Annotated in this window: 53 protein-coding genes (2 of these 53 only partly in view); 24 read left to right on the forward strand and 29 right to left on the reverse strand. The window is 37.2% G+C overall.

Annotated features, from left to right (window positions below; genetic code table 11):
• The 3 genes from CDA10_RS06265 to rnk form a co-directional block, all read left to right on the forward strand.
• A protein-coding gene (locus CDA10_RS06265; protein WP_089604757.1) for an alpha/beta hydrolase family protein crosses the window boundary here: on the forward strand, positions 1-446 show its final stretch. 778 nt of this gene lie to the left of the window's left edge; the window shows 446 of its 1,224 coding nt (coding positions 779-1,224); its start codon lies beyond the left edge, outside the window; the stop codon is at positions 444-446.
• Between the two features lie 174 nt (positions 447-620).
• Positions 621-1,874: a serine hydroxymethyltransferase gene (gene glyA / locus CDA10_RS06270; RefSeq protein WP_089604758.1), complete on the forward strand. Its 1,254-nt coding sequence runs from the start codon at positions 621-623 to the stop codon at positions 1,872-1,874.
• Between the two features lie 164 nt (positions 1,875-2,038).
• A complete protein-coding gene (gene rnk / locus CDA10_RS06275) occupies positions 2,039-2,443 on the forward strand; it encodes a nucleoside diphosphate kinase regulator (protein ID WP_089604759.1) in 405 nt (134 codons plus the stop codon).
• Between the two features lie 88 nt (positions 2,444-2,531).
• Here the strand turns inward: rnk and CDA10_RS06280 are convergent, their stop codons facing one another.
• From CDA10_RS06280 to CDA10_RS06305, 6 genes are all read right to left on the reverse strand, one after another.
• Positions 2,532-4,076: a DUF4139 domain-containing protein gene (locus CDA10_RS06280; protein WP_089604760.1), complete on the reverse strand. Its 1,545-nt coding sequence runs from the start codon at positions 4,074-4,076 to the stop codon at positions 2,532-2,534.
• Positions 4,077-4,589: 513 nt separating this feature from the next.
• A complete protein-coding gene (locus CDA10_RS06285) occupies positions 4,590-4,997 on the reverse strand; it encodes a DUF3106 domain-containing protein (RefSeq protein WP_089604761.1) in 408 nt (135 codons plus the stop codon).
• Positions 4,987-5,313, reverse strand: coding sequence for a hypothetical protein (locus tag CDA10_RS06290; RefSeq protein WP_089604762.1), 327 nt, complete (start codon positions 5,311-5,313; stop codon positions 4,987-4,989). The genes CDA10_RS06285 and CDA10_RS06290 overlap by 11 nt, the downstream gene beginning before the upstream one ends.
• Entirely contained in the window at positions 5,306-5,920 is a 615-nt protein-coding gene (locus CDA10_RS06295) for an RNA polymerase sigma factor (protein ID WP_167374957.1), read from the reverse strand. The genes CDA10_RS06290 and CDA10_RS06295 overlap by 8 nt, the downstream gene beginning before the upstream one ends.
• Before the next feature lie 155 nt (positions 5,921-6,075).
• Positions 6,076-6,852: a TrmH family RNA methyltransferase gene (locus tag CDA10_RS06300; RefSeq protein ID WP_089604763.1), complete on the reverse strand. Its 777-nt coding sequence runs from the start codon at positions 6,850-6,852 to the stop codon at positions 6,076-6,078.
• 106 nt (positions 6,853-6,958) lie between these two features.
• The gene (locus CDA10_RS06305) at positions 6,959-7,933 is read right to left on the reverse strand and encodes a class 1 fructose-bisphosphatase (protein ID WP_089604764.1); all 975 of its coding nucleotides are present in this window, start codon (positions 7,931-7,933) and stop codon (positions 6,959-6,961) included.
• A gap of 175 nt (positions 7,934-8,108) precedes the next feature.
• Between CDA10_RS06305 and CDA10_RS06310 the strand changes: the two genes are divergently transcribed.
• Positions 8,109-8,294 (forward strand): NF038105 family protein, encoded by a 186-nt coding sequence (locus CDA10_RS06310; RefSeq protein ID WP_089604765.1) that lies wholly within the window; start codon positions 8,109-8,111, stop codon positions 8,292-8,294.
• A 194-nt stretch (positions 8,295-8,488) separates the two neighbouring features.
• Here CDA10_RS06310 and pal read toward each other — a convergent pair whose 3' ends face one another.
• From pal to ybgC, 7 genes are all read right to left on the reverse strand, one after another.
• On the reverse strand, positions 8,489-9,058 hold the full coding sequence (gene pal, locus CDA10_RS06315; protein ID WP_089604766.1) for a peptidoglycan-associated lipoprotein Pal: 570 nt from the start codon (positions 9,056-9,058) through the stop codon (positions 8,489-8,491).
• A 61-nt stretch (positions 9,059-9,119) separates the two neighbouring features.
• The gene (tolB, locus tag CDA10_RS06320; protein WP_089604767.1) at positions 9,120-10,403 is read right to left on the reverse strand and encodes a Tol-Pal system beta propeller repeat protein TolB; all 1,284 of its coding nucleotides are present in this window, start codon (positions 10,401-10,403) and stop codon (positions 9,120-9,122) included.
• A gap of 101 nt (positions 10,404-10,504) precedes the next feature.
• Positions 10,505-10,945 carry a hypothetical protein gene (locus tag CDA10_RS06325; protein ID WP_089604768.1) on the reverse strand — a complete coding sequence of 147 codons (441 nt, stop codon included), beginning with the start codon at positions 10,943-10,945 and terminating at the stop codon, positions 10,505-10,507.
• Between the two features lie 83 nt (positions 10,946-11,028).
• Complete coding sequence (tolA, locus tag CDA10_RS06330) at positions 11,029-12,294, reverse strand: cell envelope integrity protein TolA (RefSeq protein WP_089604769.1); 1,266 nt, start codon at positions 12,292-12,294, stop codon at positions 11,029-11,031.
• Positions 12,295-12,297: 3 nt separating this feature from the next.
• Positions 12,298-12,747 carry a protein TolR gene (gene tolR, locus CDA10_RS06335; protein WP_089604770.1) on the reverse strand — a complete coding sequence of 150 codons (450 nt, stop codon included), beginning with the start codon at positions 12,745-12,747 and terminating at the stop codon, positions 12,298-12,300.
• Positions 12,747-13,445, reverse strand: a complete 699-nt coding sequence (tolQ, locus tag CDA10_RS06340; RefSeq protein WP_089604771.1) for a protein TolQ — start codon at positions 13,443-13,445, stop codon at positions 12,747-12,749. The genes tolR and tolQ overlap by 1 nt, the downstream gene beginning before the upstream one ends.
• 24 nt (positions 13,446-13,469) lie before the next feature.
• Positions 13,470-13,877, reverse strand: coding sequence for a tol-pal system-associated acyl-CoA thioesterase (ybgC, locus tag CDA10_RS06345; RefSeq protein ID WP_089604772.1), 408 nt, complete (start codon positions 13,875-13,877; stop codon positions 13,470-13,472).
• Positions 13,878-14,180: 303 nt separating this feature from the next.
• Here ybgC and CDA10_RS06350 point away from each other — a divergent pair, with 303 nt between their 5' ends.
• Positions 14,181-15,062 carry an arylamine N-acetyltransferase family protein gene (locus tag CDA10_RS06350; RefSeq protein ID WP_089604773.1) on the forward strand — a complete coding sequence of 294 codons (882 nt, stop codon included), beginning with the start codon at positions 14,181-14,183 and terminating at the stop codon, positions 15,060-15,062.
• Between the two features lie 68 nt (positions 15,063-15,130).
• Positions 15,131-16,006 (forward strand): arylamine N-acetyltransferase family protein, encoded by an 876-nt coding sequence (locus CDA10_RS06355; protein ID WP_089604774.1) that lies wholly within the window; start codon positions 15,131-15,133, stop codon positions 16,004-16,006.
• A gap of 40 nt (positions 16,007-16,046) precedes the next feature.
• Here the strand turns inward: CDA10_RS06355 and ruvB are convergent, their stop codons facing one another.
• From ruvB to CDA10_RS06385, 6 genes are all read right to left on the reverse strand, one after another.
• Positions 16,047-17,051: a Holliday junction branch migration DNA helicase RuvB gene (gene ruvB, locus CDA10_RS06360; protein ID WP_089604775.1), complete on the reverse strand. Its 1,005-nt coding sequence runs from the start codon at positions 17,049-17,051 to the stop codon at positions 16,047-16,049.
• 17 nt (positions 17,052-17,068) lie between these two features.
• Positions 17,069-17,671: a Holliday junction branch migration protein RuvA gene (gene ruvA, locus CDA10_RS06365; protein ID WP_089604776.1), complete on the reverse strand. Its 603-nt coding sequence runs from the start codon at positions 17,669-17,671 to the stop codon at positions 17,069-17,071.
• 120 nt (positions 17,672-17,791) lie between these two features.
• Entirely contained in the window at positions 17,792-19,132 is a 1,341-nt protein-coding gene (locus tag CDA10_RS06370) for a deoxyguanosinetriphosphate triphosphohydrolase (protein WP_089604777.1), read from the reverse strand.
• Between the two features lie 90 nt (positions 19,133-19,222).
• Positions 19,223-19,726, reverse strand: coding sequence for an SMI1/KNR4 family protein (locus CDA10_RS06375; protein WP_089604778.1), 504 nt, complete (start codon positions 19,724-19,726; stop codon positions 19,223-19,225).
• Positions 19,727-19,952: 226 nt separating this feature from the next.
• Positions 19,953-20,171: a hypothetical protein gene (locus tag CDA10_RS06380; protein ID WP_089604779.1), complete on the reverse strand. Its 219-nt coding sequence runs from the start codon at positions 20,169-20,171 to the stop codon at positions 19,953-19,955.
• Positions 20,172-20,192: 21 nt separating this feature from the next.
• On the reverse strand, positions 20,193-21,290 hold the full coding sequence (locus CDA10_RS06385; RefSeq protein WP_089604780.1) for a radical SAM/SPASM domain-containing protein: 1,098 nt from the start codon (positions 21,288-21,290) through the stop codon (positions 20,193-20,195).
• 965 nt (positions 21,291-22,255) lie between these two features.
• On the opposite strand from CDA10_RS06385, the gene purL reads away from it, so the two are divergent.
• The gene (purL, locus tag CDA10_RS06390; RefSeq protein ID WP_089604781.1) at positions 22,256-26,089 is read left to right on the forward strand and encodes a phosphoribosylformylglycinamidine synthase; all 3,834 of its coding nucleotides are present in this window, start codon (positions 22,256-22,258) and stop codon (positions 26,087-26,089) included.
• A 471-nt stretch (positions 26,090-26,560) separates the two neighbouring features.
• The gene (locus tag CDA10_RS17095) at positions 26,561-26,686 is read left to right on the forward strand and encodes a KGW motif small protein (RefSeq protein ID WP_267284015.1); all 126 of its coding nucleotides are present in this window, start codon (positions 26,561-26,563) and stop codon (positions 26,684-26,686) included.
• Positions 26,687-26,816: 130 nt separating this feature from the next.
• Here the strand turns inward: CDA10_RS17095 and gltP are convergent, their stop codons facing one another.
• The 5 genes from gltP to CDA10_RS06415 all read right to left on the reverse strand — a co-directional run bounded on the left by gltP (position 26,817) and on the right by CDA10_RS06415 (position 33,321).
• Positions 26,817-28,106 carry a glutamate/aspartate:proton symporter GltP gene (gene gltP, locus CDA10_RS06395; protein WP_089604782.1) on the reverse strand — a complete coding sequence of 430 codons (1,290 nt, stop codon included), beginning with the start codon at positions 28,104-28,106 and terminating at the stop codon, positions 26,817-26,819.
• A 277-nt stretch (positions 28,107-28,383) separates the two neighbouring features.
• Positions 28,384-29,493 (reverse strand): ABC transporter permease, encoded by a 1,110-nt coding sequence (locus CDA10_RS06400; protein ID WP_089604783.1) that lies wholly within the window; start codon positions 29,491-29,493, stop codon positions 28,384-28,386.
• Complete coding sequence (locus CDA10_RS06405) at positions 29,486-30,619, reverse strand: ABC transporter permease (protein ID WP_089604784.1); 1,134 nt, start codon at positions 30,617-30,619, stop codon at positions 29,486-29,488. Before CDA10_RS06405 ends, CDA10_RS06400 begins: the two co-directional genes overlap by 8 nt.
• A gap of 2 nt (positions 30,620-30,621) precedes the next feature.
• Complete coding sequence (locus tag CDA10_RS06410) at positions 30,622-31,815, reverse strand: HlyD family secretion protein (protein WP_228704598.1); 1,194 nt, start codon at positions 31,813-31,815, stop codon at positions 30,622-30,624.
• Between the two features lie 12 nt (positions 31,816-31,827).
• Positions 31,828-33,321, reverse strand: coding sequence for a TolC family protein (locus tag CDA10_RS06415; RefSeq protein WP_089605173.1), 1,494 nt, complete (start codon positions 33,319-33,321; stop codon positions 31,828-31,830).
• Between the two features lie 188 nt (positions 33,322-33,509).
• On the opposite strand from CDA10_RS06415, the gene CDA10_RS06420 reads away from it, so the two are divergent.
• From CDA10_RS06420 to serC, 3 genes are all read left to right on the forward strand, one after another.
• Complete coding sequence (locus CDA10_RS06420) at positions 33,510-33,923, forward strand: SRPBCC domain-containing protein (RefSeq protein ID WP_089604785.1); 414 nt, start codon at positions 33,510-33,512, stop codon at positions 33,921-33,923.
• Between the two features lie 111 nt (positions 33,924-34,034).
• A complete protein-coding gene (locus CDA10_RS06425) occupies positions 34,035-34,538 on the forward strand; it encodes a GNAT family N-acetyltransferase (protein ID WP_089605174.1) in 504 nt (167 codons plus the stop codon).
• A gap of 149 nt (positions 34,539-34,687) precedes the next feature.
• Positions 34,688-35,767 (forward strand): 3-phosphoserine/phosphohydroxythreonine transaminase, encoded by a 1,080-nt coding sequence (serC, locus tag CDA10_RS06430; RefSeq protein WP_089604786.1) that lies wholly within the window; start codon positions 34,688-34,690, stop codon positions 35,765-35,767.
• 827 nt (positions 35,768-36,594) lie between these two features.
• On the opposite strand, the gene CDA10_RS06435 is transcribed toward serC, so the two are convergent.
• Positions 36,595-37,524 carry a hypothetical protein gene (locus CDA10_RS06435; RefSeq protein WP_089604787.1) on the reverse strand — a complete coding sequence of 310 codons (930 nt, stop codon included), beginning with the start codon at positions 37,522-37,524 and terminating at the stop codon, positions 36,595-36,597.
• A gap of 305 nt (positions 37,525-37,829) precedes the next feature.
• Between CDA10_RS06435 and CDA10_RS06440 the strand changes: the two genes are divergently transcribed.
• Positions 37,830-38,300 carry a YaiI/YqxD family protein gene (locus CDA10_RS06440; protein WP_089604788.1) on the forward strand — a complete coding sequence of 157 codons (471 nt, stop codon included), beginning with the start codon at positions 37,830-37,832 and terminating at the stop codon, positions 38,298-38,300.
• A gap of 48 nt (positions 38,301-38,348) precedes the next feature.
• Positions 38,349-39,257 carry a DMT family transporter gene (locus tag CDA10_RS06445; protein ID WP_089604789.1) on the forward strand — a complete coding sequence of 303 codons (909 nt, stop codon included), beginning with the start codon at positions 38,349-38,351 and terminating at the stop codon, positions 39,255-39,257.
• Positions 39,258-39,293: 36 nt separating this feature from the next.
• Here the strand turns inward: CDA10_RS06445 and CDA10_RS06450 are convergent, their stop codons facing one another.
• The gene (locus tag CDA10_RS06450; protein WP_089604790.1) at positions 39,294-39,866 is read right to left on the reverse strand and encodes a PilZ domain-containing protein; all 573 of its coding nucleotides are present in this window, start codon (positions 39,864-39,866) and stop codon (positions 39,294-39,296) included.
• A gap of 22 nt (positions 39,867-39,888) precedes the next feature.
• Between CDA10_RS06450 and CDA10_RS06455 the strand changes: the two genes are divergently transcribed.
• From CDA10_RS06455 to CDA10_RS06465, 3 genes are all read left to right on the forward strand, one after another.
• Positions 39,889-41,124: a lipoprotein-releasing ABC transporter permease subunit gene (locus tag CDA10_RS06455; protein WP_089604791.1), complete on the forward strand. Its 1,236-nt coding sequence runs from the start codon at positions 39,889-39,891 to the stop codon at positions 41,122-41,124.
• Positions 41,117-41,824, forward strand: coding sequence for a lipoprotein-releasing ABC transporter ATP-binding protein LolD (gene lolD, locus CDA10_RS06460; protein WP_089604792.1), 708 nt, complete (start codon positions 41,117-41,119; stop codon positions 41,822-41,824). Before CDA10_RS06455 ends, lolD begins: the two co-directional genes overlap by 8 nt.
• Before the next feature lie 157 nt (positions 41,825-41,981).
• Positions 41,982-44,402, forward strand: a complete 2,421-nt coding sequence (locus CDA10_RS06465; protein ID WP_228704599.1) for a DNA internalization-related competence protein ComEC/Rec2 — start codon at positions 41,982-41,984, stop codon at positions 44,400-44,402.
• On the opposite strand, the gene CDA10_RS06470 is transcribed toward CDA10_RS06465, so the two are convergent.
• Positions 44,382-45,359: a lysophospholipid acyltransferase family protein gene (locus CDA10_RS06470; protein ID WP_089604793.1), complete on the reverse strand. Its 978-nt coding sequence runs from the start codon at positions 45,357-45,359 to the stop codon at positions 44,382-44,384. The two genes, CDA10_RS06465 and CDA10_RS06470, sit on opposite strands and share 21 nt — an antisense overlap.
• Before the next feature lie 136 nt (positions 45,360-45,495).
• Between CDA10_RS06470 and sppA the strand changes: the two genes are divergently transcribed.
• Entirely contained in the window at positions 45,496-46,527 is a 1,032-nt protein-coding gene (gene sppA, locus CDA10_RS06475; RefSeq protein WP_089604794.1) for a signal peptide peptidase SppA, read from the forward strand.
• Between the two features lie 75 nt (positions 46,528-46,602).
• On the forward strand, positions 46,603-47,415 hold the full coding sequence (locus CDA10_RS06480; protein WP_089604795.1) for an alpha/beta hydrolase: 813 nt from the start codon (positions 46,603-46,605) through the stop codon (positions 47,413-47,415).
• A 110-nt stretch (positions 47,416-47,525) separates the two neighbouring features.
• Here CDA10_RS06480 and purN read toward each other — a convergent pair whose 3' ends face one another.
• Both purN and purM read right to left on the reverse strand, forming a co-directional pair.
• Complete coding sequence (purN, locus tag CDA10_RS06485; RefSeq protein WP_089604796.1) at positions 47,526-48,158, reverse strand: phosphoribosylglycinamide formyltransferase; 633 nt, start codon at positions 48,156-48,158, stop codon at positions 47,526-47,528.
• Positions 48,159-48,167: 9 nt separating this feature from the next.
• Positions 48,168-49,238 (reverse strand): phosphoribosylformylglycinamidine cyclo-ligase, encoded by a 1,071-nt coding sequence (gene purM, locus CDA10_RS06490; protein ID WP_089604797.1) that lies wholly within the window; start codon positions 49,236-49,238, stop codon positions 48,168-48,170.
• Positions 49,239-49,373: 135 nt separating this feature from the next.
• Here purM and cxpE point away from each other — a divergent pair, with 135 nt between their 5' ends.
• The 6 genes from cxpE to CDA10_RS06520 form a co-directional block, all read left to right on the forward strand.
• Entirely contained in the window at positions 49,374-50,579 is a 1,206-nt protein-coding gene (gene cxpE / locus CDA10_RS06495; RefSeq protein WP_089604798.1) for a chloramphenicol efflux transporter CxpE, read from the forward strand.
• 15 nt (positions 50,580-50,594) lie between these two features.
• Positions 50,595-51,302: a DnaA regulatory inactivator Hda gene (hda, locus tag CDA10_RS06500; protein ID WP_010113236.1), complete on the forward strand. Its 708-nt coding sequence runs from the start codon at positions 50,595-50,597 to the stop codon at positions 51,300-51,302.
• A gap of 176 nt (positions 51,303-51,478) precedes the next feature.
• Positions 51,479-53,287: a rhombotarget A gene (gene rbtA / locus CDA10_RS06505; RefSeq protein ID WP_089604799.1), complete on the forward strand. Its 1,809-nt coding sequence runs from the start codon at positions 51,479-51,481 to the stop codon at positions 53,285-53,287.
• An 11-nt stretch (positions 53,288-53,298) separates the two neighbouring features.
• Complete coding sequence (locus CDA10_RS06510) at positions 53,299-55,734, forward strand: CSLREA domain-containing protein (protein WP_089604800.1); 2,436 nt, start codon at positions 53,299-53,301, stop codon at positions 55,732-55,734.
• Between the two features lie 187 nt (positions 55,735-55,921).
• Positions 55,922-56,704 (forward strand): tellurium resistance protein, encoded by a 783-nt coding sequence (locus tag CDA10_RS06515; RefSeq protein ID WP_089604801.1) that lies wholly within the window; start codon positions 55,922-55,924, stop codon positions 56,702-56,704.
• A gap of 9 nt (positions 56,705-56,713) precedes the next feature.
• Positions 56,714-57,671 carry the 5' portion of a toxic anion resistance protein gene (locus tag CDA10_RS06520; protein WP_089604802.1) on the forward strand. 167 nt of this gene lie beyond the right edge of the window, so only the first 958 of its 1,125 coding nucleotides appear in the window; the start codon lies at positions 56,714-56,716; its stop codon lies off the right edge, out of view.

The raw sequence follows: 57,671 nt of genomic DNA on the forward strand, positions 1-57,671 counted from the left end.
GATTACGCAATCAAAATCCGACACTTGAATACAATCAAGTCTTTAAAACGCCAACGGATCAAATTGCTAAAAATGCAGAAAGCGTTTGTTATGATATTTTAGGTAAGCAGTTTGGTGGAGCTATGGGGCAATATGCGGCTCTGAATGGATCATTGAAAGACTATCCAAGAACCACTGATACCTTTATGTCGTTACCTGTTGTAAAAACATTCTTGGAAAAAGATTCACAACCTTTACAAGTACAAGTCAAAACACCAATCGTGATTTATCAAGGTGGGGCGGATACTACTGTGCCTCAAGTGGCGACTGATGCGTTAATGGGAACTGCGAAAGCATTTGGAACACAAGTGAATTACATTACCAATCCAACTTGGGATCATGGAACTGCTTATGCCTTGAATATTGACAATATTGTTTTTGATGTCAATGAAATGATGGCTAAATAATATTGCTTCAAATGTTCTGAAAATGACTTCTCATTTGAATAGCTCATGTTTTGAAAACATGAGCTATTTTTATTTTAAACTGAGTAAAGTTCATTCTGTTTAATTACAAACTTCATGCTACAATGTGCGCAATCTTAGCACGGCTTAAAAGCCCTAATTCATAGGACCTCGCTAATGTTCGCCAATATCTCTATTTCTGAATTTGATCCTGAATTAGCTCAAGCAATTCAAAACGAAGATGCTCGTCAAGAAGCGCATATTGAGTTAATTGCATCTGAAAATTATTGCTCTCCTGCTGTCATGGAAGCGCAAGGGTCAAAACTTACTAACAAATATGCAGAAGGGTATCCAGGCAAACGCTATTACGGCGGTTGTGAATATGTAGATGTGATCGAGCAATTGGCAATTGATCGTGCTAAAGAATTATTTGGTGCTGATTATGCTAACGTTCAGCCACATGCAGGTTCTCAAGCGAATTCTGCGGTTTATTTAGCCCTTCTTAACCCAGGTGATACTGTATTAGGTATGAGCTTGGCACATGGTGGTCACTTGACACATGGTGCTAAAGTAAGCTTCTCTGGTAAAACGTATAATGCAATTCAATACGGTTTAAACCCTGAAACTGGCGAAATCGATTACGAAGAAGTAGAACGTTTAGCAGTAGAGCATAAGCCACGTATGATCGTTGCTGGTTTCTCTGCGTACAGCCAAATCGTAGATTGGCAGCGTTTCCGTGAAATCGCGGATAAAGTGGGCGCTTACTTATTTGTAGATATGGCACATGTTGCAGGTTTAGTTGCTGCGGGTGTTTATCCAAGTCCAGTACAAATTGCTGACGTAACCACAACGACGACACATAAAACATTACGTGGCCCACGTTCTGGTTTAATCCTTGCAAAAGCAAATGAAGAAATTGAGAAAAAACTTCAATCTGCTGTATTCCCTGGTAACCAAGGTGGTCCATTAGTGCATGCGATTGCTGCAAAAGCAATCTGCTTTAAAGAAGCAATGGCTCCTGAATATAAAGATTATCAAAAACAAGTGGTTGTGAATGCTAAAGCGATGGCTGAAGTATTAATCGCACGTGGTTATGATGTTGTTTCTGGTGGTACAGAAAACCATTTATTCCTATTGTCTTTAATTAAGCAAGACATTACGGGTAAAGAAGCAGATGCTTGGTTAGGCGATGCTCACATCACTGTGAATAAAAACTCTGTACCTAATGATCCGCGTTCTCCATTCGTAACTTCAGGTATCCGTATTGGTACACCTGCTGTGACGACACGTGGTTTCGGTGAAACTGAAGTTCGTGACCTTGCAGGTTGGATTGCAGATATCCTTGACTCTAAAGGTGATGAGGCTGTAATTAATACTGTAAAAGCGAAAGTAGAAGCGGTATGTGCTAAATTCCCAGTTTATGCTTCATAAGCATTAACTTGAGAAAGGCCCCCTTTCAAGGGGGCTTTTTTATTGGGACTGGAAAGACAATAAAATTAAGCACATTGTAAAATACCGATTCAAAAGAGAAAGTAGCTATTTCAAATCATGCTATTGTAGTAAAAATGATGTGAAAGATCATAGGAATAAGAGACATGAATAAACCCAATATTATTATTTCAGAACAAGATTTAAATCGTTTAGAAACCATGTTGGAACATCAAGTTAAACTCACAGATACCATGAAGCATTTAGAAGATGAACTGGCAAGAGCGGACGTTGTGAAGCCGAATCAAATGCCTGCGAATGTCGTGAGTATGAATGCAAAAGTCTTAATTACTCTTGCGCCATCAGAAGAGATGACGGAAGTCCAGCTGGTATATCCACACGATTTTCATGGTGAAAAAGGACAGGTGAATGTGATTGCACCGATTGGTGCTGCAATTCTTGGGCTTGCAGAAGGGCAAGAGATTGAATGGCCACAGCCAGATGGTCATATGATGAAAGTTAAAATTGAGAAAGTGTTGTATCAACCTGAAAGAGAAGGTGATTTTAATTAAAAAAAAGCCATCATGATTGATGGCTTTTTAGTAGAGCATCGTATTTATTCATTAATGCATTTGCAAGAATCTCTTTGCAACTCATCATTTAAAAGCCAGAAGTATAACCTTTGGTTGGGTATTTAAATTGATGTTGTACATCTAACTTAAAGGTCTGTTTAGGCTCTAAACTCATTTGCCATTGATTGATATTTGGCTGCCCATTCCAAGTCGTTGCGCTAGGCGCTAAACTATACGTAGATTGAGTGGTTAATTTACCATTTTGGCTTTGTGGTTCAGATTCAAAAACCGTCACTTGAATTGGATAACTGTGTAAGTTTTGAACTGAATATTGCTGTTTTTGAATGGTTTCAGAACGTGAACGAACAGGATTCTTTTTATCTGTTAAATCTGTGACATTCACTTGAATTTGTTCATCGGTACCAAAGCTCATTTGCAAGGCTTCATCTGCACTATTGTTCCATGTCCTTTGTCCAATATAATCACCATCACGATAGAGTTTAACAATACCTGAAGGCCAGCTACTATCGAGTTTTGCAATTTCTGCATTAATGGTTGCTTGCGTACTTTGTTTTGGAAGTACCCAAACTGAAAGTTTAGCAGGGTATTGTTCAGCACTTAAAGGTAAGAAAATTTGTTGTTGACTACTCGGAATAGAGGCTTTGGTTTCTGAGCGGAACTCTGTGCTAAAATTTAAATCCGATGCTTGAAACTGAGGAAAGCTAGGGCCATTATTTCGAGCAGGGCTTCTGGTTTTTGCAGATGCACTATCCATTGCTAGTTCAGCCATTGCGATAGGGGCAGGAGCAGGTGCAAAAACTGGATGTATTTCAGGTTCATAATAATTTACCCACCACTGCTGAGGTTGAATCTGCTGTACATAACTTTGAGGTGTTGATGTCGATAATGTCAATTTCACATTATTCCAATCTTCCCCAGTTTTCTGCGCAATCATCGCCATACGAGTGAGTTTAAGTTGTTTAGTTTGGGTATTTAACTCTGCTTTATAAGTTGGCTGCCAACGTGCATACGGTATCATATAACTAATCTTGATCTCGCCCTGTTGCTTGGCATTGACATAAAATTTAAGTGTGCGTTGGTTAAAATCACTGTCCCCAATAGCATTCAAATCTTGTTCCAGTTCTTCTAAACGTTGTTCTAATTTTTCTTTTTCAATTTTTGCTTGGTCGATTGCAATAAATGCGACATAAGCATCTTGGCGAACTTTAGGTGCAGAACCTTGTGTCACATTACCGAGGAATTTATTTTGTAATTCAGCAGCTTGGATTATAGAGTTTTGCTCAGAGATTTTCTTTTTCAATGCCTCGATTTGGTTTCGAAGCTGTGTAGATTCATTGCCTGCGGGTTTATCGATGGCACTATCTGTATGTGAAACTGCATTAACTTCAATATTACTACTCTGATATTGCAATTGATTAATATCAAAATTTGCCGCCAGTCCAGTCAGTGTGACTAATTGCTCACCTGTTTGTACGGGAATGGTTCGCTCAATTTTTGCCGAAGTCGGGTAAAGTGTAATTTGTTGAATAGGAGAGTGATTTAAACCCAAAGCGAAGCTATACGTGCTTGGAATGCAGAAAATACTGAGTTGAATGACAAATTTTATATTCATTATCGTGTCCAAAAATAGTAATAGGATCAGTCTTAATGACAAAATGTAGCAGAAAGTTTAAATAAGCTAAATAAAAGAATGCAGTAAAATCAAAAAGATATTATTTTTAACGTCAGTTCGGGATAAACTCTGATGTAAGTTATTGAAAAGATTGATCAGGTACAGCGGAGTCTTATCATTTGAAGTCAGATGTAAGGATTAACCCACTTCGTCTTGCACTTCGCTTGAAATATATTTCAATCTTGTTCAGGTTCGACCTACTTTTCTTTCGGGAAAAGTAGGCAAAACCATTTGTCAGTCGCCAACTCGACAGATACTAGCAAGTACCTAATATATTGCAAAAAAAGTATATTACAGATGTAGTCCGGCCTCGAACAATGCGACTGACGTTTCCGTGTATCATATAGTTGGGAATAGATCTTATTCCGAGCTCAGGTTATTTTTAATGTACTTATGTTGTTACATCACATAAAAAAGCCTCAAATGAGGCTTTTATAAAATATTCATACTCACTTAATGAGAAGTTACAGTAGTGGCTTGATATTTCTGCATATATTCTTCACGAATTTCATTGCGTTGATCAGAAGTCGATGCTTTCTGCATTTTTTTACGCAATTCATTACGTTCAGTTGTGCTCATTTGTTGCCAAACTTCGCGCATTTTTTGTTTATCTTGTTCAGGAAGTTGAGTAAACCAATCCATGCGCTGTTGCAAATTATTATTTTGATCAGCAGGCATTTCTTTTAAATTTTGATAGCGTTTAATGAGGGCTTTCTGTTCATCCTCAGATAAATTATCCCATGTTTCATTGACTTGACTATTCGCATCTTTGGAAAAAATCCAAAAACGTTCAAAGCCAGCAAAACTCGTTTGTAGAAAACCAATAGCACAAAAAGCCAAAGCTAATTTTCTAGCTACCATGGGAATTTTTATCCTCACCAAATACAGATAACATGTCTAAATCTTCCATCATTTGCGGTGAAAGCTTAGGACTAACAATAACTTGTTGCTGATTGTGTGGTTCATTTGATACATCAAATGCATTCGGAATGACCACAAAGCCAGTGATGGCAGCAGCGAGTGCAAAACCAGTCATTTTCCAGGCACCATAACGAGATGTAGGCTTATTCTCAATATGATCTAACACATTATTCATCACAACTGCTTTATTGCGATGATTATGCGCCAGCCCATCAAGCTTAGATGTCACTTGTTTGGTGAAATCATCATTATTCATTCGATGAACCTCCATATGGATTTAGATGTGATAGCGAAGCTCTCAATCCTTGAATCGCCCTGTGATAATGGGTTTTTACGCTACCTTCTGTACAATTCATAATTGACGCTGTGGTTTGGGTATCAAACCCTTCCCAAGCACGTAACATAAAGGCCTGTTGTTGGCGTGTTGGTAACTGACTAATGGCTTCTTGTATTTCTTCAACTGTTACATTTTGATCTAAAAATTGTAGTGGATTCGGAGTCGATTCATCCACAATGTCCATTGCTTCATCATCGTCGCCATCTAAATCAATTTTACGAAATAAAGAAAAAGGGGAAGCGCGTCTCGCTTCTTTACGACGCCAATCTTGTAACTTGTTATTTAAAATGGTGTAAAACAATGGATACCATTCTTCAGTCGATTTCTCTGAATAAGATTTATGTAAGGAAATAAAAGCTTCCTGTACTAAATCCATAGCAATACCATTGTGCCCTTGAGTTGCACTTTCCATCATCACCAAGGCACGACCTGTTACATCGCGCATAAAAAATCTCAGGCGCTGTTCAGCCGTACTCGTTTGAGCACTTACTGTTTCAGCCTGTGACTTCTTGGGTGCTAAGTCCATAGAGATGGAAAATCCCGCCATTGGGTACCCACCATTTTTTAAATTCGTATACATATAACGTTTAAAAAATGGTTTGGGTTGACATTTAAATCAATTATTTTTTTCAGTTTAAATGATTTTTTTCAATAACGGGCAATATTTAAAATAATTTAACGTTATAGGCGTTGACGAACCATTTCAAAGAAACAAATTGAACCTGCAACTGCAACATTGAGCGACTCTTGACCACCTGGTTGAGGAATGGCAACAGATTCAGCATATTTCAATGCAAAGTCTGAAACACCTTGACCTTCATTACCTAAAATCCAAACGCATTGTTTACGCAAGTTTTTCGAATAAAGGCTTTTCGCATCATGCGAGCTTGTGACATATACAGGAATATTGAACTGTTTGATAATGTCTTCAAGTCCAACATTTTCATAGGTTTGTAGTGAAAAATGAGCACCCATACCTGCACGTAACACACGAGGTGACCAAAGCGATGCAGAACCTTTGGTACAGACCACTTGTTCAATTCCTGCTGCTGCTGCTGAGCGTAATAATGTGCCAACATTGCCTGGGTCTTGAACATTTTCTAAAATCAAAGTGTCTTCGTTGAAGTTCAGTGCTTGAGTTGAACTTGGAAGATCAACAATGGCTAAGCAGGCAAGCGTTGTACCTAGAGTGCTTAAATCTTTATATAAAGATTCACTAATAACAAAAACAGCACCTTGATATTGATCAATAATCTCACCAAGATCTTCATGGTCTAAAGCATGTTCAGTGGTAAAAATTGAATTGATTTTACGACCTTTTTCAAGCCAAGCAAGGCTGAGATGTGTACCTTCTAGTACGGTTTGCCCTTGCTTTTTGCGATAAGTATTTTGTTCAATCAAACCACGTAAGTGTTTAATTTTAGGATTGTCTTTTGATTCTAGGAAAATAGTAGGCATGGGAGTGCATCCATAAAAAGTAAGTCGGGGTTGTGCAAAATGCGACAACCCCTCAATGATGTACTCCCTCTAAATTAGAGAGTAGGGAGTAACGAGTATGAATTAATTAGTTATGGTAGCTTGTAACCAATTCAACTTCGTTTTTAGAACCAATCACAACAGGAACACGTTGATGCAATTCAGTCGGTTGAATGTCCATGATACGAACACGCCCTGTAGTTGAAGAACCACCTGCTTGTTCCATAAGCATACTCATTGGATTTGCTTCGTACATTAAGCGTAGACGACCTGCTTTTTGGGGATCTTTTGTATCGTATGGATATAAGAAAATACCACTACGGCAAAGGATACGGTGAATATCGCCCACCATACATGCAACCCAACGCATATTAAAGTCTTTTTCACGTACAGAAGTTTTACCTGCTTGTAATTCACCAATATAGCGTTTTACTGGTGCTTCCCAGTGACGTTCATTTGATGAATTAATTGCATATTCTTTAGTATCTGCTGCGACTTGAATATTTTCAGAAGTGAGCAAAAATTGTTTAGTTTCTGGGTCAAATGTAAAAAATACTGTGCCAGCGCCAACAGTTAAAGCCATCATTGTAGATGGACCATAAAGCACATAGCCTGCTGCAACTTGTTGAGTGCCTGCTTGCATGAAATCTTCAGTTTGCGTCACAGCATTTTTTGCAGGAAGAATAGAGAAAATCGTACCCACACACATATTGATATCGATATTGCTCGAACCATCAAGCGGGTCAAACAACACAAGATATTTACCATTTTCTTGAGCAGGCGTGAAGTCATCAAGTTCTTCTGATGCTAAACCGCCAACGTTTTTATTGATTTTTAAAGCGTCGATTAAATAATCATTTGAAATAACATCCAGTTTCTTTTGTTCTTCGCCTTGAACATTTTCGTTTTGTGCGCTGCCTAATACACCTGCTAAAGCACCTTTTTGCAAAGCCTGATCAATGGTTTTACATGTATTGGCAATCGTTTCAATAACATCAGCAAGTTCAGCTGTTAAGTTCCCTTGTTGTTGTTCTAAATATTGGGATAGGGTGCGATATGACATATCAGTTGTGCTCCAAAAGCAATAAAATTCTATCAAATTAAAGAATGCGACTATTTTAGATGAGTTCGACAGAAAATAAAAATTATCCTGTGTTATTTGTCGTGAAAATACCCTTGAAAGTATTTTATAAAGTGTTATGTTAAATTTATAAGCAAAGGAAATAAGGAGTACTAACATGACAACGGCAAAGTTTGATGCGACTCCAACCGAAAATGAAGGCATTGATTTAAAAGAAATTAGTGCTGAAAATGTGAAAGATGCATGGAAAGATTACGAAGCAAAACCCGAATTCAAAGAATTCAATAAGCACGATATGATTGAATCTATGCAAAGTCACAAGCCTGACGAATCAAAGGCTTAGCGAATTAAAAAGTGCTTATAAATAAAACAGTACTTTTTTGCGGAATAGTTTTTAAAATAAAATTGAATCTGCGTTGAAATAGATGAGGAGAGTCGCTTTAAACAAAGTTGTTACTGTTTTGACTATTTTCAACACAAAATAAATGCCCAATTGAATTGAGCATTTATCAATGATCCAGAAATATTACTTTGACATTATTTTAATAATGGCGGTACAGCTTCGTAGTTAATTTCTACACGACGATTTTCTTTCCAAGCCGCTTCATCATGTCCAGCATTGATCGGCATTTCTTTGCCATAACTTACTGCTTCAAGCTGAGTTGATTTAACACCATTGGTAATTAAATAACTTTCAACCGCTTTCGCACGACGTTCACCCAAAGCCATGTTGTACTCACGCGTACCACGCTCATCTGTATGACCAGTTAAAGCAACTTTAGAATTTGCATTGGCAATTAGGAATTGAGCATGTGCTTGAAGTGTTTGATAATCTTCATTTGAAAGATCACTGCTATCATAATCAAAATGAACAACACGTTTCGCTAAAAATGCTTTATTTGCTTCAGTGACACCTTTAGAAGAAGCACCATTTAAATTTTGAGCATTTAAAGCAGCATCTTCACTTAAACCATTGGTATTCACTGTTGTTGCACCATTAGGATTGGTCCCAGTTTCAACAGTTGCAGCAGGCTTACGACTTGCACAACCTGTCATTACAAGGCTTACAGCCAATAATGGTAAAGCTAAATATTTTATCGAATTCATTTTAATCTCCATGACTTCTTAAATTAACACTATATACACATAAAAATGATTGTTTTAGGGGCTACTTCGGTGCCCAAGCGGGTTCACGTACTTCACCTTGCTCACTTGGTAAATTCATACGGAAACGACCATCTGTAGACATGATTGCCAATAAGCCACGACTTCCTTCACGTGTTGCATAAACCACCATTTGTCCATTTGGAGAGAAACTTGGCGATTCATCTAAACTGGTTGGCGTGAGGATATTGGTAATTCCTGTCGAAATTTCTTGAATCGCAACTTTGTAGTTACTACCCGACGGACGATGTACCAATGCAACATATTTACCATCGGCACTTAGCGTTCCGCGTGCATTAAATGCACCACGGAAAGTTAAACGTTTAGTTGAATCATCCGCAAAGCTATAACGGTAAATTTGCGCAGAGCCACCACGATCAGATGTAAAAATAAATGATTTTCCATCTGGTGAATAACGTGCTTCTGTATCAATTGCGCTATCGTTGGTAAGTCGCTTCACTTGGCGCGACTCTAAATCCATTTGATAAATTTCAGGATTACCATGCATAGATGCAGTAAATAGCATTGATTTGCCATCAGGTGAGAAGCTTGGTGCACCGTTTAAGCCACGGAAACTGGCTAATTTTTCACGTTGGCCTGTTGCCAAATCTTGTATATAAATCGCAGGACGTTTGGTTTCAAAAGAAACATATGCAATTTTTTTCGCATCTGGTGTCCAAGCAGGGGATAGAATTGGATCACGTGAACTTAAAACAGTTTTTGGTTGCTCTCCATCTGTATCTGCAATTTGTAGCGTATAACGCTGTTCTGGCGTTGCAGGATTACGCAATACATAAGCAATTCGACCACTGAAATCACCTTGAATACCCGTCAACGCTTGATAAATTGCATCACTGATCATATGTGCGGCAGAGCGAACACGTGAGGCTGGAATGCTGAGTAATTCATTGAGTAAGAATTTTTGTTTTTCAACATCATACAATTGATAATGAACAGAAAGCGAACCATCTGCATTGGTTTTAGATTCACCTAAGACCACATAAGGAACACCAGCAGCTTTCCATGCTTCTGCATTGACATTGTTAATAGATGCTGTTGCAGGAAGATTTTGTGATGCACTGGTAAAACGACCTGAGCGATTTAAATCCTGTTCTACCACTGGATAAATTGATTGATCATTGCTGAAAGGAATAATCGCAATTTTGGGTGCGGATTCAGGTGCTTTGGCAATTTCCAAATGGAGCTGTGCATAAGAGGTAGTAACGAGTGCAGGACTCAGTGCAGCAATAATTGCTAATCCTAATAGTTGTTTAGGCATGATTTTCATTGGACTTCATGTACTCAAATATTGGTTTTAAACTATGCATAGCTTTGTAGCATAAAGAGATAATTTTAATCTATATAAAGCATGTAATTATGAATAAAAGATTAAAGTAGTTTAGTTTCACTATAAAAAACAAACTCAATTTTATTGCAAAGATGAATTTTACTTTCATCTTTGGGCATATCAAATGGTACGGATTTAAAAATAGCTTTTTTTAATGCTTGAACCGTAATGTCATTATTGCGTCCATTGGTTTGAATTCTTTTAATTTTTCCATCATCTTTAAATTCAACCAGCACCTGTAGATTTTGGTTGGAAGCGGTAAAGGGTAATTTTAGATTATCCATAATTTTCTGTAAATTATTGGTATGGCAAGTGAGTAATTGAGGCGTATTAATCAGTGTTAATGGTAGGTGAGTGACGGTTAAAGGCTCACCTGATGAATCACGGTTTTGTTGACTCTGTGTATCTGTAGCTTGTTCTGCAAAAGTAGCAGGAATGGACAAAGCGAGCGTGCTGATTAAGCTAAAAATTTTCCAATTCATTTTTATTGTCCCTCAAAACACGAATAACTTCAAAATAGCATAAACCCTGCCGAAACAGGGTTTAAAATATTCACTTCAGTATATCACTTCACTGTAAATGAGGCGCTAAAACTGCGTGCTTCACGTTTTGCATCTGGATCGGAAGGCATCGGGAATGGTGCAGCATTTCTGACGGCTTGTTCTACACTGGCTTTCACATCAGGGTCGGAAGCATTCACAATCACAGAAGCAACACCACCACTCTCTGTTAATGTGACCCGAGCAGTTGCTTTTTGTCCAGATGAACCTGCAGGCATCCGCCATGCATTCTTCACTTTGTTTTCAAAGTCCCGTTTCGCTGATGAAGCAATTTTTCTAGCTTCAGCCTTTTTATTGGCAGCAGCTTCTTTGGCTTTTTCTGCCGCAGATGCTTTCTCTTCATCTAATTCACGTGCTAAATCAGCTTTGCGTTTAGCTTCTGCATCAGCTTTGGCTTTGTTTGCTGCATCTGTCTTGGCTTTTGCAGCAGCATCCGCTTTGGCTTTATTTGCCGCATCTGTTTTTGCTTTTGCGGCAGCATCAGCTTTGGCTTTATTTGCTGCATCTGTCTTGGCTTTTGCAACAGCGTCCGCTTTAGCCTTATTTGCTGCATCGGTTTTGGCTTTTGCGGCAGCATCAGCTTTGGCTTTATTCGCTGCATCTGTTTTTGCTTTTGCAGCAGCATCCGCTTTAGCTTGACGCGCTTTTTCTGCTGCTTCTGCATTACGTTTAGCTTGTTCATTAAGTTTCAACTGATGTGCCTTTTCAGCGGCATCGGCTTTGGCTTTTTGAAGAGCTTCCTGTTTTGCTTTCATAACGGCTTCAGCTTTTGCTTTATCCGCAGCATTTTTTGCTTGTAGAACTTTTTCGGCAGCTTCTTGCTTGGCTCTTTCAGCAGCTTCAGCCTTAGCTTGCGCTAATTGAGTGGCTTTTTCTTGTGCCATTTGAGCAGCCGCAGCCTCTTGTTGACGTGCTACCGCTTTGGCTTCTTCAGCCGCCTTTTTCATTTCGGCAGCTTTCGTATCTTCTGGCTTGGGTTTGTTTTCAGCAGGAATTACTGGCGCAGTTGGATTGGGTTCAGCCGTTTGTTTAACTTGCTCAGCAACTTTGGTATCCGCCGTTTCTTCAGAATCTGTTTGTTCTAACGGTTTTGCTTCAAGAGGCGGCAAATCTTCTGGCTTGATTAATACCGTTTTGATCTGTTTAGGTGGTTCAGGTGGCTTACTTAAACCGAGAAAAAGTAAGCCTGTTATTGCCACCACATGGATTCCAAAGGTAAATCCAAGCGCAATTGCTTTTTCTTTAGATTGTGGCTTTTGAATATTTTTCATAACTTACTTTACAGGCTCAGTCAGTAACCCAACTTGGCTTAAACCCGCATCTTGAAGGGCAGCCATGAGTTTGATGACTTCACCATAAGGGCGTGATTCACTACCATTAATTAACACGGTTAATTGTTTTTTGTCAGTTTCAGCTTGTTTTTGATTTTCCACTAAGACTGCTTTTAACTCGTCTAGCGTCATAACTTCATTGTTATGCACTTTGTCTTCGAGTTTGATGGTTCCATCAGCTTCTAAACTCACAATTGCAGGTCTGTCTTCAGATTGAATCGGGTTATTATTGGCCTGTGGTAAATCAACTTTTACCCCAGTGGTAATCATCGGCGCTGTAACCATAAAAATAACCAACAAAACTAACATCACGTCGATATAAGGCACGACATTCATATCACTTTTTAAAGGTTTTTTAATACGGTCAAAACTGCCTGAGCGTCGGATTGCCATTATTCAGCTTCCTGTGTTGTTCCCACAGACTGACGTTGTAACAGCGCCACCATTTCTTCTGCAAATAATGCACGATCTGAATAGATTTCTTCGCCCTTAGCTGTGTAATGGTTAAATGCCAATACAGCAGGAATTGCAGCAAAAAGACCAATCGCTGTTGCAATCAACGCCTCGGCAATACCAGGTGCAACAGTAGCAAGTGTAACTTGGTCTACTTGAGCTAAGCCAATGAATGCATTCATAATGCCCCAAACTGTACCAAATAAACCGACATAAGGTGCAACTGAGCCTATGCTGGCTAAAGCACTTAAACCTTGTTCTAAACGACTTTGGTCACGGCTTAAACCCACGCGTAGAATACGTTCAGTACCTTCGATCATTGACGAAGTTTCTGCATGACGTTTTTTAAGCTTTAAGAACTCACTTAAACCTTGATAAAAAATATCTTCTAAACCATCACGCTTAGAATTAAGTTGAGCATTGTTATATAACGTATTCAGTTCAGCGCCAGACCAGAAGATTTTTTGAAAATGATTATCTCCTTGTCTTGCGCGTTTATAGCCCATATGTAACTTGGCAATCAAATACCAACTAAAAACAGAGGCCAGTACTAAAACCAGCATGACCAATTGAACCACAGGGCTCGCTTGTAAAATTAAATCAGAGATGTGTAGAGAAGATTCTAGTTGTGTTGCCATAAGTTACATGTGCCAATAGTATTTTTATTCGTGAGCTAATTCTCGAAGAATTAAATCACGGATTTCGTCAGGAATTCTACGAGGTTTCATGTCTGTACCTAAACATGCCAATTCCACCTCGCCAGAAGCAAGCATGATTTCACCACGATATATATTTTGTTGCAATACAAATGACGAAGCTTTACATGAAACTACACTTGCTGTAACAGTAATAAGATCGTCCATAAGTATAGGGCGAGAATATTTCAATGCAATTTTATGTACCACAAAATTGTAATCTTTTTGATGCCAATAATGGTCAATACCAGATGCGCGCAACCATTCGGTACGAGCACGCTCCATAAAACGGATATGATTGGCATGATATACGATACCACCAGCATCTGTATCTTCTATATATACACGGATTTGAAATTCAAATTTGTTCGCCATGGTAAATACCCAATTCTATTTTAACCGATGAAATGTGCTGTTTTGCGTAGATTTTTACGATGATTCAGCCTTTGCTTGAAAGCTCGAATCTAAGCGCTGTAAGGCTTGCAAGTTTATCACACAGTTATTTTTGTGAATTGGCACAACACACCAACTTATTTCAATCAAAATAGAAAGACTGTTCTAAAATACGCAATGAAGTAAAACGGTAAAGAGATGTAAAATGTCTATAAGGTCACATTTTTGTCATTCATAATTAGATAAAATACAAAATGTCAGCAGTCAGATAAAAAGAAGAGAGTAATGAATCCCAATATAAGTCTTTCACAACGTTATTTAAATAAATTAGGTATTTCACAAAGTTTAGCTCCTACCTTAGATAATTTAAAAATACTCTTATCTCGACATTTGCATTCGATTCCTTTTGGTAATGTAGATTCATTTTTAGGTAATGAGGTTTCATTAGATATAGAGTATTTAAGTCATAAATTACTTGAACAAGATAGAGACGGCTATTGTTTAGAACACAGTAGTTTGATAGCTATTGCTTTGAGAGAGTTAGGTTATGATGCCTTTAATGTATTGGCTCGTGTGTATTATGAACAAACACCTGTAGAGGCTCCAAATCGTACGCATTTAGTGACAGTAGTTCGATTTGCAGATGATCAATTATTTTTGTTTGATCCTAATTTTGGCGGAATGACACCGACTCAAGTACTTTCTCTTCATTTAATAGATGAAGCGCAGCAAACACCACATGAAAACTTTCGTTTTATTGCAGTATCAGAAACGGGTTTAAGTGAAAAAGCATTAACAGATATGAAAGTGATGCTACAAGTTTATTTAAATGGTCGGTGGTTAAATTTGTATGCTTTGAATCCTGAGCAAATACCTGCAAAATCAGACATCATGATTGCAAATTGGTTCGTTTCAACATCACCACAGTCGTTGTTTACACAAAATCTTATTTTTAGTGTGATTACAGATGAAGGACGCGTGAATTTCAGAAATGGCGCACTTGCGATTTATGGCGAAAACAAAATTGTTAAACGTCAACTAACCAGCTCAGAAGAAATCCAAGAAGTTTTAGCCACAACTTTTAAATTGAATATTCAAAATATTAACTTTCAAAAAATAATGCTGAAATTAGAGCGATTAGGTTTTCCTTCGTTTGATAATCAATAGATATATTAAGTATTGATATTATTATAAAAAGTGTTAATTTTTGTTAAAAATGCAGGAATTTTTCTCTCATGGAAAACACAAACGTACAAGAAACAAAGAAGATCTCACAATTATATTTACAAAAACTGGGTATATTTAACGAAATTATTGAACCAACTTTAGAAAATTTAAATAGGCTCTTAGAGTTACATGTACAAAATATTGCCTTTGGAAATTTTAATCCTTTTCTAGGTTTACCCGTAGAATTAGATATTACAACATTGGTTGAAAAGATTTTAGTGCAAGGTCAAGATGCTTATTGTTTTGAGCATAATGTCTTAGCGAAAAATGTCTTGAATGAATTAGGCTATGATGCTTTTAATTTACTTTGTCGCGTTTATTATAAAAGTCATCCCACTGAATCACCAGCTAAAACACACTTAGTGACTATTGTTCGGTTAAATGATGAGGTGTATTTATTTGATCCGGGTTTTGGGGGAATGACGCCAACAAGTGTTCTGTCGATCCATTCTTTAGAAACATCGCAAGTTACTTTAAATGAGTCATTCCGTCTTATTCAAGTGACAGACAGTGGAATTGCTGAGTCAGCACTATTCGATATGAAATATATGCTTCAAGTTTGTGTTTCTGGTGAATGGGAAAATGTCTATGCGTTTAATCCAGAGCAGATCGCTGCTGATTCTGATATCAAAATTGCAAATTGGTTTATGTCTACATACCCTAAGTGCCCATTTACTCGAAATTTAATTTTATCGATTGTAAAGCAAGATAAACGTTATAATTTTAGCAATGGTGTTTTAAATATTCATCATAAGAATAATCAAACGCAGCAACAGATCGTAAAGAGTGACGATGAATTAAAAGAAATTTTTATTTCAATTTTCAAACTCAACCTTGATGCATTCAATATTGATGATGCTATTCATAAATTTCAAGCGCTTTAACAGAGAGCTTAGGTAAATGAACGGCATCATCAATGGGTATTTAAGCCTTTGGCTCAGGTGGTGTCATTCCAAACTGTAAATAAGCTTGGTTGGTTGCAATACGTCCACGTGCAGTACGCATTGCATAACCTTGTTGAATTAAATATGGCTCAATCACATCTTCCAATGTACCAGAATCTTCTGCCATAGCAGCCGCCAAAGCTTCTACACCCGCAGGGCCTCCATCGAAACGCTCTAATAACATCGATAAATAACGACGGTCTAAGGTGTCTAATCCATCTTTATCAACATTCAGCATATCTAAAGCGCGTTGCGCCATTTCTTGTGTGACTTCACCTGTGCCTTTGACCTGTGCATAGTCACGTACACGACGTAATAAACGGTTAGCAATACGTGGTGTTCCGCGAGCACGGCGCGCAATTTCTAAAGCACCATCTGCTGTCGTTGGTACATTCATTAATAGAGCTGAACGAGCAACAATATGCGTTAAATCTTCAACTGAATAAAATTCTAAACGTTGCACAATCCCGAAACGATCACGTAAAGGTGAGGTCAATAAACCTGCACGAGTTGTTGCTGCAACCAATGTAAATGGTGGCAGATCCAATTTAATAGAACGTGCTCCAGGGCCTTCACCAATCATAATATCAAGTTGGTAATCTTCCATCGCTGGATAGAGAATTTCCTCAATCACTGGTGAAAGACGATGAATTTCATCGATAAATAGAACATCACCTTCTTCAAGATTGGTTAACATCGCAGCTAAATCACCAGCACGTTCTAAGACTGGTCCAGAGGTTGATTTGAGATTACCACCCATTTCACGTGCAATAATATTGGCCAAGGTGGTTTTGCCTAAACCCGGTGGGCCAAATATTAAAGTGTGATCTAGCGCTTCGCCACGACCACGCGCCGCGCCAATAAAAATTTCCATTTGTTCACGAACCACAGGCTGACCGATATAGTCATCGAGTGAAGTCGGGCGAATGGCTCGATCAAAATGATCTTCTGGTTTTTCAGTACCACTGATTAAACGATCTTGCATGATTGTCTTAATCTATCTTATTTATTCATGGATTTAAGGGCAGCACGGATGATATCACTGGCTTCAGTATAGTCTGCTTTAACAGCATTAATCAGTTTTTGAGCCTCTAAAGGTTTATAGCCTAAAGATTGTAAAGCAGCTTCAGCTTCAGCAACGGCTGAATTACCTGTAAATTGAATTTGTGTCGCAGTTGAATTACTGGGTACGACACCAGTAGAAAATGCTTTAAAACGATCACGTAGTTCGATCATCAAACGCTCAGCTGTTTTTGTACCCACACCAGGTACTTTTACCAATGTTTTTACATCACCATGTTCTACAGTATGTACTAACATTTCAACACTTAAAGTTGAAAGAATACCTAAAGCCATTTTAGGCCCAACGCCGTTTACTTTTAGAAGGGTGCGGAAAATAGTTTTTTCTTGAGCATTTGAAAAGCCATATAGCAATTGCGCATCTTCACGAACAGCTAAATGTGTCCATAACGTGACTTTTTGACCTTTTTGCAACTGGCAAAAAGTTGAAAGCGGGGTGTCAATTTCATAACCCACACCATTTACATTTAAAAGTACGGTAGGCGCTTCTAAAGCTAAAACTTCACCAATAAGACATCCGATCATGAATATTGTTCACTTCTAAAAATTGTGAAACTAAGCTGTTTGAAAACCCAGTTTGTTTATTGAATTGTCCGAGTATAACCAAAACTGTGGATGACCTATACTCAAAATGATTCGGATGATTTAAAAGAAACCAACCTTATTGCCTTGTAACTCTTGCGCTAAATTATAAGCTTGATGATCTGAAAATTTACTCACAATATCTAAAACTTGCATAATATTGTCATAGTGATCATCGCTAAAACATGCGCCAAAACGCTCTAAAATAGACATGAGGCGACTATCTTTAAAGCTTAATGTTTTATTGGGTGTGGTTAATGGAATAAATGCATCTAAAATGTGTTGCAAACTTTGATGTGCAATAATTTCCAAACCAGATTTTTGGGGATGTTCAAAAATCTTTTCACGAGCAAGATTTTTAGCACGATCAATGCCAATTTCAATGTCCTGAGCACAATATTGCAACAGCGAACCTTTTAACTGACCTGATAAAATTTGAAAATGGTGTCGTGCAAAAGCAGTGGTGACTTCATCGACTAAACGCTTCATCACACGACCACGCAAAGCAGCAATTTTTTGTTGCCATGTGGTATAAGGCATGCTGAGTTCAGAAGGTATTCCAAAATCACCAATCAAATCTAGAAAAATAGGTTCAACTTCTTCATAGCTGAGCATATTGAGAATAATGCCATCTTCTAAATCAATCAGTGCATAACAAATATCATCTGCTGCTTCTAAAAGATAGGTGAGTGGATGACGACAATAATGATATTCACCAAGCTGAATTAAACCAAGCTGATCTGCTATTTGTTTAAGAATATTTTTCTCAGCTTGGTAACAACCAAACTTTGCACGTTTACTTGCAGGCGTGTCACCTTGCGATTCAATAGTTTTTGAAAGCCAAGGATACTTTAAGTAAGCCCCTAACGTTGCGTAAGTAAGGCGCATACCGCCATCATTAGGATGGTAATCTATCTTGGTCAGTAGTCTTAAACCTTGTGCATTGCCTTCAAATTGGCGTACATCGGCTTGTTGTTCAGGACTCAAATCTTTAAGAAAATCTGTATGTGAGGCATCATCAAACCATTCTCGAATAGCATATTCGCCCGCATGCCCAAAAGGCGGATTACCAATATCATGTGCTAAACATGCTGCTTGAATAATCGCACCAACATCAGCAGGGGAAATCCACACGGGTAATTCATCTTTAATTTTTTCCGCAGCTAACATACCTAGTGAACGTCCAATACATGAAACTTCTAGTGAATGCGTTAAGCGGGTATGGATACCATCATGTTGTGTTAGTGGATGAACTTGCGTTTTACGATTGAGTTGTCTAAAGCTTTGTGAAAATATAATGCGGTCATAATCTTTATGAAAAGGGCTACGTGCCTGTTCTGTATTTTGTTTTTTACTACCCATTCGAACTGTTGAAAGCAGTTCTAACCAACGCATTTGAGTCATTTATCGTTATTCAGTTATTGCTTATGGGTATGATGCCAAATTTATTGAAAATGTACTAGAGTAGGGCGACATAGTTTGTCTTAATCAATTTTATAGTTTTGGATATTCCCAATATTTTTCGCCATTATTCTGAAAATAATTGATGATGAAATCATAAAAATTCGTTTCAATAATTTGCCATTCATTCCTTGGTGAAATGGGGCAAACAATTATGATTGTTCCAAAATCCGCTATGCTTGGATCAAGCCTTACTAAAAGTTTCTCACCATCACCTAAAAATTCACCAATAATACGGTCACCAGTTAAAGCGTCATCGTATCTATCCTCAAAAAACTCAGCTGTAATTCTTTGAATTAGATGCAAATCAAGTAGATGTAAGCCCCATTGACCATATGTTGCATCTTGAAATAGATATGCACCATTTGATTGTTTGAAAAACTCATTGAGTTCATTAGGGAAGTTAAATTTTAATAATCGCGAGGCTTCTACACCATGATGAAATAGACATCTAAAACCTAGATCAGAGCTAATACTTGAATTATTCTTTGGAAATAAATATTGGTTTTGAGTGTTTGCAATAAGTTCTTTATACATTTTAATCCATTTAGTGTTTCAATCTATTTGAAAAAGAATATTGAAAATGATGTCTGAATAATATGCCTGAAATTTTACGTAAATTTAATGACATTATTCTTTTTGAGTAAGAAGAATCTAGTCGCCCAAAGAGTTTTTATGGAATGAATTAACAATGAACAGCATATAAATAATGCTGTTCATTGCCAATCTAGTTATAAATTAAATTGAAATTAGGCCAGAAAAATTAACCAACAATCGTAATGATATTGGTGGTTGCTCTAAGTCCATCCAGAAATTTTTTACCATCACGTAAATCGAGGTTTAAATTTAATTGATCTAGAACTTTAGGATCTTGAATATCGACACCACTGCGTTCTAGTGTTCCCAATAGATCAGCAAGAAATCGAGTCCGTGCAACAGGATTCGTTTCAAGCTTTTTTTGTAAAGACTTCATGTCACTCATGATTTTCTCCGTTATAAAACATTAGGTTATGATTTCTTCTACTACAGACGTCGCTTTGTTTATACCCAACAACTCAACGACGATTTCAAGCGCATGAGATACTTTTTCCTTCTCATACTCTGAAATGACTTGCAATACCTCACTACACATCGCTTTATCTTTAAAAATAGCGTTGCATAAACTGCATGGCCCGACTACATCTTGAGCCTGAGGGAGTTGCGTATATAGATGTGGTGCTCGGTTATGTAAAATTGAATACAACTCTCCAAAACCTTGCCTTTTCATAATTCGGAACAGTAAAGAGCCTTCTATTTTTTCCCAAATTTCTCGTAAAGATAGATCATGGGCATTACCGACCTTTATACCGGGCGTAGCTCGATTAAATGTAGAACAACATGGGTAAACCGAACCATCATGCCAAATGACAATGTCATGATTGACTCTGCGATAGCAGCAAAGATCCTCTGTATCCAAGGACAAACCATAAAGCTCTTGAGTAATGTCCCATTTTTTCGCCATTCCCACTTTTGCGACATATTTGGTCAATAAAGAAACTTTAGGTAAATCAATTGCTTCAGGTAAAAAGGATTCTAATGATTCATGAATACTATTGAATGTGCCGACGACATAAGTTGCGATACCCAGTTCACTTGCAGCACGGACAGCATTCATAACAATAGCTTTGTCTACAAACTTCATATGACTAGGATCATGGCTAATATTTAGCCTAATCAATCCTTTGTTTTTTAAATAACCCAATAACTCCTTACTATAAGCATCATCAACTGCCCAATGTGCCGCTGTTGCAATGGTAAAAGGTAGATTTACCTCATAAAGTACATCAGCCAAAGCACAAATCTCTTCAGGGAAAAGTAAAGGTTCACCACCTGTAAAACCAACAGATGAAAATGTATCGAGCTCAGCGGCTTCTCTGATCAGTCGTTCAGCCAAAGCAAAAGGCATTTTTTCTTTACGATTTGGGTTACATCCATAACAACAAAAGTCACATGCTAAAGCGCATTTCATCGTGTAATTTAGGACTAAGACGTCATTTTCTTTTCCTTCCCAATCATGGACTTCAGTTGGGATCCATTCTTTTAATTTAAGCTTTTTCATCATTATTCTGACTTAAAATTGCCGAATTTATAGGCGGTAATTAAAACTAGATTATTTATTTAAAATGCATGTTATTTAATTGTATGGTTGATATTGTTTTTTGAAATTAAAAAAAATTATTTTAGATGTATTTTTGGTTTTTTAAAATGTTTGTTATATTTTATTAATGTGATTATTTGAGTTAATAATATTGTAGTTTGCAAGGGGGTATTTTTATTTAATCGTATATATTTTATTCAACTCGATGTTTTAATGTTGATCTTATTTGGGGTTTATACAATTTAAGATGATTTTTATTCCTAATTATTAACTTATTCTTAATTGTGAATTAAGGTTAATATTGTCAATGTTTTAATTTTATTTAAAAACAGGGTGTTAAGTTTATTGATTTAAGCTTGGAAAATGTGGAATTCTAAATGAATGTAATCTTTAGTTTTATTCTTATTTATAGAGAATTTTCACTCAATAAAATTAAATGTTTTGGATAAGAAAATAAGTTGAAAATTAAATAATCTATATTTTATAGTTAGATGTAATAAAATTCAAATTTCATTTTTGAATTTATGGTGCTGAAAACTGTATTTTTTATTATCATTTGCTTAATATTTTATTTTGAACTGAGGGTATAGGTTATTCAGTCGATTGGTTGAATTTGGTTGAATCTATACGACATAATTAAATTTAATTAAATGCTTTGACGATTTATTCAGTTTTATGAGATTTAAGTTTCAAAGTTTGAAAATTGCGGTGAGTTAGGCTTACTTTGCCTTGATATCAATTAAATATTTGTTACCAATTACATTAAAATTAAAGCAATGAACGTAAAAGCAAGTACTTGCATGAAAAAAATCTCCTATTTTTAAAGTGGATATGACTAGCTGAAAATTTGCTTTCACAGTAGAATATGCGCTCTCTTCAAGTCACATTGTGGTGGGTTGCCTAAACCTGCCCGTGGAGCCAAAAACAGCATGTTTATCATTGCCGGTGCACCCGCACATTCTTCTTTTAAGCAAACACAACTATTAACACGTTTATCGTCTATCAGTTCTGTTCAATCAATAGAAAGCCAATGGGTCTATCTGTTTGACCAAGCGCTCAACGAGCAACAACAGCAATCTGCTTCACAGCTATTAAATGACGGAGCAACTTTCCAAGTTCGTCAGGCTGCAAATGATGAAGTTCAGATTTTAGTGACGCCGCGTGTTGGTACAATTTCGCCGTGGTCATCTAAGGCAACGGATATTTTTGCAAACTGTAATACACCGATACACCGCCTTGAACGCGGTGTTTTGTTTACTTTAAAAGGTATTTCTAAAATATCTGAAGACGTTAAACAGGTTTTGCATGACCGCATGACTGAAAGTGTGTTCAATCAAATTGATGACGCTGTAGCATTATTTTCAGAAACAGCTCCGAAACCGTTGAACTCGATTGATGTTCTTGGTCAAGGTAAAGAAGCATTGGTTAAAGCCAATTCTGAGTTTGGTTTTGCACTGTCAGACGAAGAAATTGATTATTTAACGGCTGCATTTAATAAATTAGGTCGTAATCCAAACGACATCGAATTGATGATGTTTGCTCAAGCAAACTCTGAGCATTGTCGTCATAAAATCTTCGGTTCTGAATGGACAATTGATGGTGAAAAACAACCATTGTCATTGTTCCAAATGATTAAAAACACCTATAAAGAATCCCCTACAGATGTATTGTCAGCATATAAAGACAATGCTTCAGTGATTGTTGGTTTTGATACACAACGTTTCTATCCGAAAAAAGATGAAGCGACAGGTCACCATATTTATAAGTACAAGAGCCAAGCTGCCCACATTTTAATGAAAGTGGAAACGCATAACCATCCAACAGCAATTGCACCATTTGCAGGTGCTGCGACAGGTTCAGGTGGTGAAATTCGTGATGAAGGTGCGACAGGGCGTGGTGGTAAACCAAAAGCGGGTTTAACTGGTTTTACGGTTTCAAACTTAAATATTCCGGGTTTTGAACAACCTTGGGAAGACAATTACGGTAAACCATCTCGTATGGCATCGCCACTTCAAATTATGATTGAAGGACCTTTGGGTGGTGCAGCGTTCAATAATGAATTTGGTCGTCCAGCACTCAATGGTTATTTCCGTACTTTTGAGCAAAATGTCAATGGTGATGTAAAAGGCTTCCATAAGCCAATCATGATTGCGGGTGGTTACGGTAATATTCGTCCTGACCATGTTGAAAAAGATGCGATTCAACCGGGCGATTTACTTATTGTTCTCGGTGGTCCTGCAATGCTGATCGGTTTAGGTGGTGGTGCAGCGTCTTCTGTAGATAGCGGTAAATTGGGTGAAAACTTAGATTTTGCATCTGTACAACGTGAAAACCCTGAAATGGAGCGCCGTTGCCAAGAAGTGATCGATGCTTGTTGGAGAATGGAAGATTTCAACCCAATTGTGTCTGTACATGATGTGGGTGCAGGTGGTGTTTCTAATGCGATGCCTGAATTGGTAAATGACCATGAACTTGGTGCGATTCTAGATCTTCGTAAGATTCCATCGCTTGAACCGGGTATGTCTCCAATGGAAATCTGGTCAAACGAAGCCCAAGAACGTTATGTACTTGCGATTCATCCAAGCTCTTTGGCATTATTTGAATCGATCTGTGCACGTGAACGTTGCCCATTTGCGGTACTTGGTGAAGCAACTGAAGCACGTCAATTGACCGTGAATGATCCATTATTCGACAATAAAGCTGTGGATATGCCAATGCAAGTGATGCTTGGCGGCACACCACGTATGAGTCGTTCATATGAAACTGTAGAACGCAAAGGTGATGCTTTTGATGCATCACAAGTGGATTTAAAAGATGCGATTTTCCGTGTACTTAAAAATCCAACAGTTGCATCTAAATCATTCTTGATTACGATTGGCGACCGTTCAATTACAGGTATGGTCGCACGAGACCAAATGGTTGGACGTTGGCAAGTTCCTGTTGCAGATGCTGCGGTAACCACAACAAGTTTGCAAGGTTATACAGGTGAAGCAATGGCAATGGGTGAACGTCCACCTGTGGCATTGTTAAATCCTGCTGCTTCAGCACGTTTGGCTGTAGCAGAAGCGATTAGTAACATTATGTGTGCCAATATTGAACAGATCAGTGACATTAAATTGTCTGCAAACTGGATGGCAGCAGCAGGTCAAAAAGGCGAAGACCAAGCTCTATTCGAAGGTGTAAAAGCCATTGGTATGGAAATGTGTCCAGCTTTAGGAATTGCTATTCCTGTAGGTAAAGACTCATTGTCAATGCGTACTACTTGGAATGATGAAGGTGAAGATAAAGCCGTTACTTCGCCAATGTCAGGTGTTATTACAGCATTTGCACCTGTTTTAGATGTGCGTAAAACATTGACACCTGAATTGAAGAATGAAGATTCAGTCTTAGTTCGCATCGATTTATCGAAAGGTCAGTTCCGCTTAGGTGGTTCAATCCTTGCACAAGTCTATAAAGCGATTGGTTCAGTTACTCCAGATGTTGATAGTTTTGATGACTTCAAAGCATTCTTTGCATTGGTACAAGATTGGAACAACCGTGGTTTAATCAAGGCGTACCATGACATTGGTGATGGTGGCTTATTGGCGACTGTTGCAGAAATGATGTTTGCTTCTCGTCTAGGTGTTGCTTTAGAAGATCAAACGACTGAAAGTTTATTTGCAGAAGAAATTGGCGCTGTATTACAGATTACCCAAGCAGAATGGACGACCTTAAAAGCTGAAGTTGCGACTTCAAGCTTAAGAGATGCGATTACTGTTGTGGGTACTGTAAATGATTCTGACCAATTGTCTGTAAATGGTTTGGTTCTAGATCGTGCTGAATTACAACAAGCTTGGACTGAGGTTTCACACCAAATCCAACGTTTACGTGACAACGTAGAAACTGCGGATTCTGAATTTGCTTTGATTACAGATACAAAGCATAAAGGTATTATTGCATTACCAACATTCGATTTAAATGAACCTGTTGAAGCGCCTTATATCAACGAACGTCGCCCGAGCATGGTGATTTTACGTGAACAAGGTGTCAATGGTCATGTCGAAATGGCAGCTGCATTTGACAAAGTTGGCTTTAACACGGTCGATGTTCACATGAGCGATTTGCTTGCAGGTCGTGTGGATTTAGATGATTTTGAAGGTCTGGTTGCATGTGGTGGTTTCTCTTACGGTGACGTCATGGGTGCTGGCGGTGGCTGGGCGAAATCAGTACTATTCAATCCAAAATTACGTGATCAGTTTGAAAAATTCTTTAACCGTGACAATACTTTCTCTGTCGGTATTTGTAATGGTTGTCAGATGTTGGCACAGCTTGCACCACTTATTCCAGGTGCTGACAACTGGCCGCGTTTCCGCCGTAATACTTCAGAAGTTTTTGAAGCACGTGTTGTGAATGTTAAGGTTGAAAAATCACCATCGATTCTTTTAGAAGGTATGGAAGGTTCAATTTTACCTATCGCTGTGGCACATGGTGAGGGTCGTGCAGAAGCTTCTGCTGAAAACTTTGCATCGTTGAATGCGTCTAATCAAGTAATCTTGCGTTATGTAGATAGCTTGGGTAATGAAACTCAACAATATCCATTAAATCCGAATGGTTCACCTGAAGCGATTTCAGGTGTGACGTCGAAAGATGGTCGTGCAACGATTATGATGCCGCACCCTGAGCGTAATTTCCGTGCGATTCAGCATTCTTGGAAACCTGAAGAATGGACTGAAGATGGCGCATGGTTACGTATGTTCCGTAATGCACGTAAGTTTATTGGTTGATTAGAACAGATTAAATTGATTAAAAGCCCCGCAAGGGGCTTTTTTTTGTTTTTGAATATATTCACCCTAGAAGAAGTCGTAATGTAATTCTTTGTTGGTGGATATAGCATCATAAAATGAGCATAGCCTTATATTTGGTTAAATAAGTTAGATTAATTTGCGTAGCTGATGTCTCACTTTTCAGGGATGAAAAGTGACAAAAATCCTTTGTTGGGCGAGGGATACATCCTATATCCCCACCCAACGGCGGCATCCATGCCGCCACGCGATAGCCGAACTCTGTATGATTAAATGATGAAATAAAACAAAAGCAATTTAATTTATCTCAGGTTAATTGTATTGATGGAGCTAAGATAATTTTAGTTACATTTCACAACTTGGTTTAATTATTGCTTATCCTATATTGTCTATTAAAAGATCAATGTTTTGCCCCAACAACGTTTCATAATGTAGCAAGAGTGAGGTGATAAAATGATAAGAACAGCCAATTATTCTAATGTTGATCGTATAGCCATGCGCCATAAAGGGTGGAAATGGTTTAGTGTAGTTTTAAGTTTGCAAATATTGATGGTTTTTGCTGCTTATTTTATAAGATAAGTTTTAGTTGTTTTATTTGTATTGAAAAGATGGTTAGCTATTCATAATTATTTTTATCAATATTAATTGTTTAAGACAAATACCCAAACAAAAGCCACCCGAAGGTGGCTCCCATTTATCTTGAAAAATCTTAATGTGTGGCATCAAAATTATAAGATTTTTGCTTTTCAGTATCGAATTTGCCTTCCCATTTACTAATGACAAGAACAGCAAGCGCATTACCAATCACATTCAACACAGTACGCGCCATATCTAAGATACGGTCAATACCAGCGATAAACGCAAGACCTTCAAGCGGAATACCGACGCTACCTAATGTTGCCAGCAGTACAACAAAAGATACACCAGGAACACCTGCAATGCCTTTAGAGGTAATCATCAACGTCAACACTAAAACGATTTGTTGCGTAATCGTCAAATCAATGCCATAAAGCTGAGCAATAAAAATTGCTGCAATACTTTGGTACAACGTAGAACCATCTAGGTTAAAAGAATAACCAATAGGAACAACGAAACTGGTAATTGATTTTGGCGCACCATAAGCTTCCATTTTTTCCATCATACGAGGTAAAACGGTTTCAGAGCTTGCAGTAGAGTAAGCAAGAATCAATTCATCTTTTAAGATTTTGATAATTGTCCAAATACTAAAACCGCAGAATTTAGCCACAAAACCAAGCACGATAAAGATAAAGAATAAGATAGTTGCATAAACCAAAACAGCGAGCTTAACCAAAGGTAAAAGCGAACTAAAACCAAAGTTTGCAACAGTCGCAGCGATCAAACCGAATACACCAAAAGGCGCAAACATCATAATCATATGCGTTACTTTAAACATGGTTTCAGAAACAGCTCTTAATACATCAATCAAAGGCTGTTTGGTTTCTTTGGCTAAAGAACCCAAGCCAATACCGAATATCACAGCAAAGAAAATGATAGGTAGCATATGCCCATCATTCATTGCAGCGAAAATATTGGATGGAATAAGTGAAAGAACAGTATTCACTAAACCATGAGCTTGATGACTGACTTCCTGAGTGGTTTGTTGATATTGTGAAATGTCCGATGTCGTTAATTTCGACATATCGATACCAGCACCCGGCTGGAATACATTCGCTGCAACTAAACCAACAATAATTGCAACAGTCGTAATGACTTCAAAATAAACAATGGTTTTGAAACCTAGCTTACCAACACTTTTACTATCCCCAGCATTGGCAATTCCTAAAATCAGCATGGAAAGCACAAGAGGGACTACAATCATTTTAATAAGATTAATAAAAATCTTACCTAATGGTTGTAAAAAGTTGGCAACAACATTGTCACGGATTTCAGGAGAATTGTGCAGAAAAGCACCAACAAGAATACCTAGAACGAGCGCAATAACAATTTGCCAAGCTAGGCTTATTTTCATTTTCTTCATACTGAGCCCTTAAAATTCAGATTTTGGCGAAAAGGGAACACTCTATGAAAAAAACGCAAAAAAACGCCCACTAAAACATATAGATGCTTTAGGGTGGGAGATTTTGAACGTTCAGAGTATTTCGAAAATGGTCTATTCTGCGCTTATTTAGACAACTGTACTATTTTTTTTGCATAAATGTAGTTCAATCGTTTGAAATTAATTCAGTTTAATTTGCTGATTCGATAGATTATTGTTATTTGATTATCTTTGTAGATTAAATTGAGGGTGCTCCTGATTATTTTTTGTCAATTTTACCTAAACGATAAAATGCCCAAATGAAGAATATTGCGGCAAAGCATGTTAAATAAATCAATTTAGGGATAATAAGTTCAGTAGATGCCCCCATTTGATTGAGTTGGATAAATAAATTGATTCCCTGTGTAGAAGGCAAAATGTTTGCAAAATATTGCATCCATAGCGGCATGGCTTGAAGAGGCCAAGCAGCACCTGAAAGAAGAAATAATGGGATTGAAGTAAAAACAATCAAATGTCCAGCACGTTCAGAAATATCTAAATAACTTGCCAGTACCATTGCCAAAGCAATCGCACTACTGATAAAAATAGGTACAGCGATTAACATCCCCCAAAAGTTTCCTCCTCGTGGATAATCATTCAACCAAAATGTAAATCCAAAAAGATAAAAACAACCTAAGCAGCCAATGGTCAATGCAGAGAAATAAATTCCGAAAAACTCAGCGGTTGTCGCTTTCCATCGTCTTTCACGGTAACTCGCGATGAGCATGCATAAACCTAAAACAATGGTTTGGTGAATGATTAATGGTGCGACAGCAGGGAAAATATAGCTTCCATAGCCTGAAAGTGGGTTAAAAAGTGCAATTTGGTGAATCGGCAGTGCTAATTCAAAATGCGAAACTTGACCAAATTTTTGAGCTTGCTCAGCAATAGCATGCTCAATGGCTGTGGCAAGTCCTAATCCAATTTGCTTGGTTTTTAGAAAATAAGCAGCACTCAGATATAAACCAATTCCTCCCACCTCACCACGAGCAAGACTATTCGACAGATTTTCAGGTAATAATAAAATACCATCAGCTTTCTGTTGTTGAATCATCTGCTTGGCTTCTTCAAAGTTGGTGGTTATTTCTATAATTTTGATATTTGGGCTTTTAGCAATTTGGCTAATGATTGTATTGCTGATGGCACTTTGTTCTTCATCTACAATAATAATTGGTAAATTTTCAGCTGTTTGTGATTGATAAGCAGCAGGATAGAAAAAACTATAAAAAAATACTGACAGAACCATTGTGGTTAGAATAGATGAGTTTTTTGCAATATTCTTAAATGTCTCAAGATAATATTTCAATAGATTTCGAAAGAAATTAACCATGACGTGCTTCCTTCAAATTTTTATTAAGAAGCAAGGTCGAAACAGCAAAATAAAAGATGCAATATAAAGTCAAAATCATCAAAGGGATAAATGAGATAGAAAGGGGGCTTCCAATCACCCATTGTTCAGTTTGTAATTTTGCATAAGGTGTATAAGGGATAATATTCGCCCAAAACTGTGTAAAAATTGATGCATTATTCAGTGGAAGGGTAACGCCTGCGAAACTTAGGGAAGAACCGCCATATACGGCAATAAAACCAAAGGTTTTGGATAAATTTCGAGTGGCTAAAACGACTGTAGTACTGATCAATGCATAGGCACTAAACAGTAAGAATTGTCCAAGTAAAATAATCCACAAACTGCCAGCAATAAACCAACCTCGAATCACCACAAGCCAAAACATCCAAGCCCATGTCCAAAAGCAAAAAATCAGTACATAAACTAAGTTTTTACTGAGCAGTGCCTGAAATGTAGCTTGACCATTGACCCATTGATTGAGTGTGCCATATTTTAGCTCTTGACCCACAGCAAAAGCCACGCAACAACAGAGCAGCAAATGCAGAATGGCTGGAATCATAAAAGGTTCTAAGTAAAACTCATAACTTAGGTTTGGATTAAATAATGGAGAGATTTTGACATGTGCTGTTGAAAATTCAGCATAAGGGATTTTATTTTCAAGATAAGAATCTTTTGCAAAATCACCAATCGCTTCTACGGTAGAAAGTAGCATTTTAGAAGATATGCTATTCCCAATACTAAAATAAGATTGATTAAAGGCAATACTGATTTGGGCATCCTGAGCTTGCACTAAACGTTGCTCAGCGCCTTGTGGAATATGAACATAGCCCCAAATTTTTGTCTGATTAATCAATCGTTCAATTTCGCTTTGGTTTTCTGAAATACGATAAATTTGAATGGTGGTGTTGAGACTCAAATGTTTTTCTATATTTCGGCTCAGTTCGCTGTGATCTTGATCAATAATTGCAATAGGTAAGTGTTCTGCCTTACCTGAGTAAAACATGCTACTGAATAAAATAATGATCAAGAGTGGGGCGAGTGTGACTAAACACAAATCCCACTTGTGTTGCAGTAAATAGCGCAATTCTCTCAACATGCTCGCCCACATGTCTATGGGTTCTCTTTCAGTTTAAAAATAACGCTCATGCCGACTTTTAAATCGGTTAATGGTTCTGCGGGTGTTAATTTAATTTTAAAACTACGAATATCATAACCACCTGTTTGACGTGTGGTTTTGATGGTCGCAAATTCACCTTCTGCATCAATATTCTTAATATTAAATGAAATAGTTTGATGGAGTGCAGGAATAAAACCGTCTAAAGACTTCGCTTGATAAACTTGCGTGTATTGGTCTTCACGAACATTTAAACTGACCCATTGCTCGTCATCTTGAAGGATACTGACCACAGGCACACCTATTGCTGCAACGAGTTCCGATGGCTTACCGTAGGTTTTAGAGACTGTTCCACTGATTGGCGAAAATAGTTTTGTTTCGGCTTCCAATGCATTGGCTTCAGCGACAGCAGCTTTGGCGATTTCTACTTGTGCATCAGCACTGGTTTTTTGCTCAGAAGTGCTACCACGGTTTGCTCGGGCATACTGTTGGTAGGCTGCTTCTGTAAGTTGAGTGGCTGAAATTGCCGCGGCTTGCATTTCATCACGACGTTGACGAGAAATGACACCTTGCTGATAAAGATTTTGTCCACGGTTAAACGTTGTTTTGGCAAGATTTTCTTGAGCTTTCAGACTTTGCCAATTGGCATATAAACTGTCGATATTTTCCTGTTGAGCACCTCGATCTACACTGGATTGCAAGGCAAGCGCCGCTTGTAAACCTGCTAAAGCTTGCTGTTTACTTGTTGCAATTTCAGGGCTACTTAACGTAACGAGTAACTGTCCTTTTTTAACTTTTTGACCATCGTGGACAAAAATGCCTTCAATTCGACTGGGAACTTTGGTACTCACATGTAAAGTTTCGGCTTCGACACGGCCTTGTACATCAATCGTTTTCGGTTGATAACTTTTCCATAAGCCAAATGCAATGAGTCCAAGTAGTGCAATAAAAATGATCGTCCCGATAGCCAGTAGTGCTTTCTTTTTGGAAGAATCATTTGGTGTTATAGGTTGTTCTTTAGGTTTTAAGTCTTCATCTTTTTTAACATCTACATCTGACACATCTGAATTCACGGGAATATCATGCTGTTCTGTTAAAGAATTAGATTCTAAACCTTGTTTCGTATCCAATGAACTGTCGTTTTGATCAGCGTTGTTGTTTGTATCTGGATGCGTATTTTCTTGTGTCATTTATTTTCCATCCTAACGAATATAATCAGTATGAGATTGATTTACATAGTTTTTAAACTGATCAATTGAGCCATGACTTTGTAGTAGTGTTGCGAGTGATATCACATATTTATAAGCATTCAATGCTTTTTCGGCTTTTAAAATGCTTAATTGATTCTGTGCATCAATCACCTGTGTTGCTGTGCCCATATCTTCTTTAAATGAAAGGGTTTGAATTCTTAAATTCTCTTGAGCAGCTTGTTCATTTTGTTGAAGTAATTGATTACTTTGTTGAGCTGAGCTTAATTCACTATAGGATTTATAAATCACATTCTCAATTTCTTGTTGAGTGCGTGCAGTTAATAGCTCAGTTGCATAACGTTGTAACTCAGCAGCTTGTACGCTTTTATTTTTATCAATACCTGAAAATAAGTTATAACGCGCTGCGACACCGACAATCCAGTTCTGGTCTTGATCTAGACTGTATTCGCCAAAAGCAAACAAACTTGGTTTTTTAGCTGCACTTTGAACTTTAATATTCTGATTGGCAAGTTGTGTATCCATGCGCATTTTACGAACCAAACTTGATGTTTCAGGATAAGAAGCAAGGAGTTGATCTAAAGATTGGCTTTGTAGACGATTGACAAAAAGTGGCGTGGTCAGCTGATCAATCGATGGTTTATTCAATAAGTTTTTGAGTTGGAATTGACTAGACTGTAAATTCGCTATGATATTTTGATTGTTCCGTTGCGCATTATTACGTGCAACTTCAAATTGCATTCGTTGTCCTTTGCTAATAAAACCTTGTTTTTCAAGTTTTAATGCATTTTCATAATGTTGTTGCAAGGTTGATAATGTTAAGCGACTCGTTTCTAAAAGCTGTTGTTGTAGTTGCACATTAAAATAGGTTCGAATTATTTCAAACCGTTGCACATCTTGCTGTTGTTTGGAATCGAGTTGGCTACGTTCCGCTTTAAGATTTGCAATCTGCTTTGTTGTCGTGGTGATACCGCCTGTATAAATTGGCATCATGACAGACACAGTAGGGCGAACGACTTCATCTTCTAGTACAACATTTGCAGTATCTGGAACTAAGCCAATACCACTATGGATTCCCTGTGCAAGACCATCTTTTAAAGGGTCGGTGATTGTAGAGGGAATGTTTTGTTGAGACTGCCACTGATCAACACGCTCATTGACGCCTTGTGAAAGTGTCTGTTCTAAATTATTTTTTACGCCATTCAATGGAACATCTGTTTCAGTATGAAATTTATAAGCCCGTACGTTTAAGTCGATACGTGGTAAACCTAAATTTTTCACAGCATCTGCTTGAAGTTTAGAGGCTTTATTCAAAGCATCATTGGCTTGAGTTGTATAAGAATTTTCAAGAAAATATTGCTCAGCTTGAATATAGCTGAGGTTTTCAGCTGAACTGTAGCTGGCGATACCTGAGAACAGGCTCAATAAAGTAATTTGCTGTATAGATCTGGATAATGCTTTTCGAGAATATTGTGTTGTAAATTTCATCTGAAAAATCATCAGTATTTGCTTGTATTTAGAGCATTCTAACCTTTATTGACTAGAATAAATAATCTAAAAGTAGGGTGATAAATGTGTGGTTTTTGTAGTTTCTATTTTAGAACGATTGCTGGAATAGGCCAGAGTGAATATTTTATTGTTAATAGAATTTTCAAGAAAAAAGAAATGGAGCGAATATGACAAAAATTACAGTGGAATCCCTAGTGCATGCACCAATTGATCAGGTGTGGCAAATCTATAACAATCCTCAAGATATAGAACAGTGGAACACTGCTTCAGTAGATTGGCATACGGTAAATTCTGTCAATGATTTGCGAGTAGGTGGTCAGTTTTCAAATCGCATGGAAGCTAAAGATGGCAGTATGGGATTTGATTTCGCTGGAACCTATACAGAAGTCATTCCACATGAAAAAATTGTCTATGTATTTGGTGATCGTATTGCTGAAGTTATATTTAAGCAGGAGGGAAGTGCAGTTTTGGTCAAGATTGCTTTTGACCCTGAAAATCAATATCCAATTGAACAGCAACAAGCTGGATGGCAAGCCATTTTAAATAATTTTGCACACTATGTAGAACAACAGAATTCATAATTGAAAGCCTGTTTAAAGGTGTTTTTAAGATAGTATTCAGGACAATATTGAAAGCAACGTTTAAAAACTGAATTAGATTTTTTGAAATTCATTTGGTATATCAATATGATCATGATTGATTCTGCACGTATGATACTGAAACCTTTTACATCGAATGATGCCGAAGAGTGTTATGCCTGCATTACACCCACGCTGACAAAGTATATGTCTTGGGATCCACCACCAGATCAAGCAGCTTCCGAGGTGATATGGCGAGTATGGTTAACCACAATCAAAGAGGGTTCTGATTTAAATTTTGTGATTCGGCATAAATTAAATCATGAGTTTTTAGGGTTGGTAGGACTTCATGAAACTCTAGGGAAAACACCTGAACTGGGTATTTGGATCCGAGAAGATCGTCATGGTTTTGGCTATGGAAAAGAAGCAGTTACAACGCTTGTGCATTGGGCTTCAACAAGGAATGACTTGGAACATTTTATTTATCCTGTAGCTGTCGAAAACCATTCAAGTCGACAGATTGCTGAATCTTTAAATGGTTATGCAATCTATTGTTCTCAACAGCCTAAATACAATTCGATGACTTACCATATTCCTAAATCAGTCAAACGGACTTAAAGTCTGTTTGACTCGTCTTTGTTATTGAAATCTCAACTGTAAATTGTCAAACACATTGAAAGATTGACTGACAAAGCTACTGCAAGAAAAGCCATTTTGTGGTTAAATGCGCCTATTTCATTCGTTTCACTTTTATAAAGGGAAAAATCATGCGCGCGTACAATTTCTGTGCTGGTCCTGCTGCATTACCTACTGCCGTTTTAGAAAAAGCTCAACAAGAGATGTTAGATTGGCATGGTAAAGGTTTATCCATCATGGAAATGAGCCACCGTAGTAAGGACTATGTGGCTGTCGCTGAAAAAGCAGAAGCTGATCTTCGTAAGTTGATGAACATCCCTGAAAATTACAAAGTTTTGTTTTTACAAGGTGGCGCATCACTTCAGTTTTCTGCAATTCCTTTGAACCTTTTGGGTAAAAATGCAAAAGCAGATTATATTCATACGGGTATTTGGTCTGAAAAAGCGACTCAAGAAGCGCAACGATATGGCGATATCAATGTCATAGAAGCGGGCACAACAATTGATGGCAAACTTGCGATTAGCGATCAAAGCCAATGGAACTTATCGAATGATGCAGCTTATGTGCATTATGCTGAAAATGAAACCATTGGTGGTATTCAATTTGCCAATATTCCTGTAACAGATAAACCTTTAGTTGCTGATTTATCATCAAGTATTTTATCTGCGCCTTTAGACGTATCTAAATTTGGTTTGATCTATGCCGGTGCACAAAAAAATATCGGCCCAGCAGGTTTAACCTTGGTGATTGTTCGTGATGATTTGCTCGATCAAGCAAAACCTGAAATTCCAAGCCTATTAAAATATGGTTCGCAAGCTAAAAATGATTCAATGGTGAATACACCTGCAACTTATGCATGGTATTTATCAGGTTTAGTTTTTGAATGGTTACTTGAGCAGGGCGGTGTAGACGCAATGCACAAAATCAATTTGGAAAAATCTAAATTACTTTATGGTTATATAGATTCAAGTGATTTTTATAATAATCCAATCGCGATTCCAAACCGTTCAATTATGAATGTACCTTTTACTTTGGCGGATGAATCTTTAGATAAGTTATTTTTGAAAGAAGCTGAAGAAAACCACTTATTGAATCTTGCAGGTCACCGTTCAGTGGGTGGTATGCGTGCGAGTATTTACAATGCCGTGCCTTTGGAAGGTGTTCAGGCATTGGTTAACTTTATGGATGACTTTGCTAAGCGCAATGCTTAATCCATAATTTTACAAAAGATTTATAAATAAAAAATCCTTCACTTTGAAGGATTTTTTTATATATGCGTTACTAGGTTATAAATCAGGTCGATGGAAAAATGCCTAGAATATGATTGATCATTGCGGCCAAAAACATCCCCAGAACAAAAAAGCAGCAAGCTCCTTTATCCAAACGTAAGCGAAAACCACTATTTTCGCTAATAAGACTAGTCGATTGTTCAGGTATAATTTTCATTACTGAGCCTAGATTTTAAAATTATTGTTAAATCCTATTGGTTCGTCGTATTTTTAACATAAAATATTGGTTAAATAAAGCACTAATTTACATTAATTCAACGATTGTAAATATATTAACGCAGAATGATTTTAATTATTTTAAATTTAAAATAAGTAATTTGTGGGTATATTGTGGATAACTTAACTGTATTATCTATGATTTGAATTAAATAATAGGTCTAAAGTTAACTTGAATTACATTTAATTCATGTAAGTAGTTGATTTATATTTATTCAATAGCAATTTTAAAAAGATGATGATTCAACAATCATTTAAATTCATTTTCTCTAAAAGTGTGGTTGAGTACAGTTTGTTTTAATTATTTAAAATTAATTTATTTTATTGAGTCTTAGCATATTTAGGTTTTTCTTTATAGTGATTTGAATTTAAAAATGTGGATAACTTTTTATAAATGAATTTAAAACAAGTATTATGTTTAAAATATATGAGAATAAATTAAGTCTTTTTTTAATTTTTATTTAGGTATAAAAAAGCATGTTATTCACATAACATGCCTTTTAGGATGATTGTACTATCGAATCCGCAATAAATTATTTCTCAGAATAGATATTCGCCTGAATCCAAATATTGCCACGGATATATTGTCCAATTTCAAAGTTTTTAAATGCAGGATCTTTGGTCGCAATACGCACTAAAATGGCAGGTTGATCTTCTTCTAAAATCAAAGTGACATCATAAAGGGTATATTCTTGTTGCATAAATTGCATGGATGTCTTACCAACCACTTTACCTTGGAACCACGCCTCATCTTCTTGACCTAAAGTTTCACCGTAGAGATAGGCCACCATTTTTGAAAAATCAACAGTGACAGGTGCTTTATCATCTTCAGATTTAGGCTCCCAAGCATTGATTTGTTCTTGCAAGTTTTCAGGTGCAATACCATTATTTTGCGAAAGAATATCATTGAGTGCACGATGGTGCTTAATTGAAGCAGGGTCATCGACAATAATTTGTTCATGATCTGAAACTTTTTCAAGTGCATAGGCCCATGCATTGAGTTGCACTTTGTATTGCTGATCACGTTGATATTGGTGACTATTGACACTATATAAGCTGTCAAAAGCATAAACCACACTATTGCTGCCTACATTTAACGATAAGACGGCTTGCGTATTGGTTTTACAAGTAATGATTCGATCAATCGAGGCGGTCAGTTGATACGGACTTTCAAAGCTTGGAAAAGCCGTTTTTACCGCTTTAGGCTTATTGTTTTCAACATCAATCACTTGGCAGAGTTGTACTGAAGCGCCACTTGGACCTTGAATGAGCCAAGCAGATTGATCCATATCGCATTCTTTAGCGCACAGACCCATTGGCATAATCGGTGCATCGAGTGCGAGACCTAACCATTTGGGCACCTCTGTGCTTGGATTTTCTGTGAGTAAGTTCCAATGCTCGACATGACTACCAAAAGTTTGATCTTCAATCGTAATTATTTCTGGTCTGTTTTGATTGTTCATATTTGCAATTGATTCATGCTGCTCTTATTACATTAAATCGAGGGTGATTGTTATATTTCAAGTCTTAAAATGTAAAATGACTATGAAAAGCATGTTTTAAAGCTAAAACGCCTATGATTTGCTTTAAAAATAACCAAAAATAAAAGAAGTACAGTGATTTAAATTGAATCATAAAATTCAAAGATCAAATTTAAATATTCAAATTAAAGTATTCAAAATCGTGATTTGATCAAAAGCACCAAAGTAAGTTCGTTGACATTTTGCTAAACTAGACGAATACAATAAAGCTAAAGCTGAGAAAATGTGTGTTGCCATTTAAACTTTGGGTCGATGCAGATGCATTGCCTAAAATTCTGCGTGAAGTGATTCTGCGAGCTTCTGATCGTTATCAATTAGAAGTCACTTTTGTTGCCAATCAACCTGTTGGAATTACACCCTCTGTTCGTATTAATTCGATTCAAGCAATGGCGGGTGCTGATCAAGCAGATCAAGAAATCGTGGATCGTATGAGTGAACACGATATTGTCATTACACAAGATATTCCTTTGGCTGCTCAAGTTATTGAAAAGGGTGGTGTTGCAATTCATCCACGCGGTGAGGTTTATACATCAGCCAATGTCAAAGCGCGCTTACATTTGCGTGATTTTATGGATACTTTACGTGGTGCAGGAGTACAAACAGGCGGGCCTCCACCTATTTCAGAACGTGATAAACGTGAGTTCTCCAGTAGTTTAGATCAAACGATTTTAAAGCAAAAACGTAAAACTGCTGTATAAGTAACTTTAGTCATATTCGCCCATCGCATTGACCTATTAGGAAACAATATGCCCTCCAAATCAAACCTGATGATGACTTATATTTTATTGGTCTTCATTTGGGCAAGCACACCATTGGCGATTGTTTGGAGTGTGTCTGATTTACATTTGATGTGGGCCTTGGTATTACGCTTTTTTATTGCTTTGCCGGTTGCTTGCGGCGTGTTGTTATTACTTAAAATAAAATTACCGCTCAATAAAATTGCGTTGCACAGCTATTTGGCAGGTTCATTGAGTTTAATTGGTTCTCAAATTTTTACTTATGCTGCAACGAAATATTTGAGCTCAGGTATTATTGCTTTAATGTTCGGATTTGCGCCGATTATGGCAGGTTTGATTGGTCGCTTTGGATTCCAGCAAAAGCTTTTGACTTTACAATGGTTGGGAATGGCGGTTTCTGTTATTGGATTAGGTATTATTTGTACCAGTGGTGCAGAAAGTCAGCACGTTCATCCAATTGGAATCGGTCTGATGCTACTGAGCGTGTTTGCATATTCACTGTCGATTTATTGGGTTAAATTTGTCAATGCGCAGATTGAACCGATGGCACAAGCAACTGGTTCAATTTTGTTTTCTACTTTTGGAGCGGTTTGTATTGTTCCTTTTATTTGGCAATACGCACCGACACATTTACCCAATACTCAATCACTCTTGGCATTGATCTATACTGTTTTGATGGCATCGTTATTGGCAATGTTCTGTTATTTCAAATTGGTACAGAATATTAAAGCGACTACTTTATCTTTAACCACAGTGATGACCCCAATGTTAGCGATGTTTTTTGGCGCAATGCTAAATGATGAAAAATTAACAATCACTGTATTTGTCGGGGCAGCCGTTTTAATTTTTGGATTATTCTTATATTTTTATAGAGACTTTAAAGCGAGTAAATTACTCGCTCGAAAAATTAAAGTTTAGTCCATAAATCAATCAACTATAAATCAATAAATTATCTCAGTTGGTCGGTATGATATTAAGCTGAATGCATTCTGCAAGTTTAACTCGGTCTTGTGGGTGCAGAGTGATGAAATATGCACCAACACGATATTGTTCATTTTCCACACTTTCTGAATAAGCAATCTGAGCTGTCGCTGCAATATGAAAGAAATTTTCAGGATGGCTTAAGGCTACATGAATATAAGTGCCTTGTTTTAAGTGTTGTTGGCTGGTAAAGCTAAAACCGCTCTCTGAAAAGTTAACCTTTTGAGGCGTTGGTAACATGGTTTGTACAATAGAATCGTAAATAGAACCTGTAATAAGGTTTAATTTCTGATTGAATAAGGATAAGATTCGAGCAATTTGTTGATCTTTTTCATTTAATTGTTCTAATTCGTAGTGAAGTGCATGATCAAATTGATCTAATTCTGCAAGTAGTAGAAAATAGCGCGGTAATACAAAATTAGAATCGTATGGATCGTTCAGCGCAACTTCTTCAGAAATGACTTGATAGTTGATTCTTAATGCAGCATCGATGCGCGACATAACGCGACGTTCATTTGTTTCATTTTGATGCTGTAACGCTTCCATAAAACACCTCGGACTAGATGGTATGTTTAAACCAATCTCGCTGTATATAGGGTTGAGATACACTCGCGCACGGCGTAGTAATCACTTTATTTCTTTTATCGCTCTGGTTTCCATGATCGGTCTTACCTTAGGCGTAGCTGTACTTATTACAGTTCTATCCGTTATGAATGGTTTTGACCGAGAGTTAAAGACACGTGTCTTGGGTATGATACCTCAAGCTACTGTTTCTTCAACGCAAATTTTAACAGACTGGCCCGTTCTTGCAAAGAAAATTGAACAACATGAGCATGTTACTGGTGTTGCACCATTTACCCAACTTCAAGGTATGCTCACAGCACAGGGGCAAGTTGCTGGAATCATGGTCACGGGTATTGAACCTCAATATGAAAAGAAGGTTTCAATTATCCAAAATCATATGGTGGAAGGTAGCATAGATCAACTAAAAAAAGGTGAATATGGCATTGTTTTAGGTAAACAAATGACAGATGCGTTAGGGCTAAGCCTGAATGATAATGTCACGTTGGTTTTACCTGAAGCGACACCATCTCCAGCAGGCGTAGTACCGCGGTTTAAACGTTTTAAAATCGTGGGTATTTTCAGTATTGGTGCAGAAGTTGATTCTAGTCTTGGCTATATCGCTTTAAATGACGCATCAACTTTGTTACGCCTTCCAGATGGTGCACAAGGTGTACGTATGAAGTTGGATGATATTTTCCAAGCACCTCAAGTGGCAAATCAAATTGTAAAAGAGCTTCCGGGCACGTTCTATGCTTCCGACTGGACTTATACGCATGGTAATTTGTTCAGTGCGATTCAGATGGAAAAGGCGATGGTCAGTCTTTTACTGTTTTTAATTGTACTTGTTGCTGCGTTTAATATTGTTTCTTCATTGGTGATGGTTGTTACCGATAAAAAGTCTGATATAGCAATTCTTCGGACGTTAGGTGCTTCACCTGCAACAATTACGCGAATTTTTATGGTTCAAGGTACTGTGATTGGTGTTGTTGGAACAGTGGCTGGGGCTATTTTAGGAATCATTTCTGCTTTAGGCATCAGTAACTTTATTGGCTGGTTGAATACTACGTTAGGTTTACATTTATTCGATGCTTATTTTATCAACTATTTACCGTCTTATTTAAGATGGCAAGATGTGGTTGTGATCGTTGGATTATCTTTATTGCTCAGTTTCTTGGCGACCATTTATCCAGCTTTACGTGCAGCAAAAATTCAACCTGCGGAGGCACTTCGTTATGAGTAACTTTGCCAATGCTGTAACAAGCAATACAGTGCTTGAAGCGAAAAACATTTATAAGTCATTTACCGATGGTAAATCGAATGTGGATGTCATTAAAGGTTTATCGTTACAAGTTCAGCAAGGCGAGTTTGTCTCGATTGTTGGTTCGAGTGGGTCTGGTAAGAGTACGCTACTGCATATTCTCGGTGGCTTAGATCGACCCACTCAAGGTTTGGTGAATCTAAATGGCAAACGATTTGATGATTTAGGTGAGGCTGAGCGTGGTTTTTTACGCAATGAACACTTGGGATTTGTCTATCAGTTCCACCATTTACTTCCTGAGTTTACGGCTTTAGAAAACGTTGCAATGCCGTTGATGTTACGTAAAGATGCAGATTTTAAGCAAGTTAAACAACGAGCAGAGTTTTTACTAGAACGTGTGGGTTTAACCCATCGTTTAACGCATCAACCTGGTGAATTATCAGGTGGTGAACGGCAACGTGTTGCTTTAGCGAGAGCTTTGGTGACTCAACCTAAATTGATGTTAGCCGACGAACCTACAGGAAATCTGGATCGTAAAACAGCAACCTCAATTTTTGAATTGCTACGTGAATTACGAGAAGAGTTCAATATGGCGATGTTGATCGTGACGCATGATGAACAATTGGCTAAATCGGCAGATCGAATTTTACATATGCAAGATGGTTTGTGGATTGACGGTTAATTACAACTGATATTTAATACAGCCTATTTTTTATTCTTAAATTCGCATTTAAGCTCAACAGGTTTGGGCTTAAATTTCCTTTTAATAACAATAAAATCGAATAATGATTATGTATATGTACATCACCCTGATTGGATGGATATTAGGTATCTCATTCATGGGTTTTAAAACACCGCAATATTTAAGCCTATATTTCACGCTCACTTTTGGGTTGGGTGTAATTTTATTGCTATTCAAATACTTTAAATTTTCATTTTCGGATAAACCTGTATTTAGATACTTTGGTTTGATTGTCATTGGTATTTTTAGCTATTTATCGGGTTTATTTTATGCAGATCATGCATTAGAAAAAAGGCTCGCGCTAAGACCGCTACAAAGTAATCAGACGCAACATCTTATTTATATTCAGTCAATCAATAAAATTAAATTGAATGATCAGACTCAAGAGAATAATCAATCATTTCGACAGAAAAAGGTCATTCAACAAAGGGTTATTGTTTTAGCTCCAAACCAGCAACCCATTTCAATGTTGATGTATGTCAATGAGCAGCAAGCGGAAGAGATAAAGCTGGGGCATTATTATCAAGTTATTGGGAAATTCAAAGCTGTACATGGTTATGCCATTGAAGGTACTTTTGATAAAGAAAAATGGTTTCTACAAGAGAATCTGCTTGGAATATTAAATGCTCAATCCGTTCAAGCCATAGATGAAAATCAAGTCAAACAATTTGGTTTACAGTCTTTTATTGATCAAGAGCAACGATTTAATCAACGTATTTTATTAAAAATAGAAAGTTTGCGTTTGGATTTTAGAGGTGTCATTTCCAATTCATCCTTACACAATAAAGGACTTTTGCTTGCATTGTTAACGGGTGATGAAAGCTTACTTTCTGTAGAAATTCAAACCTTATTTAAAAAGTTAGGTATTGCACATTTACTCGCCATATCAGGGCCTCATGTACTTATTTTTGCAATGATTTTTTGTTTTATTTTTAATCTTATTTTAAATAAAATCTATCCAAAAATATTTTTAAAAATTCCTAGACCATATTTGTTAGTCTATCCATTTTTAGCTTGCGTAGTTTTTTATACGGCTTTTGTGGGCTTTGAAATACCCGCACTTCGTACCATGATCACCGTATTTATTCTTAGTGTGATTGTGCTTTTAAAACAGAAAATTCAACCTGTTAAACATTTACTTTTAACAGCCAGTATTTTATTACTTATTGATCCTTTTAGTATTTTATCTTCCTCATTTTGGTTATCTTTCGGTGCTTGTTTTATTTTGATACGGGTTTATCAAACTTTACAACAGCAACCCAATGAACAAATACAAACGTGGAAATCAAAGTTAAAGCTTTTTCTACAGGTGTTATTCGATTCGCAATGGAAAACATTTATTGCATTATTGCCGTTAGTGTTGTGGATTTTTCAACAATTTTCATGGGTGACTCCATTTAGCAATTTACTCGCAATTCCTATTATTGGCACTTTGGTTGTTCCGATCGAAGTTTTAGCTGCTTGTCTCAGTTTATTCTCTGATTCACTCGAAATATTACTTTTTAAAATTGCAGATTACTTGTTGAGTCTGTTATTAAGTTTACTTGAGGTTTTAGATCAAACTTCTGGCTTTCAATTAGATTGGTGGGCTTTTACCTCATTAGAAATCTTATGCATCGCTTTGGGGGTATTTATTCTGTTCTTACCCAAAGGTGTGATTCCTAAATTTTGGGCTTCATTATGCTTAATCCCTTTATTATTACCCAATAAAAGTCAGTATATTTTTCAACTTAATGTTTTAGATGTCGGGCAAGGGCAGGCAGTATTTGTCAATTTACCTGAGCATAAAATGATGATTGATACAGGTGGTTCTTATGATGAAGCTAAGTTCAGCATCGGTCAAAATTTGATTATTCCTTATTTGTCTCGACAAGGTATTTCTACGCTAGATCAAGTGATTTTGACGCATTTAGACCAAGATCATAGTGGTGCTTTTGTAGACGTTGCTAAAGAAATTGAAGTTAAAAAAGTGTATTCAAATGAAAAAGATCAGCGCTTTGATCATGCCAATTTTGAATATTGCTATCAAGGACAGCACTGGGAATATGGTCAGGTCAAAATAAAAGTGCTTTCACCACCTCAAAATAGCCTAAGTGAAGCACCCTATAATCAAAATGAATTGTCTTGTGCGATTTATATTCAAGTACCAGAATCGAAGCAATATCAAAATTTTCTTATTATGGGGGATGTAGGTTGGGAAACAGAGTATCGATTGTTGCAACAATATCCTGATTTAAAAGTTGATGTATTGATACTCGGACATCATGGCAGTCAACACAGTTCTTCTTTTGCTTTTTTAAAAAAGTTAAAGCCTAAGCTAGCTATTGCATCTGCGGGTTATGCAAATCGTTATGGTCATCCACATCTTATTGTTTTAGAAAGATTGAAAGCATTGAATATTCCTGTAAAAACCACGATCGAACAGGGATCGATTGAATTTAAAATTAATACCAAAGGACAAATGAGTATGACCAGTTTTCGTCAGACTCAGAAATGGTTAATTTTCAACAATAAATGATTCATCTCTTATCGTATCAATGAATGATTTATCTCGGATTGAATTAATTAAAGTTATCGCATCTTGGTGTGGAATATTATAGATTTTTTTTAGCTGAGGATGTGCTTTAAAGCGCTTATAACTCCAATGGTAGTACTCTGGGTGCTGCTGAATAAGTTTTTCTATTTGTCCGCAAATAATACTTGTACCTTCATTTGCACTTACTTGATAAATGCTTTCATCTACTGGCTCAATCGTCATGTTGAACCCATAATCTGCATTTCTTGTCGCATAAAGAAACAATGTTTTAGCCTTGGTTTTTTGAATCAGCTTTGCGCTTAAATTACTGGAATACAATGGAATGCCAAAATACTCAATGAGTTCGCCTCCTTGATCGGGCGTATGATCTGGCAAAATCACTGTTGTTCCACCTTGTTTTAAAGCTTTGAAAATTTGTCGCACCCCTGACTCATCAGTGGGAACTAAATTGGCTTTTTCTCGGCTCCTTGCTGCACGAACAAACTGATCTGCTTCGTTATTTTTGATTGGCTTATACATAATGGTCATTTGAGTATATTGTGCAATCCATGCATTCATGATTTCCCAAGTGCCAAAATGAGGTACGATCAGTACGAGACCTTTATCCTGCGCTAATGCTTCATGAAAATAATGCTCACCTTGGACTTGATGAATTCGAGCAAGATTTTTTTGTGTAGAGCTTCCCCAAATTGTAAAAAATTCCATATAAGATTGAATTTCATTACGAATCGCTTGGCGAGTAATCAATTCTCGATGTTGTCTATCTAAGTGCGGGAAACAGATTTCGACATTAAGGCGAATTGTTTCAGATGTTTTGGTGATATGTAATAAATTGACAATATTCGCCAATAAACGTCCGATAAAACGGGCGATTGGAATAGAGCGTCGACTGAAAAAATTGAGAAGTCGAGAGATTATAGTCTTATGTTTGTCAGTCATCGGTACTAAAAATGAAAATAGGGTTCATATGTATTGTGCTTTAGCAAAATATTATAGAATAAATCATAATGATTGGACAGATTATATATATTCCTTGTATATAATGAAGCATGAATAATTAATTTGGATGGTATAAATGTCCGATTGGCCGCCGAAACCACAAAACGAAAACACAAACTCAAATTCATCGTCTGGTCAACAACCTACAGGACAAGAATGGCGAATTTTAGAAAAAGTCGTACTTGCTTCAGTCGAGGAACAACGCCGCAGCCGTCGTTGGGGAATTTTCTTTAAAGTTCTTACATTCCTTTATATCCTTGTTGTATTGGTAATGATGACTAAAAGTTGTTCATTATCGAGTGATGACGATGGGGAAATGACTTCAGGAGAGCACTTAGGTGTAGTGAACATTGTGGGGACCATTGATTCAAGTAATCAAGGTGTAAACAGTGTTGACACAATTAAGTCACTGAAAAAAGCATTTGAGTCAAAGTCTGCAAAAGCTGTGGTTTTAAATGTAAATTCGCCGGGTGGTTCACCTGTGCAATCTGATGATATTTGGCAAGAAATCCAATATCTCAAAAAGCAAAATCCAGATAAAAAAGTATATGCTGTGATTGGTGATATGGGCGCATCAGGTGCGTATTATATTGCTTCTGCTGCCGATGAAATTTGGGTTAATCCTTCAAGTTTAGTCGGTTCTATTGGCGTGATCATGCCGAATTATGGTGTAAATGGTTTAGCTCAAAAACTGGGTGTCGAAGATCGAACCATGACTGCTGGAAATAATAAAGATATTTTAAGCATGACCAAACCGATCAATCCTGAGCAAAAAGCACATATCCAAGCATTATTGGATAATGTTCATTCACATTTTATTACGGCAGTGAAACAAGGTCGTGGTACTAAGCTTAAATCTACTGATCCTGCAATTTTCTCAGGTTTATTTTGGACTGGAGATCAAGCGATCAAACTAGGTATTGCAGATAAAGCTGGTAATATTGAAACACTCAAACGTGAGTTAAAAGTCAATAAAGCTGTGGATTATACTGTTGAACGCAGTCCATTTGACTCAATTTTAGGTCGTATAGGATCTGAAATGGGACATGGTGTAGGTGAAGCTGTAAGTCAAAAGCTAGGTATGAATCAAGATGTAAAAATGCAGTAAAATTTTAAAACGTCTCTCGCTGTTGTATTGGTGAGAGACGTTATTTTAGCTCTTCAAAATAGAAAACCGAATATCATGAATATCTCTAATCAACAAAAGCCACTCATTCATTTTGCGCATGCCAATGGTGTGCCTTCAAAAGTCTATACGAAGCTATTTGATTTGCTTAAAGATGAATATGATGTGATTTATGTTCCCTTACTTGGCCCAGATCGTCGCTACCCAATTGCTCAAGGATGGAATGAACTGGCGGATCAAGTTGTTGATAGTATTGTTCAGCAGGCTCAAGGACGTAAAGTGATTGGTTTAGGTCATTCATTAGGTGCAGTGATTACTTTAAAAGCTGCTTATAAACGTCCTGAATTATTTGAACAAGTCATCATGCTTGATCCTCCTTTGATTGTGGGGAAAGCTGCTTTTGTGATGTTCATGGCTAAAATTTTCAAACCAAAATTGATTGATAAAATTACCCCTGCTTCACTTAGCCTTAAACGTCGTGATCATTGGGATTCTCGTGAACAAGCGGCTGAATTATTAAGACCGAAAGGGTTTTATCAGCATTTTGATCAAGACTGTTTTCAAGCTTATATTGATTATGCTTTAACGGAAGATACGGCAAGAGGTGGTGTTGAGCTAACGATTTCTAAATATGATGAGGTCGAAATTTTTAGAACAAACTCCGATTCAATGTGGTTGCCGATGCCTAATCCACCCGTGGCATCACATTTGGTGATAGGGGATGAAAGCCCATTTCTAAAACAAAAGTTTCCACAAATCATTCAGAAAAAATTAGCGATACCTTTTACAGTGACCTCAGGAGGACATATGTTTCCTTTGGAACATCCTGTTAAAACTGTTGAATTGGTGAAGAAGCTCATTCAAAAATAGTTTGAAATGACTTTGAAATAGGAATGATCTTGTTTGATTCTTGAAATTGAGTTCATAAAAAAATGCATCCGAGGATGCATTTTTTATTTTCATATACTTTATAGAGCTTTTTAGAACTGACAAAACTGAATAGGCTTTTCTAAAGGTTGTCCTTTATAAAGTACTTGACCTTCTTTTAGATGCTGAATTGTTCCATTACAAATCCATTCAACCGCTTGCGGGTAAATCAGATGTTCTAGCACATGAATGCGTTCTGCAAGTGATGCAACATTGTCATGTTGTACAACTTTTAAAACACCTTGTGTTAAAGCTTGCCCTGCATCAAGTTCCGCAGTGACATAATGAACCGTGCAGCCATGTAGCACATCACCTGTATTTAAAACACGTTGGTGCGTATGCATACCTTTGTAATTTGGCAATAGGGAAGGGTGAATATTCACCATTTTACCTTCCCATGCTTTGACAAATTGAGCACTTAAAATTCGCATAAAACCTGCAAGTATGACTAAATCAACATTCCAATCAAGCAATTGTTGATGCATTACATCATCAAAAGCTTCACGATTAGGATATTGTTTATGTTCAATAATTGCAGTGGCTATATTCGCATTTTTGGCACGTTGTAGTGCATAGGCATCAGGTTTATTGGAAATAACCCCAACAATTTTCCCTGAAAGATTGGCATCAATCAGGGCTTGTAAGTTACTTCCACTGCCTGAAACCAGTACAGCAATTTTGATCATGTGATGTTCTTACGCAAAAATTACACGAATTTTTTCGTCAGCGCCTTCAACTGATTCAGCATTGTCTTGGATTTGACCAATTTTCCAAGCTTTTTCACCTTGAGCATTTAACACTTCAATGGTTTTTTCAGCATCAGCAGCATCAACAGCAATCACCATGCCTACACCACAGTTAAATGCACGATACATTTCGAATCTGTCTACACCACCTTCTTTTTGAAGAAGTTGGAATAATTCAGGCCATTGCCAAGACGATTCATTAATCACGGCTTGCGCACCATTTGGTAATACACGTGGTAAATTACCTGGAAGACCGCCACCTGTGATATGTGCCATCGCATGAACATCGACATGCTTAAGAAGTTCTAGGATCGCTTTCACATAAATACGTGTTGGTTCCATTGCTGTATCTGCAAGTGGGCGACCATCAACGATTTGTGTTAAATCAACATTTTTAACATCAAAGATTTTACGAAGTAGAGAGTAACCGTTTGAGTGCGCGCCTGAAGAAGCAACACCAATCAAAACATCACCTGCTTTGACTTTAGTACCATCAATAATTTTACTATGCTCAACCACGCCTACACAGAAACCTGCTAGGTCATAGTCTTCGCCTTCATACATACCTGGCATTTCAGCAGTTTCACCACCGACCAATGCACAGCCTGCAAGCTCACAACCTTTACCAATACCTGTTACGACATTTGCCGCAACGTCTACGTTTAAGTGGCCTGTTGCATAATAATCTAGGAAGAATAATGGTTCTGCACCGCAGACCAAAAGATCGTTCACACACATTGCAACTAAGTCTTGACCGATTGTGTCATGACGGTTTAAGTTTAGTGCTAAACGTAATTTAGTACCGACGCCGTCTGTACCAGATACAAGAACAGGTTCTTCATAACCTTTAGGGATTCTACAAAGTGCACCGAAACCGCCTAAACCACCCATGACTTCAGGGCGAGTTGTGCGTTTAGCGACAGATTTGATTCGATCGACAAGTGCGTCGCCCGCTTCAATATCAACACCAGCGTCTTTATAGCTTAAACCAGTGTTTGGGGTAGAAGTTGAGTTGCTCATATGTGAAGTCTCCGCATTCGTGCGCAGATTATACCTGAATATACGAAATTCTTATGTTATTTCTGCACTAAAATGTTATGTTTATTCAAATATTTTACTTTCAATAACGATTAAATCTGAAAAAGGCGTGATTACATGCATGATCGGACCTTAAAACGAATTTTTATACTCGGTGGCATTGCTTTAATCCTCTGGGTTTTATACTTATTAAAACCTGTGGTAATCCCGTTTATCGCTGCTTTTCTTGTGGCTTATTTATTTAGCCCAGTGGTCGAAAAATTATCAAAATTTTTACCAAGATGGCTTTCAATTGCTATCGTATTTATTGGTATAGGCGTTGTGCTGACATGGGCAATATGGTTTGTTGTGCCTTTGGTGTGGAAACAGTTGATCTATGCAAGAGATAGTATTCCAGCAGGAATTCATTGGATTAATTCAACTTTTTTACCGTGGGTTTCTCATTCGTTTAATGTAGAGCGAATGGAGTTAGATACAGACCAAATTTCACAAGTCGTCATGGAGTATGTGCAGACCAATTATAGTGCTGACAGCATTCAAACGATGGCACTGAAAATAGCGCAGTCTGGACTGAGCTTTATTTCTATTGGCGGCACAATCGTATTAATTCCAATTATTGCATTCTATTTTTTATTGGACTGGAACCGCATGTTAGCGAGCTTAAAAAGCTTGATTCCACGTCAATACGAACAAAGTACCATGAGCATTGTGAGTGAATGTCACAGTGTTTTAGGGGCTTTTGTCAAAGGGCAATTTTTGGTGATGATTTTGCTCGGAATCATCTATGCCGTTGGTTTACAATCGATTGGATTAGAAGTTGGTTTAATCATTGGAATGATTGCCGGTTTATGTAGCATTATTCCTTATTTAGGTTTTGGTGTTGGGATTATTGCTGCAGTAATTGCTTGTTTTTTCCAATTTGGTATGGATCCAAAGCATTTATTGATGGTTCTGGCGGTTTTTGGTGTAGGACAATTAATCGAAGGCTATATTTTACAACCTTTCTTATTGGGCGATAAAATTGGTTTGTCACCCGTTGCTGTGGTTTTTGCTGTATTAGCAGGCGCACAACTCGCGGGCTTTGTAGGCATGTTAATTGCCTTACCTGTCGCAGCAATTATTGTGGTATTGCTTAAACACGCTAGAGAATGGTATGAGCAAAGTCAATTTTATCAATTGAGTACACCCGCATCCATTGTGATGCAAAATGATGGGCATGTTGAAACGATTTCAGTGAATAGTCAGCAAGTTGACCTTGATATTGAAATAAAAAACACGCAAGATAACGAAGAAAAGGTCAAATCAGACCAAGAACCACTTTAGGAATTTATACCGTCTATGCGTCAATTACAGTTGGATATAGAACCACAACTGGATGCCCGAATTAGTGATTTTTCTGGGCCAGGTTGGGGGCCTGTAATTGATGCTGTGCGTCAGCTTCATGCGGGTTTGATGAATCGCTTCTATATTTATGGTGGAGCAGGCACAGGAAAAAGCCACTTACTTTCTGCAATTTGCGATTCATATTTAGAAATTGGTAAATCAGCAATTAAAGTATCTTTACTTGAGTTACTCGATGCACCGATTGAAGCGATTACTTCCTTAGAAAGTTATGATTTGGTTGCTTTGGATGATATAGAAGCCATTAGTGGTGTACCGCATTGGCAGAAAGCTGTTTTTCATTTAATTAACAATAATAATGAAGGTGGTGGTCAACTGGTATTTTCATCACGTTTTGCACCAATCGAATTAAAACTCGAATTACCCGATTTACAATCACGTTTAACGCAAGCAGTCAGTGTAAAAGTACCTAGCGGAAACTCATATGCAGACCGTCAATCACTTTTACATTCGGTACTCGAACGCAGGGGTGTACATTTTGACCCACAAATAACGGAATATATGCTATTACATGGACCACATCAAACCAGTACACTGCTTCAGTCAGTTGAGCAATTAGAAAAGTTACTGAAGGGTGAGAAAACTAAATTATCTCATTCTACATTAAGACAAATCTATGCATTGATTGATGAATATAGACAATAGTGATAGAGGGTAGTCTTCGATTGTCTAGTAAGAAGTAAGCACCAATACCTTGTCAAATCACGTTATCATAAAATTCTTGAGAATTTTTTTTAACTGTGACAAAGTACGCGAAAAGGATTTATGGCTAAGCTTTGCTGGCTAATAAGAAATAATTAAAAGAAATTAAGGAGACTATAATGCTCAAACGGGGCATAGGCTTAGGATTATTATGCATCAGTGGTCATGCATTTAGTGCAAATATTACAGTAACAACAACAGAAGATGTTGTTAAAGCTGATGATCAGTGTTCATTAAGGGAAGCCATTGAATACATTAATCAGGGGATGCCAGAAGCAGGCTACAATGGCTGTGGTGGCAAGGCAGCAAATGCTAGAATTCTTCTTGATGCCAATAAAGAATATGTGCTTAATCAGGAAGTTCACATTTCTAAAGATGTTGATTTTGCCTCCAACTACGAAACCAATGTCACTGATACTGAAAACGTCATTGGTAAGAAAAACGCGATTATTAAAATGGCGGGTAAAGGACGTTTATTCCGCATTGAAAAAATCATAGATCCTGCAGCTACAACAGCACCACCCATGATCAAAGTGTCATTCACTGAAATTACGATGAAAGGCTGTGGTCAGTCAGTCTGTGCTGAACAGGGTGGTTTGATTTATAACAAAGAATTACTAAGCATTAGTAATGGGCAGTTGTTAAATGGTGTCGCGAAACAAGGTGGTGCAATTTATAACGCGGGTATTCATGAAGCCAATAAGAGTTTAAGTTTTGTTAGTTTGAATAACACTTTAATTAAAGGCAATAAAGCAGAAGAAGGTGGTGCAATTTATACCGAAATTCCTGCCTATATCATTATGCAGTCGGTTATACGTGATAATGAAGCGACAGGAGCAACAGGTTCAGTCCTTGATACAAAGAATCAATTTTCAGAAGATGCATTAAAAGCTTTGGGTAAAGAAGCGCCTTTTGGTGTGATTAACAGTACCATTTTCAGTAATAAAGGTTATGTTGCTAAAGTCTTCGATGCAATGCAAATCAATAATGTCACCATGATTTTAAATAGCATGGGATTGATTTTAAATGCACCACAAAAGAAAGGTTATGTTGCGAATAGTATTCTTGCTAAAAATGGTACACAAGACTGTACGATTCAAGCAGGCGGCGAAGCAATGCAGGTCAGTAATAACCTTTATTCTTCAGGTTGTGAGGGTTTTCAAGCGACTGCATTGGGGAATACACAATTAATCGCAGGAACAACGACAGAAGGTAAATGCGATTACAGTTCTAGTGGAATTTTATGTCCATTTTCTGAATCGCCAAAACTTGCATTAGGATATTTTTTACCTCGAATTTTGCCAAGCTATAATGCAATTACAGATTCACCGATTGTGAATCACGGCGTTTCTGTTCAAGATCAAGTTTTAGCTTGTTCTACTGCTGATCAACGTGGAAAAGCGCGTGATCGTAATCCTGAATTGTGTGACCGTGGTGCAATAGAGTTGGTAATTGATACTTCTAATGTGACTACAGTTGGTAAGGATATTCTTTACGATCAAACAGCTAATTTTTCAATCGCAGATCAATTGCAAGATGGTGAATTAGTTAGTGCTGAACAATGTAAGAAAATTTTCAACCGTGATGTAGATGACAATGGTAAACCTTGGCAAATTGGGTGTTTGAAAATCATTCAAACCAATACACCTTCAAAAGGAACCATGACGATTAACCAAGATGGTGATGTGGTTTATACGCCAAATAATCATTGGCAAGGTTCAGATGAATTTAAAATTAACGTGGTCACATCTACAACCAGTTTTAATAAATCTGATAATCCTTACATCACAATACCTGCACGAATTGTACAAAGAAAACCTGATGATTTTAAAAACGATAAAGTGAAAACTTCTGGCGGCAGTTTTGGATTCTTATCACTTATTGGATTGGTTGGACTGGTCGGTTATCGACGCATAAAATATAAGTAAAGGGATTGGACATGAAAAATTATAAAAAAGGACTTTTGACGCTTACTATATTGTCTGCAATGTCACTTATGGCAGCAGAAGATCGCACAATTTACGTGACGACTTTTGCAGATGAAGATGGTGAAAATCTTGATAAATGTTCTTTGAGAGAAGCTTTAAAAGCAGCGTCTACACACAAAGCATATGGTGGTTGTGTTGCAGGACAGGTGTATGCAAGTGTGCCTAATGTCATTCAACTCGAAGCTGGGACGTATTTATTAAGCAAAGAATTACAACCAAATTCTGACGTTGCAATTTGGGGTAAAGAATCTGCTGATTATTCACGTCCAAGTGTGCTGACCAATAGTTACCCAGCACCTTTACCATTAAAAACAACCATTTCGGGTCAAGGTAAAGTTCGTATTTTTAATACGATCTATGACAATAAACCGAGCTTAACTTTAAATAATTTAATTTTGACAGATGGTTCAAGTTCAAGTGATACAAATAATGATGTCGGTGGGGCAATTTATGCAGGTGGTACATTAAACTTAAATAATGTCTCTATTCTCAATGCGAAAGCAAAAATGGGTGGAGCAATTTATTTAAATGATGTGACCAGCGCATTGACAGTTACATACGGTCTATTTCAAGCCAATCAAGCTGAGCAAGGTAGTGTGCTTGGTATGTCTTGTTCTGATAATTTAAAGTTTACGACACGTAATATTGCAATCAGTTCAGCAAGTTTTGTCAATAATGGTTCAGCAACGAGTACGAGCGTCTTTAATTTTTGTGGACAGCCAACGACCACTTTGACTGCCAATACGATCACGAATAATACAGCGAATCCTAATAATGGCAGTATTATCCAGTTTAGTGCTACGACACCGCAAGGCAAAGTCAATTTTAGTGATGCTTCAAGTTTAGCTTTGCAAAGCAATACTATTGTCAAAAATAATGCTTGGGCAACGTTGTTATATGGAAATTATGGTGCTAAAGCACTTGTGAATAATGTCTTGGCATATAACACAGGCAAGTCTTGTCGCTATGCCGATGGGGATGTGTCTAAGGTTGAAGACTCAGGTATGATCTTGAGTTATAACGCTTTAACCCTGACTGCTGGAAATGACCAATGTGAAGTTGCAGAAGCTGTAACCAAAGATAATAAAGATCATACCTTTGATGTCAGTCAAATTAATTTCTCAACGATTCTAACTGAGTTACAAACACCAAGTGAATCGACCAACTTTATGCCTATGTATTTCCCTAAAGACTTAGGTACAGATAAAGACTTAGTCGATGTAGGGTATGTAGGCTGTAGTACTGCGGATCAGCGTGGTGTAACACGTGTGATTGCGGTGAACTCAAATGGTGCAAATGAACAAGCAAACTCGTGTGATCTAGGTTCAACCGAGTTGCTTCGTTTAACTGCAAATAATGTCAGTGCGACCAATACCTCTGTAGTGACCGCATTACAAACCTATCAAAATGAATTAGATACTTATACTAAACTGGTTGAAGATAAAGCTACGAAAGCAGATTATCTTCCGTTTTATAAAATTCAGGTAGATAAATATAGTAATTTAATCAAATACACAAAATCAGATCAAAAGTATCGCACTATTTTTGTTGACCCTTATGCGACAAGTTTACCAGCGGAAATCGTGACAAAAGATGCAAATGGTAATGATGTAAGAACAGTTAAACATTTAAGCTCAGACAATTATGAGGTGATTGTTAAACCGCTTGGTCTGGGTGTATTAGACAACAAGGGATTATTTGTTGGGAAAGAAGATCCAAAGCTTCATTGTGAATGGAATGCGAATCTCAATAAAATTATGATGTGGCGTACAAGTGATAATGTGACGCCATCAGGTGAAAATGAATTCTGTAGCTATCAACTGAAGCTAAAAGGTGCAAACCCTGAAATTGTATCATCGGCATATATTATTGCGAGTTATGTCAATATTGCCCCAGTTGCAAAAGACACTACTTTGAATATTGCTTACGGTTCAACCAATGCATTGGATGTGGATTTATTACAATATGCAAATGATGATGGTGACGGTAATGTCAGTGCTTTGACAGAGAAACCCAATAAACCAAAATTCTATGTCAATGCAAAAGGTGAAGAATTACCAATTCGTATCGCTGCAAACCTTGATCCTGTTGTGATCACGGCAGATCGTAGTGGACCATGTCCAGGTGAGGATAGTAAATATACCTGCTATGGTGGGAAACTACATGTTCAGTTGAGAAATACATTAGACCCATTTAGCTATAAGTTTAGTTATTATGTCTATGATGCAGATGGCTTGATTTCTAATGCAGCGACTGTAAAACTTGAAAACTCAGGTACTGCACCTGGTAGTACACGTGTTAGTGGTGGCGGTGCATTGGGTTGGTTAAGCCTAGTCGGTTTAATGGGTTTGACAGGTTATCGTCGTTATAAAATGAAGCAGAAATAAGATTATACGATTAGATTGTTTGTTAAAAGCCAGTTTTTAGAAGCTGGCTTTTTTATCTGTATATTTTTTGCTATTTATATAGGATTCATAGGCAATTTATATTATAAGTTTAAGGAAGCATTGTTTTATTTAAAGCGTTGCGTAAATCATTGAAAAATTTTGGATAAATACTTCATTTTAGACCGATATGAAACAATTTAAAGTCCTGACTCCTATTGAGCAAATTCCTTGTAGTTCTGAAGAGTTGCTTTCAATTAAACGTAATGATTTGATTCCTTTACTGGATAATCAGACACGTATGAATATGTACGCAGATCAACTTATTCAAGCGCAATCAGTTTTATTAAATAGTATCGATCCAAATTTGACTCAGAAATTAAGCTTGGTGATTAGCCGAATTATTGAGCAATTGTCTGCTTCTAAGAAAAAGTTAAATCAACGGAAATTTAATACGCTACAAAAATGGTTAGGCTTAGATTTAGAGTTTAGCGCTGGCCAAGTGAAGTATTTGCATGATTTAGAAAGTTTGATTGACGAAGCCAAAAGATTGAGTCAACGTTTACAGATCGAAATTCAAAAATCAGAATCACGATTTCAACAGGCCAGTGGTTTACGTGAACAAATGGCAAAATATATTCGTGCAGCGCAAGAGTTCTTATACGAATATCCTGATTTTGTACAAAACAGACATCCTTTAGATAATTTTTCAGATAGATTATCCAAAAAGATTAATACCTTACAGACTTTACAGTCGAGTAATGACATTGCACTTGCACAAATGCAATTGACTCAACAACTTTCATTATCCTTACTTGATCGTTTTAATGAGGCGCAGCAAGTGCTGATTCCAGCTTGGCAATATCATGTGAAACAGAGTAGTGCACAGCATTCTTTTACGGCAACGGATGATCTCGATAAAAGTCGTGATAAATTAATTCAATCATTAAAGAAATCATTAGAAAATAAATAGGGCACATTTATGAACGAATCAAATCATCAACCACCCATTGAGTCAAATTCGAGCTTAGAATTACAAAAGTTTGAACAACTGAATCTGAAAGAAATTGGTTTAAACAATGACGATTTTAATGAGGTTGTAAATGCGCATAAAGATTTAGCCAATATTAATCATGCAGCTGTTGCTGAATATGGTAAGAATATTGCCACGAAAACATCAACCTATACCGATGAATTGTTGAACTTGGTTAAAAATAAAGACTTAGATGTAACGGGTCAAAAACTGAATGAGGTTGTACAAGTTGCTCAGCAACTGAATACTTCAAGTATTCTAAATAAGTCTAAAAGTTCAGGCTTTATTGGTGGAATTTTAAATAAATTCAAAGGTGCAAAACAAAGCTTTGATCAACATTTCAACACCACCAAAGAGCAAATTGATAGCTTGGTTAAAGAAATTGAAGGTTCACAAACTGGGCTAAAAGCTCGTGTTGACACTTTGGATCGGATGTTTAATGGTGTGCAAGAAGAGTATCGTCAACTCGGTATTTATATTGCTGCTGGAAGAATTAAACAAGAAGAAGTACAACATGAAATTGCGACTTTATCTGCACTAGAGCAAGATCAGAAAACAACACAACGTGTGTATGATCTGAACCATTTAGCAAATAATTTAGAAAAGCGTGTTAGTGATTTGCAGGTATTACAACAATCTGCAATGCAAACTTTACCGATGATTCGTATTATTCAATCCAATAATATGATGTTAGTAGATAAATTTTATGCGATAAAAAACATTACTTTACCTGCATGGAAAAACCAAATTAGCTTAGCCATTTCTTTAAATGAGCAAAGAAATAGTGTGCAACTTGCCAATACAATAGATGATGCAACCAATGAACTATTGAAACGAAATGCAGATTTATTGCATCAAAACTCAGTCGATACAGCGAAAGCCAATCAACGCTCAGTGATTGATATTG

This window comes from Acinetobacter piscicola (genome assembly GCF_002233755.1).
Lineage (GTDB): Bacteria > Pseudomonadota > Gammaproteobacteria > Pseudomonadales > Moraxellaceae > Acinetobacter > Acinetobacter piscicola.

Coding starts and splice junctions, on each gene's coding strand:
- CDA10_RS06310 (WP_089604765.1), top strand. CDS start 8,109: ATGACAACGGCAAAGTTTGATGCGACTCCAACCGAAAATGAAGGCATT.
- CDA10_RS06450 (WP_089604790.1), bottom strand. CDS start 39,866: ATGGAAGCGTTACAGCATCAAAATGAAACAAATGAACGTCGCGTTATG.
- CDA10_RS06455 (WP_089604791.1), top strand. CDS start 39,889: ATGTTTAAACCAATCTCGCTGTATATAGGGTTGAGATACACTCGCGCA.
- CDA10_RS06400 (WP_089604783.1), bottom strand. CDS start 29,493: ATGGTTAATTTCTTTCGAAATCTATTGAAATATTATCTTGAGACATTT.
- CDA10_RS06515 (WP_089604801.1), top strand. CDS start 55,922: ATGAAACAATTTAAAGTCCTGACTCCTATTGAGCAAATTCCTTGTAGT.
- CDA10_RS06410 (WP_228704598.1), bottom strand. CDS start 31,815: ATGACACAAGAAAATACGCATCCAGATACAAACAACAACGCTGATCAA.
- CDA10_RS06370 (WP_089604777.1), bottom strand. CDS start 19,132: ATGACTCAAATGCGTTGGTTAGAACTGCTTTCAACAGTTCGAATGGGT.
- rbtA (WP_089604799.1), top strand. CDS start 51,479: ATGCTCAAACGGGGCATAGGCTTAGGATTATTATGCATCAGTGGTCAT.
- lolD (WP_089604792.1), top strand. CDS start 41,117: ATGAGTAACTTTGCCAATGCTGTAACAAGCAATACAGTGCTTGAAGCG.
- CDA10_RS06350 (WP_089604773.1), top strand. CDS start 14,181: ATGAATCCCAATATAAGTCTTTCACAACGTTATTTAAATAAATTAGGT.
- CDA10_RS06355 (WP_089604774.1), top strand. CDS start 15,131: ATGGAAAACACAAACGTACAAGAAACAAAGAAGATCTCACAATTATAT.
- tolR (WP_089604770.1), bottom strand. CDS start 12,747: ATGGCAATCCGACGCTCAGGCAGTTTTGACCGTATTAAAAAACCTTTA.
- CDA10_RS06290 (WP_089604762.1), bottom strand. CDS start 5,313: ATGAATAATGATGATTTCACCAAACAAGTGACATCTAAGCTTGATGGG.
- CDA10_RS06380 (WP_089604779.1), bottom strand. CDS start 20,171: ATGAGTGACATGAAGTCTTTACAAAAAAAGCTTGAAACGAATCCTGTT.
- CDA10_RS06510 (WP_089604800.1), top strand. CDS start 53,299: ATGAAAAATTATAAAAAAGGACTTTTGACGCTTACTATATTGTCTGCA.
- CDA10_RS06300 (WP_089604763.1), bottom strand. CDS start 6,852: ATGCCTACTATTTTCCTAGAATCAAAAGACAATCCTAAAATTAAACAC.
- gltP (WP_089604782.1), bottom strand. CDS start 28,106: ATGAAGAAAATGAAAATAAGCCTAGCTTGGCAAATTGTTATTGCGCTC.
- CDA10_RS06480 (WP_089604795.1), top strand. CDS start 46,603: ATGAATATCTCTAATCAACAAAAGCCACTCATTCATTTTGCGCATGCC.
- serC (WP_089604786.1), top strand. CDS start 34,688: ATGCGCGCGTACAATTTCTGTGCTGGTCCTGCTGCATTACCTACTGCC.
- cxpE (WP_089604798.1), top strand. CDS start 49,374: ATGCATGATCGGACCTTAAAACGAATTTTTATACTCGGTGGCATTGCT.
- pal (WP_089604766.1), bottom strand. CDS start 9,058: ATGAATTCGATAAAATATTTAGCTTTACCATTATTGGCTGTAAGCCTT.
- purM (WP_089604797.1), bottom strand. CDS start 49,238: ATGAGCAACTCAACTTCTACCCCAAACACTGGTTTAAGCTATAAAGAC.
- CDA10_RS06470 (WP_089604793.1), bottom strand. CDS start 45,359: ATGACTGACAAACATAAGACTATAATCTCTCGACTTCTCAATTTTTTC.
- purL (WP_089604781.1), top strand. CDS start 22,256: ATGTTTATCATTGCCGGTGCACCCGCACATTCTTCTTTTAAGCAAACA.
- CDA10_RS17095 (WP_267284015.1), top strand. CDS start 26,561: ATGATAAGAACAGCCAATTATTCTAATGTTGATCGTATAGCCATGCGC.
- ybgC (WP_089604772.1), bottom strand. CDS start 13,877: ATGGCGAACAAATTTGAATTTCAAATCCGTGTATATATAGAAGATACA.
- CDA10_RS06425 (WP_089605174.1), top strand. CDS start 34,035: ATGATTGATTCTGCACGTATGATACTGAAACCTTTTACATCGAATGAT.
- CDA10_RS06285 (WP_089604761.1), bottom strand. CDS start 4,997: ATGGTAGCTAGAAAATTAGCTTTGGCTTTTTGTGCTATTGGTTTTCTA.
- CDA10_RS06385 (WP_089604780.1), bottom strand. CDS start 21,290: ATGATGAAAAAGCTTAAATTAAAAGAATGGATCCCAACTGAAGTCCAT.
- CDA10_RS06280 (WP_089604760.1), bottom strand. CDS start 4,076: ATGAATATAAAATTTGTCATTCAACTCAGTATTTTCTGCATTCCAAGC.
- tolA (WP_089604769.1), bottom strand. CDS start 12,294: ATGAAAAATATTCAAAAGCCACAATCTAAAGAAAAAGCAATTGCGCTT.
- ruvB (WP_089604775.1), bottom strand. CDS start 17,051: ATGCAAGATCGTTTAATCAGTGGTACTGAAAAACCAGAAGATCATTTT.
- CDA10_RS06420 (WP_089604785.1), top strand. CDS start 33,510: ATGACAAAAATTACAGTGGAATCCCTAGTGCATGCACCAATTGATCAG.
- CDA10_RS06445 (WP_089604789.1), top strand. CDS start 38,349: ATGCCCTCCAAATCAAACCTGATGATGACTTATATTTTATTGGTCTTC.
- sppA (WP_089604794.1), top strand. CDS start 45,496: ATGTCCGATTGGCCGCCGAAACCACAAAACGAAAACACAAACTCAAAT.
- hda (WP_010113236.1), top strand. CDS start 50,595: ATGCGTCAATTACAGTTGGATATAGAACCACAACTGGATGCCCGAATT.
- CDA10_RS06415 (WP_089605173.1), bottom strand. CDS start 33,321: ATGAAATTTACAACACAATATTCTCGAAAAGCATTATCCAGATCTATA.
- CDA10_RS06465 (WP_228704599.1), top strand. CDS start 41,982: ATGGGTTTTAAAACACCGCAATATTTAAGCCTATATTTCACGCTCACT.
- ruvA (WP_089604776.1), bottom strand. CDS start 17,671: ATGATCGGATGTCTTATTGGTGAAGTTTTAGCTTTAGAAGCGCCTACC.
- purN (WP_089604796.1), bottom strand. CDS start 48,158: ATGATCAAAATTGCTGTACTGGTTTCAGGCAGTGGAAGTAACTTACAA.
- CDA10_RS06375 (WP_089604778.1), bottom strand. CDS start 19,726: ATGTATAAAGAACTTATTGCAAACACTCAAAACCAATATTTATTTCCA.
- CDA10_RS06305 (WP_089604764.1), bottom strand. CDS start 7,933: ATGTCATATCGCACCCTATCCCAATATTTAGAACAACAACAAGGGAAC.
- CDA10_RS06405 (WP_089604784.1), bottom strand. CDS start 30,619: ATGTGGGCGAGCATGTTGAGAGAATTGCGCTATTTACTGCAACACAAG.
- glyA (WP_089604758.1), top strand. CDS start 621: ATGTTCGCCAATATCTCTATTTCTGAATTTGATCCTGAATTAGCTCAA.
- rnk (WP_089604759.1), top strand. CDS start 2,039: ATGAATAAACCCAATATTATTATTTCAGAACAAGATTTAAATCGTTTA.
- CDA10_RS06325 (WP_089604768.1), bottom strand. CDS start 10,945: ATGAATTGGAAAATTTTTAGCTTAATCAGCACGCTCGCTTTGTCCATT.
- CDA10_RS06295 (WP_167374957.1), bottom strand. CDS start 5,920: ATGGACTTAGCACCCAAGAAGTCACAGGCTGAAACAGTAAGTGCTCAA.
- tolQ (WP_089604771.1), bottom strand. CDS start 13,445: ATGGCAACACAACTAGAATCTTCTCTACACATCTCTGATTTAATTTTA.
- CDA10_RS06435 (WP_089604787.1), bottom strand. CDS start 37,524: ATGAACAATCAAAACAGACCAGAAATAATTACGATTGAAGATCAAACT.
- tolB (WP_089604767.1), bottom strand. CDS start 10,403: ATGAAAATCATGCCTAAACAACTATTAGGATTAGCAATTATTGCTGCA.